37 protein-coding genes are annotated in these 45,148 nt (G+C 74.1%); 12 read left to right on the forward strand and 25 right to left on the reverse strand.

Annotated elements, in window-relative coordinates:
- Nucleotides 1-92: 92 nt before the first annotated feature.
- Nucleotides 93-614 carry a GNAT family N-acetyltransferase gene (locus ACIPLC_RS34550; protein ID WP_400477003.1) on the reverse strand — a complete coding sequence of 174 codons (522 nt, stop codon included), beginning with the start codon at nt 612-614 and terminating at the stop codon, nt 93-95.
- A 239-nt stretch (nt 615-853) separates the two neighbouring features.
- Between ACIPLC_RS34550 and ACIPLC_RS34555 the strand changes: the two genes are divergently transcribed.
- Nucleotides 854-1,831 carry a polysaccharide deacetylase family protein gene (locus tag ACIPLC_RS34555; protein ID WP_400477004.1) on the forward strand — a complete coding sequence of 326 codons (978 nt, stop codon included), beginning with the start codon at nt 854-856 and terminating at the stop codon, nt 1,829-1,831.
- A 26-nt stretch (nt 1,832-1,857) separates the two neighbouring features.
- On the opposite strand, the gene ACIPLC_RS34560 is transcribed toward ACIPLC_RS34555, so the two are convergent.
- The 3 genes from ACIPLC_RS34560 to ACIPLC_RS34570 form a co-directional block, all read right to left on the reverse strand.
- Nucleotides 1,858-2,295: a YchJ family protein gene (locus tag ACIPLC_RS34560; protein WP_400477005.1), complete on the reverse strand. Its 438-nt coding sequence runs from the start codon at nt 2,293-2,295 to the stop codon at nt 1,858-1,860.
- Between the two features lie 68 nt (nt 2,296-2,363).
- On the reverse strand, nt 2,364-3,935 hold the full coding sequence (locus ACIPLC_RS34565; protein WP_400477006.1) for an FAD-dependent monooxygenase: 1,572 nt from the start codon (nt 3,933-3,935) through the stop codon (nt 2,364-2,366).
- 27 nt (nt 3,936-3,962) lie between these two features.
- The gene (locus ACIPLC_RS34570; protein ID WP_400477007.1) at nt 3,963-4,574 is read right to left on the reverse strand and encodes a TetR family transcriptional regulator; all 612 of its coding nucleotides are present in this window, start codon (nt 4,572-4,574) and stop codon (nt 3,963-3,965) included.
- Between the two features lie 258 nt (nt 4,575-4,832).
- Here ACIPLC_RS34570 and ACIPLC_RS34575 point away from each other — a divergent pair, with 258 nt between their 5' ends.
- Entirely contained in the window at nt 4,833-5,231 is a 399-nt protein-coding gene (locus tag ACIPLC_RS34575) for a cytochrome C oxidase subunit I (protein ID WP_400477008.1), read from the forward strand.
- An 82-nt stretch (nt 5,232-5,313) separates the two neighbouring features.
- On the opposite strand, the gene ACIPLC_RS34580 is transcribed toward ACIPLC_RS34575, so the two are convergent.
- Entirely contained in the window at nt 5,314-6,969 is a 1,656-nt protein-coding gene (locus tag ACIPLC_RS34580) for a cytochrome bc complex cytochrome b subunit (protein WP_400477009.1), read from the reverse strand.
- Nucleotides 6,970-7,332: 363 nt separating this feature from the next.
- Between ACIPLC_RS34580 and ACIPLC_RS34585 the strand changes: the two genes are divergently transcribed.
- The 3 genes from ACIPLC_RS34585 (at nt 7,333) to efeB (ending at nt 11,264) form a co-directional block, all read left to right on the forward strand.
- The gene (locus ACIPLC_RS34585; protein WP_400477010.1) at nt 7,333-7,656 is read left to right on the forward strand and encodes a hypothetical protein; all 324 of its coding nucleotides are present in this window, start codon (nt 7,333-7,335) and stop codon (nt 7,654-7,656) included.
- A gap of 207 nt (nt 7,657-7,863) precedes the next feature.
- Nucleotides 7,864-9,930: an iron uptake transporter permease EfeU gene (gene efeU / locus ACIPLC_RS34590; protein WP_400477011.1), complete on the forward strand. Its 2,067-nt coding sequence runs from the start codon at nt 7,864-7,866 to the stop codon at nt 9,928-9,930.
- Nucleotides 9,930-11,264: an iron uptake transporter deferrochelatase/peroxidase subunit gene (efeB, locus tag ACIPLC_RS34595; protein WP_400477012.1), complete on the forward strand. Its 1,335-nt coding sequence runs from the start codon at nt 9,930-9,932 to the stop codon at nt 11,262-11,264. The genes efeU and efeB overlap by 1 nt, the downstream gene beginning before the upstream one ends.
- 97 nt (nt 11,265-11,361) lie before the next feature.
- Here efeB and ACIPLC_RS34600 read toward each other — a convergent pair whose 3' ends face one another.
- Together ACIPLC_RS34600 and ACIPLC_RS34605 are read right to left on the reverse strand one after the other, a co-directional pair.
- Complete coding sequence (locus ACIPLC_RS34600) at nt 11,362-12,753, reverse strand: ATP-binding protein (protein WP_400477013.1); 1,392 nt, start codon at nt 12,751-12,753, stop codon at nt 11,362-11,364.
- Nucleotides 12,750-13,430: a response regulator transcription factor gene (locus tag ACIPLC_RS34605; RefSeq protein WP_400477014.1), complete on the reverse strand. Its 681-nt coding sequence runs from the start codon at nt 13,428-13,430 to the stop codon at nt 12,750-12,752. The genes ACIPLC_RS34600 and ACIPLC_RS34605 overlap by 4 nt, the downstream gene beginning before the upstream one ends.
- A gap of 240 nt (nt 13,431-13,670) precedes the next feature.
- Here ACIPLC_RS34605 and ACIPLC_RS34610 point away from each other — a divergent pair, with 240 nt between their 5' ends.
- On the forward strand, nt 13,671-15,140 hold the full coding sequence (locus ACIPLC_RS34610; protein WP_400477015.1) for a glutamate synthase subunit beta: 1,470 nt from the start codon (nt 13,671-13,673) through the stop codon (nt 15,138-15,140).
- Nucleotides 15,141-15,298: 158 nt separating this feature from the next.
- On the opposite strand, the gene ACIPLC_RS34615 is transcribed toward ACIPLC_RS34610, so the two are convergent.
- Nucleotides 15,299-16,738, reverse strand: coding sequence for a TolB family protein (locus ACIPLC_RS34615; protein ID WP_400477016.1), 1,440 nt, complete (start codon nt 16,736-16,738; stop codon nt 15,299-15,301).
- Between the two features lie 222 nt (nt 16,739-16,960).
- On the opposite strand from ACIPLC_RS34615, the gene ACIPLC_RS34620 reads away from it, so the two are divergent.
- Nucleotides 16,961-17,488, forward strand: a complete 528-nt coding sequence (locus ACIPLC_RS34620; RefSeq protein WP_400477017.1) for a YcxB family protein — start codon at nt 16,961-16,963, stop codon at nt 17,486-17,488.
- A 38-nt stretch (nt 17,489-17,526) separates the two neighbouring features.
- Here ACIPLC_RS34620 and ACIPLC_RS34625 read toward each other — a convergent pair whose 3' ends face one another.
- Nucleotides 17,527-18,873, reverse strand: coding sequence for an MFS transporter (locus ACIPLC_RS34625; RefSeq protein ID WP_400477018.1), 1,347 nt, complete (start codon nt 18,871-18,873; stop codon nt 17,527-17,529).
- A gap of 122 nt (nt 18,874-18,995) precedes the next feature.
- On the opposite strand from ACIPLC_RS34625, the gene ACIPLC_RS34630 reads away from it, so the two are divergent.
- A complete protein-coding gene (locus ACIPLC_RS34630; RefSeq protein ID WP_400477019.1) occupies nt 18,996-19,643 on the forward strand; it encodes a TetR/AcrR family transcriptional regulator C-terminal domain-containing protein in 648 nt (215 codons plus the stop codon).
- A 25-nt stretch (nt 19,644-19,668) separates the two neighbouring features.
- On the opposite strand, the gene murQ is transcribed toward ACIPLC_RS34630, so the two are convergent.
- The 4 genes from murQ to ACIPLC_RS34650 all read right to left on the reverse strand — a co-directional run bounded on the left by murQ (nt 19,669) and on the right by ACIPLC_RS34650 (nt 23,017).
- Nucleotides 19,669-20,574, reverse strand: a complete 906-nt coding sequence (gene murQ / locus ACIPLC_RS34635) for an N-acetylmuramic acid 6-phosphate etherase (protein WP_400477020.1) — start codon at nt 20,572-20,574, stop codon at nt 19,669-19,671.
- Nucleotides 20,575-20,682: 108 nt separating this feature from the next.
- Nucleotides 20,683-21,294 (reverse strand): HAD family hydrolase, encoded by a 612-nt coding sequence (locus tag ACIPLC_RS34640; protein ID WP_400477021.1) that lies wholly within the window; start codon nt 21,292-21,294, stop codon nt 20,683-20,685.
- A 220-nt stretch (nt 21,295-21,514) separates the two neighbouring features.
- On the reverse strand, nt 21,515-22,195 hold the full coding sequence (locus ACIPLC_RS34645; protein ID WP_400477022.1) for a DUF6445 family protein: 681 nt from the start codon (nt 22,193-22,195) through the stop codon (nt 21,515-21,517).
- Between the two features lie 96 nt (nt 22,196-22,291).
- Nucleotides 22,292-23,017, reverse strand: a complete 726-nt coding sequence (locus ACIPLC_RS34650; protein WP_400477023.1) for a TetR/AcrR family transcriptional regulator — start codon at nt 23,015-23,017, stop codon at nt 22,292-22,294.
- A 130-nt stretch (nt 23,018-23,147) separates the two neighbouring features.
- Here ACIPLC_RS34650 and mca point away from each other — a divergent pair, with 130 nt between their 5' ends.
- On the forward strand, nt 23,148-24,071 hold the full coding sequence (gene mca, locus ACIPLC_RS34655; protein WP_400477024.1) for a mycothiol conjugate amidase Mca: 924 nt from the start codon (nt 23,148-23,150) through the stop codon (nt 24,069-24,071).
- Between the two features lie 16 nt (nt 24,072-24,087).
- On the opposite strand, the gene ACIPLC_RS34660 is transcribed toward mca, so the two are convergent.
- A complete protein-coding gene (locus ACIPLC_RS34660) occupies nt 24,088-25,530 on the reverse strand; it encodes a PHB depolymerase family esterase (protein ID WP_400477025.1) in 1,443 nt (480 codons plus the stop codon).
- A 204-nt stretch (nt 25,531-25,734) separates the two neighbouring features.
- Here ACIPLC_RS34660 and ACIPLC_RS34665 point away from each other — a divergent pair, with 204 nt between their 5' ends.
- Nucleotides 25,735-26,319 (forward strand): PaaI family thioesterase, encoded by a 585-nt coding sequence (locus ACIPLC_RS34665; protein ID WP_400477026.1) that lies wholly within the window; start codon nt 25,735-25,737, stop codon nt 26,317-26,319.
- Between the two features lie 128 nt (nt 26,320-26,447).
- Here the strand turns inward: ACIPLC_RS34665 and ACIPLC_RS34670 are convergent, their stop codons facing one another.
- The 3 genes from ACIPLC_RS34670 to ACIPLC_RS34680 form a co-directional block, all read right to left on the reverse strand.
- On the reverse strand, nt 26,448-27,446 hold the full coding sequence (locus tag ACIPLC_RS34670; protein WP_400477027.1) for a YdcF family protein: 999 nt from the start codon (nt 27,444-27,446) through the stop codon (nt 26,448-26,450).
- A 125-nt stretch (nt 27,447-27,571) separates the two neighbouring features.
- On the reverse strand, nt 27,572-28,525 hold the full coding sequence (gene pip, locus ACIPLC_RS34675) for a prolyl aminopeptidase (protein WP_400477028.1): 954 nt from the start codon (nt 28,523-28,525) through the stop codon (nt 27,572-27,574).
- A gap of 106 nt (nt 28,526-28,631) precedes the next feature.
- Nucleotides 28,632-29,309, reverse strand: coding sequence for a TetR/AcrR family transcriptional regulator C-terminal domain-containing protein (locus ACIPLC_RS34680; RefSeq protein WP_400477029.1), 678 nt, complete (start codon nt 29,307-29,309; stop codon nt 28,632-28,634).
- A gap of 172 nt (nt 29,310-29,481) precedes the next feature.
- Between ACIPLC_RS34680 and ACIPLC_RS34685 the strand changes: the two genes are divergently transcribed.
- The gene (locus tag ACIPLC_RS34685) at nt 29,482-31,179 is read left to right on the forward strand and encodes an MFS transporter (protein WP_400477030.1); all 1,698 of its coding nucleotides are present in this window, start codon (nt 29,482-29,484) and stop codon (nt 31,177-31,179) included.
- A gap of 23 nt (nt 31,180-31,202) precedes the next feature.
- Here the strand turns inward: ACIPLC_RS34685 and ACIPLC_RS34690 are convergent, their stop codons facing one another.
- The 8 genes from ACIPLC_RS34690 to ACIPLC_RS34725 all read right to left on the reverse strand — a co-directional run bounded on the left by ACIPLC_RS34690 (nt 31,203) and on the right by ACIPLC_RS34725 (nt 42,525).
- Complete coding sequence (locus ACIPLC_RS34690; protein ID WP_400477031.1) at nt 31,203-32,015, reverse strand: lysophospholipid acyltransferase family protein; 813 nt, start codon at nt 32,013-32,015, stop codon at nt 31,203-31,205.
- Nucleotides 32,012-32,848 carry a GNAT family N-acetyltransferase gene (locus ACIPLC_RS34695; RefSeq protein ID WP_400477032.1) on the reverse strand — a complete coding sequence of 279 codons (837 nt, stop codon included), beginning with the start codon at nt 32,846-32,848 and terminating at the stop codon, nt 32,012-32,014. The genes ACIPLC_RS34690 and ACIPLC_RS34695 overlap by 4 nt, the downstream gene beginning before the upstream one ends.
- Nucleotides 32,849-33,253: 405 nt before the next feature.
- Nucleotides 33,254-34,633, reverse strand: a complete 1,380-nt coding sequence (locus tag ACIPLC_RS34700) for a serine hydrolase domain-containing protein (protein ID WP_400477033.1) — start codon at nt 34,631-34,633, stop codon at nt 33,254-33,256.
- A 260-nt stretch (nt 34,634-34,893) separates the two neighbouring features.
- Nucleotides 34,894-36,258, reverse strand: coding sequence for a M1 family metallopeptidase (locus ACIPLC_RS34705; protein WP_400477034.1), 1,365 nt, complete (start codon nt 36,256-36,258; stop codon nt 34,894-34,896).
- Nucleotides 36,255-40,151, reverse strand: a complete 3,897-nt coding sequence (locus ACIPLC_RS34710; protein ID WP_400477035.1) for a Pls/PosA family non-ribosomal peptide synthetase — start codon at nt 40,149-40,151, stop codon at nt 36,255-36,257. Before ACIPLC_RS34710 ends, ACIPLC_RS34705 begins: the two co-directional genes overlap by 4 nt.
- Before the next feature lie 394 nt (nt 40,152-40,545).
- Nucleotides 40,546-41,412, reverse strand: coding sequence for an NmrA family NAD(P)-binding protein (locus ACIPLC_RS34715; RefSeq protein ID WP_400477036.1), 867 nt, complete (start codon nt 41,410-41,412; stop codon nt 40,546-40,548).
- Nucleotides 41,409-41,891: a hypothetical protein gene (locus tag ACIPLC_RS34720; protein WP_400477037.1), complete on the reverse strand. Its 483-nt coding sequence runs from the start codon at nt 41,889-41,891 to the stop codon at nt 41,409-41,411. Before ACIPLC_RS34720 ends, ACIPLC_RS34715 begins: the two co-directional genes overlap by 4 nt.
- Before the next feature lie 112 nt (nt 41,892-42,003).
- Nucleotides 42,004-42,525 carry a MarR family winged helix-turn-helix transcriptional regulator gene (locus ACIPLC_RS34725; protein WP_400477038.1) on the reverse strand — a complete coding sequence of 174 codons (522 nt, stop codon included), beginning with the start codon at nt 42,523-42,525 and terminating at the stop codon, nt 42,004-42,006.
- A 458-nt stretch (nt 42,526-42,983) separates the two neighbouring features.
- Between ACIPLC_RS34725 and ACIPLC_RS34730 the strand changes: the two genes are divergently transcribed.
- On the forward strand, nt 42,984-44,606 hold the full coding sequence (locus ACIPLC_RS34730) for an alpha/beta hydrolase (RefSeq protein WP_400477039.1): 1,623 nt from the start codon (nt 42,984-42,986) through the stop codon (nt 44,604-44,606).
- Nucleotides 44,607-45,148: the final 542 nt, after the last annotated feature.

Below are 45,148 nucleotides of genomic sequence, written 5' to 3' on the forward strand. Positions count from 1 at the left end.
CCAGGTACGACAAACGCGTGTACGTCTTTCTCGGCACAGTCACGGTCGCCGCACTGGCCATCTGGCTCCGCTCATGATCGCGCGGACAGAACCTAGCCGCCGAGCTCCTTGCCGTACCAGATCTGGGCGTACGGGCCGCTGCTGTGGGCGGGGATCTCGCGGTAGCCGTGGCGGGTGTAGAGCGCGCGGGCCTCGACCAGGTCGAGGCGGGTGTCGAGGACGATCCGCCGGGCGCCGAGCGAGCGGGCGGCCTCGTCGACGGCGGCGAGCAGCCGGGCGCCGCCGCCGGTGCCGCGCAGGCCGGGGCGGACGAACACCCGGGTCAGCTCGACGGTGTCGGCGTCGCGCCGGCGCAGCCCGGCGCAGGACTGGGCCGTGCCGTCGTAGTGGCCGAGCAGGAAGAGGCCGTCCGGTTCGGTGAGGTCGTCGCTGGGGGAGCCGGCCAGCCCTGACTCCAGTTCCTCGGGGGTGCCCTCGCGGCCGAGGTGCAGGCGGTAGTAGCGGTTGGCCACGTCGTAGTAGTACTCGCGCAGCAGGGCCAGGGCCTCGGGTGCGGTGACGTCCGCCGTGGTGACGGACCAGAGGTGGGCGGTGCGGGGCGCGATGTCGGTCATGCGCGCATGATCGGTGGTCGCGCGGTCGGATGGCAATCGGGTTTCGGATGGCAATCGGGGTTTCGTGCGGGCGCCCGGCGCCGCCGACCCGGTACCGGATGTGGCCGGTTCGGCAAAGGAAGGGCAAGGCGCCCGGCGCGCCGTTGCCCCGTTCGGGTGATGAGGGGATTGGCGGGGGTGCGCTGCGGGGGAGCAGTGCGCTTATGAACAGATCATCAAATCATCGTATTAATGCTGGTTTGAGGGGAAGTCAGGGGCGCGGCGCCGGTGTGCGGGCGGGTGTGCGGACCGGCCTGCTGGCCACCGTCTGCCTCTCCGCCGTCGCCGCCGGCTGTGCTGGGCCCGCAAACCCCGCGCGGCCGGCGGTCGTCCCGCCGGCGGCGGGTGCCGTGCCCGTGGTCGAACACGGGGCCGGCCGCCCGCCCGAGGCGCCGGCGGTGCTGCCGGGCCTGGCCCGCACGGAGGAGGAGACCGGCACCGAGGCGGTGGCCCGCCAGGAGTCGGCCACCCGGGCGGCCCTGGAGACCGCGCACCGCTGGGGCCTGGAGAGCCCGCCGCTGAAGGCGCCGCCGCGCCCGGCGACCAGGTCGGTGCTGGCCGAGTCGCAGGGCGTGAAGGTCAAGGACGGGCGGCCACCGGTGGTCTACCGGGTGCCGACCGACGAGAAGGTGGTCTTCCTGACCGTCGACGACGGCGCCGAGAAGGACCCGGAGTTCTCCCGGATGGCCGACGAACTCGGCATCCCGCTCAGCACCTACGTCTCCGACTACCTGGTCCGGGAGAACTACGGCTACTTCCGCGACCTGCACGCCCAGGGCGTGGAGATCAACAACCACACCATCAACCACCGCAACCTGAAGGTCCTCGACTACGAGGCCCAGCGCGACGAGATCTGCCGCCAGCAGGACCAGTTGGAGAAGCAGATCGGCGTCCGCCCCCGGCTGTTCCGGCCCCCGTACGGCGAGTACAACGACGACACGCTGCGCGCGGCGGCGTCCTGCGGGGTCCAGGCGGTGCCGCTGTGGAACGAGGAGGCCTTCCCGGACCACATGGAGTGGCGCTACGAGGACCGGAAGCTCCACCCGGGCGACATCATCCTCACCCACTTCCGGGGCACCGACCTCTGGAAGGGTTCGATGCCGGACCTGCTCCGCAAGGTCGTGAACGACGTCACCGCGCAGGGCTTCGCCCTCGGCCGCCTGGACGACTACCTGTAGGAGCACCCCCGCGGGGGCCCCGGAGCTCAGCCGAGCGAGAGGGCGTCGAGGTACACCCAGGCGCCCTCGTGCCGGACGAACCGGCTGTGCTCGGTGAGCACGCCCTGCTCACGGCCCTCGGTCCAGTGCGCCCGGAAGGCGACCGTGCCCTCCGCGTGGAAGGCGCCGCCCTCGGTGGTGGCCACCACCTCCAGACCGGTCCAGCGCAGCGCCGGGTCGAAGTCCACCTCGTCGGGCCGGGTGTCCGGGTGCCAGGTGCGCAGCAGGTACGCCTCGTCCTGGGCGGCGAAGGCGCTGTACCGCGAGCGCATCAGGGACTCGGCGGTGGTGGCCGCCGTCTGGCCGCGGTGCAGCCGCCCGCAGCAGTCGCCGTAGGCGGCGGGCAGGCCGCAGGGGCAGGGGGAGGAGGGCAGCAGCCGGGGCGTGGAGGCGGCGGCGCGGGGCGCGGGGCGACGTCGGGACATGCGGTCCATTCTCTCCCCCCGGCCCCGGCCGCCCCGACCGGGGCCGGGGGGCGTCCGGGTGCGGGTGCTCAGAAGCGGGCGGAGTCCGGTTCGCCGAACCAGGTGTGCAGCGCTCGCAGCAGCCCGTCCGGATCCTCCTCGCCGGGTGCGGCGGCCCAGGCGACGTAGCCGTCCGGGCGGACCAGCAGCGCGCCGGCGGGCGGCTGCGGGCAGTCGGCCGTCAGCACGTCCCAGCCCGCCGTGAGCACCTCCACCCGGCCCTTCCAACCGGCCGCGAGGTCGGCGAGCGGGGGCGAGCCCTCCGCGAGGTCGAGCAGCAGGGCGCGGCCGCCGCGGGCCACTTCGGCGAGCCGGGTGGGGCCGGCGGTGGTGGTCAGCGGGAGGTCCGGTGCGAAGCCGCCGGCGAGCGGGTGCGAGCAGTCGGTGTCGTACCGGACGTCGCTGCCCGCCATGAGCGCGGCGATCCGCCCGAGGTTGTCCCGGTGGGCGAGCAACTCGCCGAACAGGGCGCGCAGGGCGGTGACGGCCGAGCCCGGGGACATCAGGGCCATCTGGGCCTGCGAGTGCATGAAGACCCGCTCGCCGACCGGGTACCGCTCGCGGTGGTAGCTGTCCAGCAGGCCGGGCGGGGCCCAGCCCTGGACGTCGCCGGCCAGCTTCCAGCCGAGGTTCGCGGCGTCCTGGAGACCGAGGTTGAGGCCCGGGCCGCCGGTGGCGGCGTGCACGTGCGCGGCGTCCCCGACCAGCAGCACCCGGCCCTCGCGGTAGCGCTCGGCGAGCCGGGTGTTGTGCCCGACCTGGCGGCGCGGGGTGTGCGCGCCGGGCGTGCTGGCCGGGGCGAGCGCCAGGTCGGCGCCGGTCACCCGGCGGACGCTGGCGCGCAGTTCGTCCAGGGTGGGCGGCGCGGTCTCGTCGACGGGCGGGCCGTCCCACTCCAGGGTGGCCATCATGACGAGTTCCGGGCCCATCGGGACGAGCACGAACACGCCGTGCGCGGTGCGGGTGTGGGTGAACGGGCGGAACGGCGTCGGGCAGCCGGGCAGCAGCACCTCGCCGGTGTCGAGCACCTGCACCCCCTCGGGCGGGAGCACGTGGGCGATGCGCGCGACCGGGTCGGGCGAGGTGACCCCGGGGAAGCCGATCCCGGCCAGCTTGCGGACGGTGCTGCGGCCGCCGTCGGCACCGACCAGGTAGCGGGCGCGCAACCGCTCCGGCCCGTCCGGTCCGTGGACCTCGACGGTCACCCCCGCCTCGTCCTGGGTCAGGCCGGTGACCTCGCGGCCGTGGTGCACGGTGACGCCGAGTTCGCGGGCCCGCTCCGCCAGGGCCTCCTCGATCCGGTGCTGCGGCACCGGCAGGGCGTACAGCGGGTTGCCGTCGAGTTCCCGGAGGTCCAACGGGAACGCGCCGAACACGAAGCGGGGCACCGGAGCCGGGGCGCCCGGGCCGCCGAGCCGCTCGTACAGGCCGCGGTGGTCCAGCAGTCGGATCACCTGGCCGACCAGCCCGTTCGCCTTCTGCTCCGACGAGCGTTCGGCCAGCCGGTCCAGCACCACCGGCCGGACTCCGGCCAGCGCCAGTTCGCAGGCCAGCATCAGCCCGTTCGGGCCGGCGCCGGCGATGATGACATCGTTGGTCATGGTCAATCCCCCTGTGCGGCGGTGAGTTCACGAAGACGACGGGTCGGGGAGGCCGGCCGCCAGCTGCCGCAGCGCCTCCGCCAGGAGCGGTTGCAGCGGCACCGGCGGGTCGGCGCGCAGCCACACGTCGCTGGCCGCCTTGAGCGCGGCCAGGACACCGGCGGCGACCAGCCTGGGGTGGAGGCCGCCGGGGTCGGCTCCGGTCCGGGCGGCCACGGCCGCGGTGAGCCCGGTCTCGGCGTCCGCGCCGGCGCGGGCCAGCTCGGCCTGGAGGGCCGGCTCGCGCAGCAGCAGTCGCACCGAGGTGGTCCACTGCGGGTCCGGTTGCTCCGCCGCGCCGTCGAAGGGCGCGAGGGCGGCCCGGGTGAGCGCCTCCCAGAGCGGTTCGGTCACGGGTCGCTCCCGCAGTGCCTCGCCGACGAGCCGGATGCGGTCGCAGTGCCGGGAGACGATGGCCTCGGCCTTGCTGGAGAAGTAGTTGTTGTAGGTGCGCGGCGACACCCCGGCCGCGGCCGCGATGTCCTCCACCCGGACGTTCCCCAGGCCCCGTTCCACCGCCAGGCGCAGTGCGGCCCAGCTCAGCGCCTCCCGGGTCGCGGCCTTCTTCCGTTCCCGCAGACCGGTCTGACTCTTCGTCATGGAAACCACCCTCCCCGGAAGTCTGCGCGCCGCGCAAGACTGCGTGGCACGCAACTTTTTCGGATCCGACACCCCGGGCGGATCCGCCCCGGCGGGGTTGCGAGGAGTCGCGCGGAGGCTCGGCGAGTCGCCCCGCGCGCCCGGTTGGTCACTGATAGTAGTGGCCTGGTCGCGGAGCGATCTCCCGCGCGCCGGTTCGGCGGGACGGTTCGTCAGGGCGTCCCGCCAGCACACCTCGACAGGACATGAGGAGCGGTCATGGGTGGCAGACAGCGTCCGCCGGGAGCGCGGACCCCGCGGCAGGGCAGGCCCGCCGGGGGCGGCCGGGTGAACGCCCGGGCGGAGATCGCCCGGCTGGAGGGCTATCTCGCCTGGGAGGCCGAGGTGGCGGCGGCCGAACGGGACGCCCGGGCCTTCGCCGGGCAGTTCGCGTGGCTGCCCGCCGCGGAGCGGGAGAGCCTGGAGCAGGCCTACGCCGCCGACCGGCTGCGCTACGCCGAGGAGGTCGTCGACCGCGCCGTCGAGCGCTGCCGCCGGCTGGCCGCCCGCTACCGCGGCGAGTGCCGCCGGATCTGCACCCGCTGGGCCGCGCTCTGCCTCTCCGTCACCCTGGCGGCGGCGCTGTTCGCCGTCGTCCCGGCGGCCCTGCGGGGCTGAGCCGGGCCCGATCCGCCCGGGCATGCCCGAGGGCCCGCCGCGCCGGTGACGGCGCAGCGGGCCCTCGGGGTGTCCGCGGGGATCAGTGGTGGCCGTGGCCGCTGCTGATCTCCCGGTGTTCCTCGGCGGTGGGCTTGGCGATCTGGCTGCCCTCGCCGTAGAAGCCGCGGGACAGCTTGGCCCTGGTCCGGGCGAACAGCCCGGCCTTGCGGACCACCCCGTTCTCGTCCACCTCCGGCGGCAGGTCCACCGGCTGCGGCTGCTCGTGCGCGGTGAGGGCGTACAGCCGGCCCGGCGGGAGCGGGGCGTGCACCTCGACGAACTCGCCGTGCTGGAGCCGGTTGATGACGCCGGTCTCCCGGCCGTGCAGCACCTTCTCCTTGTCGCGCCGTTGCAGGCCCAGGCACCACCGCTTGGTGATCACGAAGACGACCACCGGAACGACGAAGAAGCCGGTGCGCACCGCGTAGGTGATCGCGTTGATCGACAGGTGGAAGTGGGTGGCGAGCAGGTCGTTGCCGCCGCCGGCCAGCAGGATCAGGTAGAGGCTGATCCAGGCCGCTCCGAAGGCCGTTCGCACCGGCGCGTTGCGCGGCCGGTCGGCGATGTGGTGCTCACTGCGGTCCCCGGTGACCCAGGCCTCCAGGAACGGGTAGCACCAGATGGCCAGCAGCACGGTCGGGAAGACCACCAGCGGGACGAACACCCCGAGGTTCAGGGTGTGGCCGCCCCAGACGCTGATCTCCCAGCCGGGCATCACGCGCACCAGGCCCTCGGAGAAGCCCATGTACCAGTCCGGCTGGGCGTCGGTGGACACCTGGTCGGGCCGGTAGGGGCCGTAGGCCCAGATCGGGTTGACGGTGGCGATCGCCGACATGAACGCGACCACGCCGAAGACCAGGAAGAAGAAGCCGCCGGCCTTGGCCATGTAGACCGGCATCAGCGGCATGCCGACCACGTTGTCGTTGGTCCGGCCGGGCCCGGCGAAGTGGGTGTGCTTGTGGTAGAAGACCAGGATCAGGTGCGCCGCGAGCAGGCCCACCATGACGCCGGGGATCAGCAGGACGTGCACGGTGAACAGCCGCGGCACGATGTCGTGGCCGGGGAACTCGCCGCCGAACATGAAGAACTGCAGGTACGAGCCGACGATCGGCACGGCCAGGACGGCGCCCTCCATGAAGCGGATGCCGGTGCCGGAGAGCAGGTCGTCCGGCAGCGAGTAGCCCATGAATCCGTCGAACATGCCGAGGAACAGCAGCATCGCGCCGAAGACCCAGTTGATCTCGCGGGGCTTGCGGAACGCGCCGGTGAAGAAGACGCGCATCATGTGCGTCAGCATCGCGGCGACGAACACGATCGCCGCCCAGTGGTGGACCTGGCGCATCAGCAGGCCGCCGCGCACCTCGAAGCTGATGTCGATGGTCGAGGCGTAGGCCTCCGACATCTGGATGCCCTTGAGCGGGACGTACGAGCCGTCGTAGATGACCTCGCCCATGCTCGGCTTGAAGAAGAGGGTCAGCCAGACGCCGGTGATGATGATGATGACGAAGGTGTAGAGCGCGATCTCGCCCAGCATGAAGGACCAGTGGTCCGGGAAGATCTTGCGCAGATTGGCCTTGGCCAGGGAGTAGATGCCGAGTCGGCCGTCGGTCCAGTCGGCCAGGGCCTCGGCCTTGTTCGCGGGGTCGGCGCGCGTGCTGGTCGCCGGTCCCGGCTGCGACTGCTGGTCGGTTCTCACGACGGGCTCCCCGGCGTTCTCGGCGTGCCGGGCTGGAGGCCCGCCGGCGGAAACGCCGACCGGCGAAGTGTTGTGATCATGGGACCTCTCGATACGGGCCCGCCGGCTGGACCGGCACGCGGAGCGGATGAACCACTGGCCCGTTGCTCAGGGTGATGGAGCGCTTACTCTGTCATGCTGTCGGCAGGGGGCCGACTGTGCACGTCCATCGGCCCGTCCGGCCGCTCGTGTCGGGCCGGACGGGGGGTCCTGACGTCCGATCGGCCGCCCGGACGGGTGACGGTGCTGCGCCCGGGTGCCGCTGAACCGTTTCGGCGCGCGCCGCGTCCGGAGGTCGCGCGACCCCGGGCCTACGCTGCGCCAATGGTGGATCACCGTGAACTCTTCGAGGACGTCACCGCGGCCCTCGCCCGCGCCGGGATCGACGCCGGGTCGGGCCCGTCCCTGCTGCGGATCGGCCGTCGCCCGCCGGGGGTGGCGGTCGGCTGGTCGCCGGGGGAGGGGCCGGACGAACCGCCCTCGCGGGGGGCTCGCGAGGCGGTCAGCGGCGCGGCCGCCGTCGTGCTGCGCGAGTACGGCTACCTGGTCGCCGAGACGGGCGACGGCGGGCTGCTGGTGACGCCCGCCGCCGAACCGGTGGCGGTGCCGGCGGAGCCGGAGGCGGTACCGGAGCAGTGGTGGGGCTGAGCCGGGCCGGCTCGGCAGCCCTCATACCGAACCCTTACCTGAACGGGGGGTCCTGTTGACCACGGCGGCTCTAAGGTTTGCCTAAGCTAAGTCGAAGCGCCCTGGACCCCCGTGTCCGGGGCGTTCGGCTGTGCCGCGCCGCCGCCACCCGCGGCGGGCCGCCGAGTTCAGGTACGACCCGGGGTGACCGGGGGAGGAGCCCGCTGCATGTGGGATGAGGCGTTTCCCAGCTTTCTGATCGGGCTGCGCGAGGGTCTGGAAGCCGGACTGATCGTGTCGATCCTGGTCGCCACGCTCGTCCGCTTCGGGCAGAAGGCCCGGTTGCCGCAGGTGTGGACCGGTGTCGCGGCGGCGATCGCGCTCAGCCTCAGCTTCGGCGCGGTGCTCACCTTCACCGCCGCCAACCTCTCCGGCCACGCCCAGGAGGCGTTCGGCGGGGTGCTGAGCCTGATCGCGGTCGGCTTCGTCACCGCGATGGTGTTCTGGATGCGCCGCTCGGCGCGCACCCTCTCCGCCGAACTGAAGGAGAAGGTCCAGGCCTCGCTGGCGATGGGGGCCGGTGCGCTGGTGCTCACCAGCTTCCTCGCCGTCGGCCGAGAGGGCCTGGAGACCTCGCTCTTCCTGTGGACCAACGTGCGCACCGCCGGGGAGTCCACCGGGCCGCTGCTCGGCGCGGCCGTCGGCCTGGTGCTCTCGGCCGGCCTCTGCTGGGGCCTGTACCGGCGGGCGCTGAAGATGAACCTCACCCGGTTCTTCACCATCACCGGCGTCGGCCTGATCGTGGTCGCGGCGGGCGTGCTCGGCTACGGCCTGCGCGACTTGCAGGAGTCCGGGCTGGTCGGCGGCGGCAGCTCGTACGCCTTCGACCTGAGCGGCCACCTGGACGCCTCCTCCTGGTACGCCACGCTGGTCCAGGGCACCCTCAACCTGACCGTCACCATGACGGTCCTGCAGGTCGTCGGCTACCTCGCCTACCTGTGCATCGTGATGACGCTGTTCGTCGAGGGCGTCCGCGGCGGCAAGGCCGCTCCAGCCGCCTCGGCCGCCTCGGCCGCCTCGGCCGCCGGGAAGGCGGAGCAGGGCGAGCAGGCCGGGGCCACCGGGCCGGTGCGGTCCGGACGTCCGCGCTGGGCCGTGCCGACCGCGCTGGTCGCGGTGCCGGTGGTGGTCGCCGGGGCCGTGATCGCGGTCAGCGACGGCAAGCAGGGCAGCTCCGCCACCGTGTCCGTCTCCGAGCAGGAGTGCGGCAAGGGCTTCAGCACCCCGCTGCCCGGCCAGCAGGTCTTCCAGATGCACAACACCGGGGACAAGGTCTCCGAGGTCTACCTGGTCAACCCGGCCAGCGGCGCCGTCTACGGCGAGATCGAGGGCCTGGCCCCCGGCACCACCCGGGCGCTGACCGCGACCATCGGCTCCGGCGACTACGCCTGGCGCTGCGTGCCCACCGGCGGCAAGTCCGTCACCTCGGCCGCCGTGCACGTCACCGGCGGCGGCGAGGTCAAGGCCGTCAAGCCGGTCGCCGAGGAGGACCTCAAGGGCCCGCTCGACACCTACAAGGACTACGTCGACAAGGGCCTCGCGACCCTGCTGACGCAGACCCGGAAGCTCCAGGCCGACGTCCACGGCGGCGACCTCGCCACCGCCAAGGCCGACTGGCTCACCGCGCACCTCCAGTACGCCTCGCTCGGCGCCGCCTACGGCACCTTCGCCGACCTCGACGGCAAGATCGACGGCCGGCCCGACGGGCTCGCCGACAAGGCCCAGGACAAGGACTTCACCGGCTTCCTGCGCCTGGAGTACGGCCTCTGGCACGGCGAGTCCGCCGCCGACCTGACGCCCGTCGCCGACCAGCTGGCCGCCGACGTCGCCAAGCTCGGGCAGGACTTCCCCGGCCAGGACTTCGACCCCGGTGACCTCCCGCTGCGCGCCCACGAGATCCTGGAGAACACCCTCCAGTTCGAGCTCACCGGCGACACCGACCAGGGCAGCGGCACCAACCTGGCCACCACCCAGGCCAACCTGGCCGGCACCCGGGAACTGCTGACCGTCCTGCAGCCGCTGCTCGACGAGCGCGACCCGCAACTGCTCACCCGCGTCAACGCCGGGATGAACCGGGTCGGCGACCTGGTCGCCGCCGCCCACAAGCCCGAGGGCTGGACCGCGCTGGAGCAGCTCCCCGCCGAGACCCGCCGCCAGCTCAACGGCGCCACCGGCCAGCTGCTCGAAGACCTCGCCCCCATCCCCGCCCTGCTCGAGATCCGGAAGGCCGCCTGATGACCGACCACACCGCTGCCACCGGAGGCTCCTGCCCGTTCCCGCACGCCGCCGCGCCCGCCGCGCCCGCCGTGCCCGCCGAGGGCGGCTGCCCGGCCGGCCCGGCCCGCCGCAGCTTCGTCCGGGCCGCGCTCGGCGCCGGCGCCGGAGCCGCCGTCATGGCGGGCGGGTCCTTCGCCCTGGCCGCCGACCCGGCCTCCGCCGGGGACAGCCGCCAGGCGAAGAGCGGAGTCGTCCCGTTCCACGGCGACCACCAGGCCGGCGTCACCACCCCGGCCCCCGGCTACGCCGCCTTCGTGTCCTGCCAGGTGATAGCCCAGGACCGCAAGGGCCTGGAGGACCTCCTCAAGACCCTGACCGAGCGCATCCGCTTCCTCACCGCCGGCGGCACCCCGCCCGACCTCGGCGTCGGCGCGCCGCCCGCCGACAGCGGCATCCTCGGCCCCGCCGTGCCCACCGACAACCTGACCGTCACGGTCGGCGTCGGCGCCTCGCTGTTCGACGACCGGTACGGGCTGGCCAAGGCCAAGCCGACCAAGCTGGCCCCGATGAAGACCTTCCCCAACGACAACCTGCAGGCCGCCGAACTCCACGGCGACCTCTCGCTGCAGATCTGCGCCGACCGGCAGGACACCGTGCTGCACGCGCTGCGCGACATCACCCGGCACACCCGCGGCGCGATGCAGATCCTCTGGCGGATCGACGGCTTCCAGAACGAGTCCCGCCCGGACGGCGCCCAGCGCAACCTGCTCGGCTTCAAGGACGGCATAGTCAACCCCGACACCACCTCTGCCCGCGAGATGGACCGGCTGATCTGGGTCACCGACGGCATGGGCGAGCCCGCTTGGGCGACCGGCGGCAGCTACCAGGTGATCCGGATCATCCGGATGCTGATCGAGTTCTGGGACCGCGTCACCCTCGCCGAGCAGGAGAAGATGTTCGGCCGCCGCCGCGACACCGGCGCGCCGCTGGACGGCCGCCAGGAGACCGACGCGCCGGACTACGGCAAGGACCCGGAGGGCAAGGCGATCCCGCTCAAGGCGCACATCCGGCTCGCCAACCCGCGCACCGCCGACACCGACACCTCGCGCATCCTGCGCCGCGGCTTCAACTACGACCGGGGCGTCGACCAGGCCGGCAACCTGGACATGGGCCTGGTGTTCTGCTGCTACCAGCAGGACGTGGTGCGGCAGTTCGAGGCCACCCAGACCCGGCTCATCGACGAGCCGCTGGTCGACTACATCTCGCCGACCGGCGGCGGGTACTTCTTCGTCCTGCCGGGCGTGAAGGACAACGCCGACTGGCTCGGGCACGGGCTGCTCGCGGCGGTCTGACGGGCGGTCCCACGGCGGCCGACGTGACGCCGCCGGGGCCCGGCGGCGTTGCGCGTGCCCCGGAGCCGCCACGCGGACGGGAGGTCGAGGACACGCCCTACGGACCGAGGGTGAAGCCGATCACCGCGCCGCCGCCGTCCCGGTTGGCGGCGAAGGCCTCGCCGCCGTGCGAGCCGGCCACCTCGTGCACGATGGCCAGGCCCAGCCCCGAACCGGGCAGGCTGCGCGCGGCGGTGGCCCGGTAGAAGCGGTCGAAGACCCGGGAGAGGTCGGCCTCGTCGATGCCCGGCCCGCCGTCGCGCACCTCGACCCGGCGGCCGCGCACCACCACCTCGATCGGGGCCGTCCCGGCCGGGTCGAACTTGGCGGCGTTGTCCAGCAGGTTCCCCACCGCCCGGGCCAGCGCGTCCGGGCGGGCGGTGACCACCGTGTCGTCGGCGTCCACGATGATCTCCCGGCCGCTGCGCCGCCTGGCCTGCGCGGCGGCCTCGCGCACCAGCTCGGCCAGCACCAGTTCGGTCGGCTCCTCGTCGGCCTTCCGGTCCGCGGCGAGCGCCACCAGCTCCTCCACCAGCAGCGTCAACTCCCTTGCCTCCTCGGCCAGATCGGCCATCAGCGCGGCCTGTTCGGCGGGCGGTAGGCGGTCCAGGCTGGGCAGGACCGAGAGGTTGGTGCGCAGGCTGGTCAGCGGGGTGCGCAGCTCGTGCCCGGCGTCCTGGACGAGCCGGCGCTGGTTCTCCTTGGCCGTGGCGAGCCGGCCCAGCATCCGGTCGAAGGCCCGGCCGAGTCGGCCGACCTCGTCCGTCCCGGCGGCCGCCACCGGGACGTCCAACCGCCCGCTGGCGGCGACCAGTTCGGCCGCGTCGGTGAGCCGGACCAGCCGGCCGGTGATCCGCCGGGCGAGCAGCCAGCCGGCCCCGCCCGCGAGCACCGCGACCGCCGCTACCGACACTCCGGTACGGATCCGCAGCGTCGCCAACAGGTGCTCGGTGGGGCCCAGTTGCTGAGCGATCTGGACCGCGCCGCGGCCGCCGCCGAGCGAGACCACGGCCACCCGGTAGGTGTCGCCGCGCACGCGCCGCAGCCCGGTCGAGGTCCGGCCGGGGTCGTCGGAGCGGGCGAGGGAGCGGTCCTCCGGGGTCGGCCGGAGGTCGATCCGGGCGGTGGCGGGCAGCACCTCGCCGTCGGGGCCGAGGGACTGCGAGGTGACCCGGATCGGGCGCAGCAGTTCCTCGCTCAGGCCGTCCGTGCCGTTGAAGTCGCCGGGGAACAGCATCTCCCGGCCGACCTGCTGGTGCACCGCCTGGACGGCCGCGGTGAAGTCGGCGCCCTCGTCGTCCCGGATCAGCCGGGCGGCGGAGTGGTAGCCGAGCGCGCCGATCAGCACCGCGACCAGGGCGGCCATCGCGGCGAAGGCGAGCGAGACCGTGGTGCGCAGCCCCCGGCGCGGCCACAGCGGCCGCGGCCGCGACCGGCTCCGACCGGTCACGACTCGCGCAGCGTGTAGCCGACGCCGCGGACGGTGTGGATCAGCGGCGTCAGGCCGGGCAGGTCCAGCTTGCGGCGCAGGTAGCCGATGAACACCGCGAGGTTCTTCGAGCCGGGGCCGAAGTCGTAGCCCCAGATCTGTTCGTACACCGTCGCCTGGTCGAGCACCGAGCCCGCGTGCCGGGTCAGCAGCTCCAGCAGGTCGAACTCGGTGCGGGACAGTTCCAGCTCCCGCCCGGCCCGCCAGGCCCGCCGGGCGTGCGGCTCGACCCGCAGGTCGGCCACGGCGAGGACGCCCCCGGCGGGCTCGGGCGGGTTGCGGCGCAGCAGGGCGCGCAGGCGGGCGAACAGCTCGTCCACGTCGAAGGGCTTGACCAGGTAGTCGTCGGCTCCGGCGTCGAGCCCGGCGATCCGGTCCGGGACCTCCACCCGGGCGGTGAGCATCAGGACCGGAGTGCGGTCGCCGTCGGCGCGCAGGCGGCGGCAGACCTCCAGGCCGTCCGGGCCGGGCATCATCACGTCCAGCACCAGCAGGTCCGGGCGCTGCTCCGTGAGGGCGGCCAGGGTCTGCGCGCCGTCCGCGGCGGTGCTCACCCGGTAGCCCTCCAGTTGGAGGGCGCGGGCGAGGGAGTCGCGGATGGCCCGGTCGTCCTCGGCGATCAGCACGGTGTGGGTCATGGCCCCGATTCTCCCCGGCGTGCCCACGGCGGCGTCCGGCGGGTCCGGGCCCGGCGGGCGGCGGGTGGCGGGCGGCGGGCGCGCCGATGGGAGCCGTGTCGGTGGGAGCCGTGCGGACGGGAGCCGTGCGGACGGGGACGGCTTTCGCCGCGCCGGGGAGGGGCGTACGGTGGCCGTACGGTGGCGTGTCGGCCGGGGGTGCCACCGGGTCCTTGTCGGCACACCCCGCCGGAGGCCGCGATGGCAGACCGGATGGCCTTCCTCACCACCCCGCGCGCCGAGCGCGAGCGGCGGGACGCACAGCAGCGGCTGGGGGACTCACGCGAGGTGTACCGGCCGCGGGCGCCGCTGCCGGTGGTGGGCGGGCAGGCGGGCCGGTGCATGGACTGCGGGCTGCCGTTCTGCCACCACGCCTGCCCGCTGGGAAACCTGGTGCCGGAGTGGAACCAGCTGGTGGCGGACGCGGACTGGCGGGCCGCCGCCGCCCGGCTGCTGGCGACCAACAACTTCCCCGAGTTCACCGGACGGCTCTGCCCGGCGCCCTGCGAGAGCGCGTGCGTGCTGGCGATCGACGGCGCCGCGGTGACGATCAAGAACGTCGAGCTGGCGATCACCGACCGGGCCTGGGAAGAAGGCTGGGACCTGCCGCAGCCGCCCGAGCGGGGCGCCGGGTGGCGGGTGGCCGTGGTCGGCTCGGGCCCGGCCGGCCTGGCCGCCGCGCAACAGCTGACCCGGGCCGGGTACGCCACCACGGTGTACGAGCGGGCCGACCGCCTCGGCGGGCTGCTGCGCTACGGGATCCCGCCGTTCCGGCTGGAGAAGCACCGGCTGGACCGGCGGCTCGACCAGATGCGGGCCGAGGGCACGGCCTTCCACACCGGGGTGCTCGTCGGCCGGGACATCGCGGCCGGGGACCTGCGGGCCGGGTGCGACGCGCTGGTGGTGGCGGTCGGCGCGACCGCCTGCCGGGAGCTGGCGGTGCCGGGGTGCGCCCTGCCCGGCGTGCACCAGGCGATCGACTACCTGACCTGGGCGAACCGGGTCGACGAGGGCGACCGCGCGGCCCCGCCGGTGTCCGCCGAGGGTCGGCACGTGGTGATCGTCGGCGGCGGGGACACCGCGGCCGACTGCCTGGGGACGGCGCTGCGCCAGGGCGCGGCCGCCGTCACCCAGCTCGACATCAACCCGTGCCCGCCGGTCCGCCGGGCGCCGGGGCAGCCCTGGCCCGTCCACCCGAAGGTGTACCGGGAGACCACCTCGCACGAGGAGTCGGGGGCCGCGGCGGCCGGTCCCCGGGTGTTCGCGGCGACCACGGTCGGCTTCGAGGCCGGACCGGACGGCCGGCTGGCCGCCGTCCGCTTCGCCGAGGCCGAACCGGGCGACCGCAGCCCCCGGACCGGCACCGAGCGGAGCGTCCCGGCGGAGCTGGTGCTGCTCGCGCTGGGCTTCAGCGGCCCGGAGCCGGACCAGGGGCTGATCGCCCAACTCGGCCTCACCACCGGCCCGGACGGCGCCCTGGCCCGGGACGACGACTTCGCCACCGGCGCGCCGGGCGTCTTCGTCGCCGGGGACGCCGGGCGCGGGCAGTCACTGATCGTGTGGGCGATCGCCGAGGGGCGGGCGGCGGCCGCGGCGGTGGACCGCCATCTGCGCGGCGGCACCGAACTCCCGGCGCCGATCCGGGCGTCGGCGCGGGCGCTCACGCTCTGAAGGGCGTGCGGGCGCTCACGTGCTGAGGGGCGGGCGGGCGCTCACGTGCTGAGGGGCGGGCGGGACCGGCAGCCCTGCCGCACCTCCGCGCAACCCATTGCGGTGTGGGGTATCTGCTGCCGGTGCGGTGAGCGGGGCCGGGCCCGGTCGGTTTCGGGTCAGAGCAGCGGCAGCCGGCGGAGGAAGACATCAGGGGCCTGGTTGGTGTCGCCCGGGACGAGCGTGCCGTCCTCGGAGGTGAACAGCACCGTGGTGCCGAGGGCGTCGATGAACGGCCGCTCCGAGGCGCCGGCGGTCTGCGAGCCGTCCGTCGCCACGCTGACCCGCTCGGTGCGGCCGGTCCGCAGGTCGCGCCGGAAGACGTCCCCGGCGTTGTTGGTGTCCCCTGGCACCAGGTTCGCCGCGTCGGAGTCGAAGTAGACCCAGCGGGCGTCGGCGGTGATCTGCGCGTGGTAGGAGTCGCCGGAGGTCTTCGTCCCCGGGAGCCCGGCGCTGACCAGGGTCTCGGTGCCCTCCTCCAGGTCGCGGACGTACACCTCGAAGTGGTGCCCCCGGGGGCCGTTGCCGTCCTGGAGCAGCGCCGAGTAGACGGCGTAGCGGCCGTCCCGGCTGAGCGCCGGGGAGGCCGCCCCGCGGTAGCCGCCCGCCCCGTCGGTGCTCACCAGGACGCTCTGCTCGTCGCGGAGGTCGCGGACGTAGAGCGGGTAGAAGCGGGGCTTGAGGATCGTCGGCTGGTCGTCGTGCCGGAAGGAGTCGCGGACGAACTCCTCGTCGGAGACGCCGTCGAACTCGGCGGCGGCCTTCGCGGCGAGGGCGCCGGGCTTGTCCTGGCTGATGATGTTGGTGGCCTTCGAGATGAAGCCGACCGAGCCGCCGTCCCCGCTGATCACCGGCTCGGCGGAGGAGGCGTTCGCCTCGGTTCCGTCCGCGCCGACGCTGACCAGGCGGGTCCCGCTCGTCGAGCGGTCGGTGACGTAGATGTTGCCGCCCGTCCAGGTGACCGTGCCGGGGGCCAGGTCGGAGCGGTTGGACTGGTAGGCGACGTACCGGCCGTCCCAGCTGATCGACGGGTGGCCGGACTGCCGGCCGGTCTGCGGCTTGGCCGGGTCGTGGCCGGTGGACACCAGCTCGGTGGTCCCCGTCCAGCGGTCGTGGACGTAGACGTCCTCGAAGCCGAGGTTCCCGCCGGGGGCGAGGTTGGTGGCGTAGGAGCTGAACGCCACGTAGCGGCCGTCGCCGCTGATCGTGGCGTCGAAGGAGTCGTCGGCCGCCTGGGCGCCGTTCGCGCCGGTGTTGACCCGTTCGGTCCGGCCGGTCCACAGGTCCCGGACGAAGACGTCCGACGTGCCGTTGGTGTCGCCGGGCACCAGGTCGGCGGCCTTCGAGGTGAAGACGGCGAAGCGGCCGTCGGCGCTCAGACCGGCGGCGTTCGAGGCGCCGTCGGGCTGCCTCTGGCCGAGCCCGACGGACACCCGTTCGGTGCGGCCGCGAGGCGCGTCCGCCTGGGCGGGCGTCGCCACCGTGACGGCGGCCAGCGCGGCCGCCGCCAGCGCGCCGGCCGCGCGCAGCAGGCGTGGTGCGGAACGTGTGCGGGTCATCTGGTCCCTCCCCTGGGTACGGCCGGTCCGCGTCGAACTCCCCGGCGGCCGGCTCGTGGTGAGCCAACCGTCGGGTGCGGCGGGAGGTCAACGAGGCCCGCCCGGAAGCGGCGGAATCGCGTCACCGGGAGGAGGGGGAGAGGGCGATGGATCGGGTGCACACGGCTTTTGCTAGCATCCGGCGGCAGATGCGTCGGGTGGAGGGGTTCGGAGGGGTTGCGGGTGGACGGTGGCAAGCGGGTGGAGGAGTCGGTCGAGGTCTGCTACACGCCGACGACCGCGGACTTCCGGGCGGCGTTCGCGGCCCGGGCCCGGGGTACGGCGGCGGGTCGACGGTCCCGGCGGTCGAGGTACCTGACCGCCTCCTGCACCGGGGCCGGCGCGGTAGTGCTCTCGGTCGCCGATCGGACGGTGGGCCCACCGGCGCTGGTGATGCTCGCGGCCGCGCTGCTGCTGGTGGTCGGACTGCCCTGGCTGCAACTGCGTCAGGTGCGGCGGATGGCGGCGGACAAGGGCGAGTTCCGGATCGTCCTCGGCGAGGCCGGGGTGACCGTCACCAACGCGGTGTCCAGCACCGAACTCGCCTGGCGGGAGCTTCCGTACTACCTGGAGACGCCCGAACTCTTCGTCCTGCTGGGCGGGGACGAGCAGACGCACGTGCTGACCCTGCTGCCCAAGCGCGGCACCGGCGACCCGGGCCGGCTCGGCGCGTTGATCGCCCGGCACGCCACGGTGCCCGCCCGGGACTGAGGGGCAGCGCCTCGGTCCGCCGCTGTCGGGGTGGGTGGTCATGGCGTGGACTGTTGGTCGGGCCGGGCGGGCTGGTGGTGTCGGTCGGGGTGGTCGGGGTGGTCGGGCTGGGCCGGCTGGGCCGGCTGGTCGAGGTGGTTTGGCTGGTCGCGCTGGTCGTAGCGCCAGAGCGCCGGAAGCGCGGCCGACAGGGCGGCGGTGCCGGCCAGGCAGAGCAGGCCACCGGTGCGCAGCGCGACGCGGATGCCCTGCCGGGCGGCGAGGCCGCCGGCCCGCAGGTTCCCGAGGGCGGGCCCGGCGGAGCCGATCAGCATCTCCAGGCCGGCGGCGCGGCCCCGAAGTTCGTCCGGAATGGACTGGTTCCAGATCGCGCTGCGGAAGGTGTCGCCGATCTGGTTGGCGCCGCCCGCGACGAGCAGGCAGAGCAGGACGGCCCACAGGCCGGGGGCGATCGAGGCCGCGGCCGTCGCCGCGCCGACGAGGGCGGCGCAGAGCAGCACCAGCCGGCCGTGCCGGTGCACCCGCTCGGTCCAGCCGCCGGTGGCGGCCGCGAGCAGGCCGCCCGCGGCAGCGGCCGAGTAGAGCAGGCCGAGCGCCCACGCCGCGTCCAACTCCTGGGCGAGGAAGGGGAACAGCGCGGTCGGCAGGGCGCAGACCGTGGCCGCGAGATCCGCCAGGTAGGTGCCCAGCAGGTCGGGGCGGCGGGTCGCGTACCGGGCGCCGTCGACGAACTCCCGTAGTCGCGGTGCCTCGGCGTCCCGCTGCGAGGGGACGGGCCGGACCCGGGTGAGCAGGGCGATCGAGACCAGGAAGGTGCCGAGGTCGACCAGGTAGGCGGCCGGGACGCCGGCCGTGGCGATCAGCAGCCCGGCGGTGGCCGGGCCGGCCAGGCCAGCGATGCTCCAGCGCAGCGAGAGCAGGTTGCCCGCCGCCATCAGCTGGTCGGGTGGCACCAGCCGGGGGATCATCGCCTCCGCCGAGGGCTGCTGAAGGCCCTGCAGTGCCGCTGCCAGTCCGGCGGCCGCGTACAGCGGCCAGAGCGCGGGCGTGCCGAGCAGCGCGTTGGCGAGCAGCAGGGCGCTCAGTGCGGCGAGTGCGAGTTCGGTGACCAGGGCGACGGTGCGGCGGTCGGCACGGTCGGCGAGGACGCCTCCGTAGAGGCCGAACACGATGGTCGGCAGGAGTTCGACGGCGCCGACCGCGCCCACGGCCAGCGGTGAAGCGGTGAGGTCGGCGATCTGGAGCGGGATCGCCGTCATGGTGAGGACGGAGCCGAGCAGGGTGACGGTGCCGGCCGTCCAGGTGAGGCGGAAGTCGCGGGAGGACCGCCAGGGCGCGGTGTTCGGCAGCAGTCGGGACCTGGGACGGTCCGTTCCGGAGGTCATGGGGTGGTGGTCCCTTCGGGCCGTCGATCACGACGGCTCTCCTTATCGCTGATAAATTCCAGCTCGGAACTTAGCGGCGATAAGGTGGAGTGGGCAGGCGAATAGCGGAGAGGTGGTCGGCGGTGGCACTGCAACGCGACGAGGTGGTGCGCACCGCGCTGCGCGTACTCGACGAGGAGGGCATCGACGGCCTGACCACCCGGCGGCTCGCCCGCGAACTCGGCGTCCAGTCACCCGCGTTGTACTGGCACTTCAAGAACAAGCGGGAACTGCTCGACCTGATGGCCGAGGCGATGCTCGCCGAGGCCCTCCCGGTCGACCGCAGCCCGGATCCGGAGCACTGGCCGGACTGGCTCGCCGCCGACGCCCGCGCCAAGCGCCACGCCCTGCTCGCCTACCGCGACGGCGCCCGGGTGCACGCCGGAACGCTGCCCACCGAGGACGAACTGCCCGCCGTCGAAGCCCAGTTGGACGCCCTCCGGCAGGCCGGCCTGCGGCCCCGAACCGCGCTGCGGCTGCTGCTCACCATCGACCGCTACATCATGGGCTGGGTCACCGAGGAGCAGGCCTGGCGACAGGACGCCGCCGACCGCGCCCGGCCACCCTTCCCGGACGAGGCCCTGCGCGACCTCCCGCTGCTGCGCGAGGCGGCCGACGTGCTGCGCATGACCGACCACGACGCCGACTTCGAGTACGGGCTGCGCGTCCTGATCGAGGGCTTCCGGGCCGAGATCGCGCGCGAGGCCTTCGGGACGGATGGGCTCGCGTGACCGGCCATGACCGGCCGGACAGACCCTAGCGGCGGTGCGCGTGCAGTGCCTCGCGCAGGCGCCCGCCGGAGGCGGCGAGCCGCCGGGCGGCGGTCGGCGCGTCCACGTCCGCGAGCAGGACCAGGATCGCATCCTTGGCCCGGCCCCCGGTGGCGGCGAGTGCGCGGCGGACCGCCGCCTCGTCGGCGCCGGTGGCCTCCGCGACGATCCGGTGGGCCCGTGCGCGGAGCTTGGTGTTGGTGGCCCGGAGGTCGACCATCAGATTGCCGTACGTCCGGCCGAGCCGGATCATGACGGCCGTCGACAGCATGTTGAGCACCAGCTTCTGCGCCGTGCCCGCCTTCAGCCGGGTCGATCCTGCCAGCACCTCCGGGCCGACCTCCACCTCGATGCCCAGCTCGGCCGCCGCCACCAGCGCCGAACCCCGGTTGCAGGCCAGCCCGACCGTCAGCGCCCCGGCTGTCCGCGCGGTCCTGACGGCCGCCACCGCGTACGGCGTGCGGCCGGAGGCGGAGACGCCCACCACCGTGTCGGCCGGGGTGAGCCGGAGGGCGGCCAGGTCGGCCGCCGCCAGCTCGGGGCGGTCCTCGGCGCCCTCGACGGCCTCGGTCACGGCGGCCCTGCCCCCTGCGATCAGGCCCACCACCAGGCCCGGATCGGTGCCGAAGGTCGGCGGGCACTCGGCGGCGTCCAGCACCCCGAGCCGCCCGGCGGACCCCGCCCCGGCGTAGACCAGCCGCCCACCGGCCGCCATCCGCCTCGCCGCGGCGTCCACCACGGCGGCGATCCGCCCCAACTCTCCGGCCACCGCGGCGGGGACGGTGTGGTCCTCGGCGTTGATCAGGCGGAGCAGGTCGGTGGTCGGCAGGTGGTCGATCCCGGCCCAGCCGGGGCGGATCGTCTCGGTCGGCGGTACGGCGTCCTGGTCCATGCGGCCAGCGTCCCCGGGCGAGGCGGTCGCCAACCGGTGCGGGCCGCGCGGGCGGGGTGTCCGGGGTGTCCGTCAGGCCCTCCAGGTGCGGAGTGAGCGCTCACTCCGTCAGGGGGCGTCGCCGAGGTGACGGGCGATGCGGGCGATGGCGGGTGCGTTGTCCTCGAACAGATGGGCCTGCATGCCCACCGCCCGGGCGGCTTCGACGTTGGGCGCGTGGTCGTCGATGAAGAGGCAGTCGACCGGGCTGACGCCCAGGGCGGCGCAGGTGATCTCGTACGCGCGCGGGTCGGGCTTGCCGGTCCCGATCTCGTGCGAGTAGACGATGTGCTCCACCAGCTCGTCGAACCGGTAGAGCGGGACCTCGCGTTCGCGGGCGCCGACGAAGTTGTTGCTGAGGATGCCGAGCCGGGCCCGCCCGCGCAGTCCGCGCACGTGGGCGATGAGCTCCTCGTTCGGCGTGCCCAGGTACTCCTCCCAGAGGTCGGCCATGAAGGCCTCGACCTGGGCCGGGCCGAGGCGCAGCCGGGCGGCCACCTGTTCGCGCACCTCCGGCTCGGTGATGGCGCCGATCGCACCGGCCTTCCAGACGTCCCGCAGCCGCTCGTCGATCGCGTTCGGCGGCAGTTCCAACAGGAGCTCCCAACGCTCCGGCCAGCCGGTCCTCGGCGTGTGCTCCAGGACGCCGCCGATGTCGAGGATGAGGCAGGGTGCGTTCACGGGTGGTCCCCTCTCCGCTGCGGCCGCCGTGGTGCGGTCCGCCCCTGCCACTCTCGGGGGCGCGGGCGGGGTCGGGTCAAGGGGGCAGTCGGGGTCCGTGGCGGAGCCGTCGCGGGGGCGTGATCGCCGGGATGCCGGCCGCAGGGGGCGAAGAGCCCGTGGCCGTGCAGGTTCGATTGCCCCGGGGCCGCGTTCGGCGGCGTGACGTGGTGGTGGTTCGTCAGGCCATCCAGAAGAAGACGGCCGTCATCCGACGCTCCGGCAGCTCGGTGCCGTAGTAGGTGGTCGCGCTGTGGATGAGGTTGGCGTGGTACAGGAGCAGTTGGTTGTAGCGGTTGGGGACGCGGACGTCCTCGGTGAAGTGGTCGGCGGGCACGTGGCGGGTGCCGAGCGCCTCGACCAGGTTGTGGTGCGGCGCGTTGACCAGGTTCCCGCCGAGGCGTCCGCCGGGGAACTGCTGGCGGTAGAAGCTGGTGCCGGCGTCCTTCGGCGCGCCCGGGCTGAGGTAGAGCACGGCGGCGTAGCGGCAGAGCGCGCGGGAGTCGGTGTGCGGGCGGGACTCCGACTCCCCGGCGCCGACGACCTGGACGCAGTTGTGGTTGAGCGTGCCGCCGCCCGGGGCGCTCTGGACCCAGAGCCGGGAGGCGCCGGTGGCCTTGCGGACCAGGGCCTCCACGCGGGCCAGTTCGTCGGGCTCCAGGCCGGGCATGGTGCGCAGACCGGGCCAGGTCTCGGGGCGGTACGGGTAGCCCTCGGTCCAGTCACCGCGGGCCAGGCAGCGTTCGCGGACGGCGTCCGGGTCGGGGAGGACGTTGTCCAGGACCCAGTAGTCCCGGCCACGGGTGGGCTTGCGGTAGGGCAGGACCGGCAGGGCGGTGGGCCTGATGGGCTGTGAGGGCATGGGCCGACGATAGGGGCGGCGGGCGTCAACCTTCTGCCGTGAGCAGGTCAACCTTTCGTCAAGGGCTGTCCATGGGTGGGCGTCTCGCGCCGCAGGTCAGGAGCCCGGTCGGACGGCGAAGGTGCCCAGGGAGCCCTCCAGTCGGTCGAAGGCCCGGACGGCCGAGGGGCGCACCGCCGCCGTGATGGCGGCGGCCTCCTCGCCGGCCAGCAGCCGGCGGAACACCTCGGTGAACACCGTGCGGTCGACGGCGGCGAGCAGCCCGGCGGCCACCCGGCTCTCGAAGTCGACCGGGGGGTCGGCCGGTGTGCTGACCGGTATGTCGGGCGATGTGTCGGGCGGAGTGCCGGTTGCCGTCGTGGGGCGGGCGGCCTCGGCCAGGGCCCTGGCCAGAGCGGTCTCGCTCTGCTCGTGCAGCTCGCGCAGCCGGGCGACCAGGACGGGGCTGTCGGCGACGGTGCGGGCGAACGCCGGGCCGGAGAAGCCGAGCCGCGGGTCGTGCCGGTCGAGGCCGGCCAGGCAGTCGCGGCGCAGCGCGGCGAGGGCGGACTCGCCGGGCGCGCGCTCGGCGACCGACCGGGCGAGCCGGCCGACGATCTCCTCGTGCAGGTCGAGGAGGAGGTCCTCCTTGCGCGGGAAGTGGTTGGTGACGGTCATCTTGGCGACCCCGGCGGCCGTCGCGACCTCGGCGATGGTGGTGCGGTCGAAGCCCTGCTCGATGAAGAGCCTGGTCGCGGCGTGCGAGATCGCCTCGCGGGTGCGGCGCTTGTTGAGCTCGCGCAGGGTCGGGGTGGCCCCGGTTTCCGTCACGGATTCCGTCATGGTGGCAGCGTAGCGCAGTTCGATGGGTCGAGCCTAATAAATAGGCTTGACCTCATTGCTGTGTCCGTCCTAACTTTCTTCCAGGTGGTCCCGCCTGGCCATCAGCTCACCCACGACGTAAGGAGGCACCATGGTCACCCGGCACCCCGGCGGACTCCGCCTGCTCAGCGTCCATGCCCACCCCGACGACGAGTCCAGCAAGGGTGCGGCCACCCTCGCCCGGTACGCGGCCGAGGGGGTGGACGTCCTGGTCGCCACCTGTACCGGTGGTGAGCGCGGCTCGGTGCTCAACCCGGCCATGGACCGCCCCGAGGTCCGGGCGGACCTCGCCCGGATCCGGAGCGAGGAGATGGCGGCCGCCCGGAGCATCCTGGGCGTGCGCCAGCAGTTCCTCGGCTTCGTGGACTCCGGTATGCCGGGACCGGGCGAACCGCTTCCGGCGGGCTGCTTCGCCGCCCAGCCCGTGGCGGCGGCCGCGGGGCCGCTGGTCGCCCTGATCCGGGAGTTCCGTCCGCACGTGGTGGTCACCTACGACGAGACCGGGGGGTATCCGCATCCCGACCACGTGATGACCCACCAGGTCACGGTCGAGGCCTTCGAGGCCGCTGCCGACCCGGGCCGCCATCCCGAGGCGGGGGAACCCTGGCAGGCGGCGAAGCTCTACTACCACCTGGCACTCTCCAGAGCCTGGTTCCAGACCCTGCACGACGCGATGGCGGAGCGGGGCGTCCCCTCGGGCATGGGCGCACTGCTCGCGGACTGGCCGGACACCCCGCCCGCCCTCGCCACCACCACCCGGATCGCGTGCGCCGAGCAGTTCGCCGTACGGGACGCGGCACTGCTGGCGCACGCCACCCAGGTCGAGCCCGGGGTCGCGTTCATGGCTCACCCGCGGGACATCGAGCGCGAGGTCTGGCCGACCGAGGACTACCACCTCGCCCGGAGCCTGGTGCCGGGCGCGGGCGAGCGGCCCGAGACCGACCTGTTCGCCGGGCTGCGCTCAGGGGCGGCGGGGCTGCGTTCAGGAGAGGAGAGGGGGGCGGATGAGCCGTAGGTCGGGGTTCGCCGGCTCAGCACTGGCCGTCGGCGAGCACGAAGTAGCCCGGGCCGGTCTGCTTCAGGGTGTGCGTCACGAAGGTGTTCCAGAGCCCCATGCTCTGGCCCGAGCCGAGCGCGTAGGTCAGGCCGCCGCTCTGGGTGGCCCGCCCGTCCCGGACCTGGTGGTAGTTGCTGTCGGTGAAGCACTGCGTGGCGCCACCGCCGGTGGTCGCCGTCACCGCCGCCGACCGGGAGCCCACCGCGCCCGCCGGGTCGACCGCCGCCACGGTGTAGCCGTACGACGTGCCGGAGGCGAGCCCGGTGTCGGTGAAGGACGGGCCGGTGGCACTGCCGGCCAGGGCGCCGTCCCGGTAGACCTGGTAGGAGGCGGCTCCGCTGACGGCCTGCCAGGCGAGGGCGATCGAGCCCTGGCCGGCCGGGGTCGCGGTCAGCCCGGCCGGGGCGGGCAGGCCGGGGGTGGTGGGCCCGGTGCCGCCGTCCAGGCCCCAGAACTGCGCGGTGTAGTAGCTGGAGCAGATCGCATTGAGGAAGTAGCTGCCGGTGGCCCCGCACTGGTCGGCTGCGGAGCCGGGGTTGACGGCCAGCCCGTGGCCCATTCCGGCGATGGTGAACAGCGCCACGGCGGGCTGCCCGCCCGCATCGGCGTAGACCTCCTCGCTGGTGCCGCCCGGCAGGCTCCGGGTGCTGGTCGGGTGCTGGCCGACGCCCTGGACGTTGGTCCACTGGTCGCGCAGCTCCGTCGCGTTCACCGGCCTGACCACGGTGTCCGCGCTGCCCTGCCAGATCGCCACCCGGGGCCAGGGCCCGGTGTAGCCCGGGTACGCGGCCCGGGCCTTGTCGCCCCACTGGGCCGGGGTGAGCCCCTGGTCGGAGTTCTGGCAGCCGGAGGCGGCTCCCTGGGTGGTCGCGCAGTGAGCCGGGAGGCCGGAGTCGATCGCCCCGCCGGCGAACACGTCCGGGTAGTCGGCCAGCAGGTCGGAGGCCATCCCGCCGCCGGCCGACAGCCCGGTGACGAACACCCGCCGGCCGTCCGAACCGTACAGGGCCTTGGCCTTGGCGGCCATCTCGATCACCGACTCCGCCTCGCCGGCGCCCCGGGCGTCCTTGGCAGCGTCGAACCAACTGAAGCAGGAGAGGCTGTTGTTGGCACTGCTGGTCTGCGGAAAGACGACCGCGAAGCCGTACCGGTCGGCGAAGGTCGTCCAACCGGAGTTGCGGTAGTAGTCGTTGGCGGTCTGCAGGCAGCCGTGCAGCGCGACCACCAGCGGCGCGCCACTCGGCAGCCCGGCGGGGGTGTAGGAGTACATCGCGAGGTTTCCCGGGTTGGCGCCGAATCCGGTGACCTGCTGGAAGGTCCCGCTCACGGTGTCGGCCGCAGCCGGGGCGGGTGTGGCGGTGCCGATCGCGAGCGCGGCGGCCGTCAACAACGCGGCGGCGGCAGGGCGGAGAGGCATGGGGACTCCTGGGTGGGGGAGGAGTGGGGGCGGATGCCGTGCAGCGTGGCGCGCCCTGCGCCCCGGTGCCATGTGGCGGGCCCCCGGGGTCCGCCGCACCGCCATGGCGTGGGCCGCCATGGCCCGATGCCCGGGGGCGTTGCGACGGCGGCCGTACACCGGAAGGCGCTTGAGGGACGTGCGCGAACAGGGCAGGTTGATCCCATGACGACTCATGAGGCAGACCCCGGCGGGGCGACTCCCCAGGAAGACCAGCGGCCCCTGGAGGGCCGGCAGTCCCTGGAGGGTCAGGAGCCCCGTACCCGGACCCACACCTGGACGGCCGGCCCGCCGATCTCCGCCTTCCCGCACCTGAGCGGCGAGGAGATCCTGCACGAGATCCTCGCGGGCCGGATCCAGGAGCCCGCGATCTGCAGCACCCTGGGATTCCATCTGACCGAGGCGAAGCCGGGTACGGCGGTCTTCGAGGGCGAACTCGGCGACCACCTCTACAACCCGATGAACACCGTGCACGGCGGCTACCTCGCCACCCTGCTCGACTCGGCGCTCGGTTGTGCCGTGCTGAGCCGGCTGCCCGCCGGGATCGGCTACACCACCACGCAGTTGAACGTCCACATGCTGCGCCCGCTGTTCGCCGACTCGGGCCTGCTGCGCTGCGAGGGTCTGGTGCTGCACCTGGGCCGGACGATGGCGACGGCCGAGGCCAGGGTGGTCGGGGTGGAGAACGGCAAGCTCTACGCGCACGCCACCACCACCTGCGCGATCCTGGCCCCCCGCCCGGGGGCCTGACCGGGGGCCCGGACGCAAGCCCGGACGGAGGCCCGACGTAGACCCGACGGAGGCTCAGCTGGAGATACGGGTGGAATACGGCTGGGTCCCAGTCACTTCGGGGACAAGGGCCCGGGGCCGGCGGCGGCTCAGAGGGCTGCGAGCAGCCCGCAGAGCGCGAGGAGGCCGCAGATCCCGAAGTTGATCAGCTTGTGGGAGAGGAACACGGCGGCGAACTCGCGGATCGTCGCGCTCGGCCAGTAGTACGCGGCGGTCGGCGAGCCGAACACGTGCCCGTTGACGCCGGTCGTGCGGGCGGTGAGCGCCGCCCGGAAGGCGTGGAAGTTGTTGGTGACCACGACGCAGCGGTAGTCGGGCTTGGCCTGCTCCATGATGGCCTTGCTGAAGAGCAGGTTCTCCTCGGTGGTACGGGAGCGGTCCTCGCGCGCGATGTGTTCGGCCGGGAAGCCGCGTTCGGTCAGGTAGTCGGCCATCGCGTGGGACTCCGGCAGCTTCTCGTCCGGGCCCTGGCCGCCGGAGGTGATCAGTACCGGCGGGTTGCCGCGCGCGGCCTGCCTGTCGTACACCTCCCGGCCCCGGTTGAGCCGGCTGGCCAGCAGGGGCGGGACGCGCTCGCCGCCGATCAGTCCGGAGCCGAGGACGACCACGAAGTCCACGTTCCGGCGCGGCCGGTGGCGGCCGTAGAGGAACGCGTAGCCGACGAAGCAGACGAACAGGAAGGAGATGTAGCCGACCACCAGGACGGCGGTGCCCGCCAGGATGCCCAGCCGGTGTGAGCGGGTGGCCAGGGCGGTGAACAGCAGCGCGATGACGGCGAGGATGCCCAGCCCGGCGAGGAGTGACAGCAGGTTGGCGGGCCGCCTGCCCTCCTTGCGGATCATGGTCAGGCCGTTGGCGATCAGGAACCAGACCAGGGCCGCCGTGCCGAGGGCCGGCAGCAGGATGATCGCGACCGCCGCCAGCTCCACCACCAGCGTGGGCGCCTCGCGCAGCTCGGTGAGCAGAGCGAGGGCGAGCAGGGAGACGGCGATGCCGAGCAGGACGGCGTTGCTGAACTGACGGCGGTCGCGTAGTACCCCGATTCCGAACAACAGGAAGAACAGGGCGGCTGGGACATAGGCGATCATGCTTCGTATCGTAGGCGGGGGCCGTTCGTGCGAACGAGCCGTCCGGCGTGGGCGGACCGGTCGGGCGGACCGGTCCGCCCGACCCGGCAGGCGAACCGGTCAGGCGAACCGGGCAGGCAAGCCGGTCAGGCGAACCGCTCGATCGCCGTGAGGACCGCCTCCGTCATCGCCGGACTCCCGGTGTGCCCGGACTCGTCGATGACGGTCAGTCGGGCCTCCGGCCAGGCCCGGGCCAGCTGCCACGCGGTGTCCAGCGGCGAGCCGAGGTCCAGCCGGCCGTGGATCAGTTCGCCCGGGGTGCCGGCCAGCCGCCCGGCGTCGCGCAGCAGTTGGCCGTCGGCCAGGAACGCCTGGTGCGCGAAGTAGTGCGCGGTGATCCGGGTGAACGCCATCAGCGCGTCGGTGGGGCGGTCGCTGTACGCGTTCGGCTTGCCCAGCGCCTCGTGCGCGATGACGGCGTCCTCCCAGCTGGCCCAGGCGTTCGCGGCGGCCCGCCGGACGGTCTCGTCCGGGCTGTTGAGCAGCCGGCTGTAGGCGGCCACCAGGTCACCGTCGCGGTCGGCGGCCGGCAGGAAGTTCCGGAACTCCTCCCACGGGCCGGGCAGGAAGCGGGCGACGCCCCGGTAGAGCCAGTCGGTCTCCTCGGGGCGGGTGGTGGTGACGCCGCAGATCACGATCTCGGAGACCCGCTCGGGGTGGGCCTGGGCGTAGGCGAGGATCAGCGTCGAGCCCCAGGAGCCGCCGTGCAGCAGCCACTTCTCGATGCCGAGGTGTTCGCGCAGCCGCTCCATGTCCGCGATCAGCCGCCCGGTGGTGTTGTGCTCCAGCCCGGTCGCCGGGTCGGCGGCGTGCGGCAGGCTCTGCCCGCAGCCGCGCTGGTCGAACTGGACCACGTGGTACCGCTCGGGGTCGAAGTACCGCCGGGCGCCCGACCGGTGGCCGGATCCGGGGCCGCCGTGCACGATCGCGGCGGGTTTGCCCGCCGGGTTGCCGGAGGCGTTCCAGTGCATCCGCTGCCCGTCCCCGACGTCCAGCAGGCCTTGTGCGTAGGGCTCGTAGTGGGGGTACAGCTCGGGCATCGCGGAACTCCTCCGTGGGCGTGCGGCCGGGGTGCCCGGAGAGACTAGCGGGTGCCCGGCGACCGGACCGGGAATTACCGGCGGCCCCGCACCCGTGGTGGTCGGGTCACCGCGGTTCCGTCGGCAGCAGGGTCGCGAGCCCGTCGAGGACGCGCTGCACGCAGAACTCGAAGCGGGTGTCCATGTCGGGTTCGGTGAGGTCGTCGGCCAGGGCGACGAGGTTGGGGAAGGTGTCGGCGGGCAGGGTGCGGAAGCGGTCGCCGGCGGCGTCGGCGATGTCCCGGCGGCTGGTGCCGAGGACTTCGGCGGCCGAGATCGGGGACTGTTCCTGGAGGACGAACCCCTGGACGAAGGCGCCCAGCAGGTAGGTGGCCATGGCGGCGTCGGCGTCGGAGAAGCCGGCCGCGCGGAGCCGGTCGAGCTGGTCCTCCATCAGGCCGAGCAGGTGGGGTCCGGGGGAGAGGCGGCCCGAGACGACCTTGGCGGCGTCGCGCTTGCCGAGGAGCAGTCGGCGGTAGCGCCAGCAGTAGGCGTGGAACTGCTCGCGCCACCCGCCCTCGCGCGGTGGGGGTTCGGCCGAGGCCATCACCGCGTCGGTGAGCAGGTCGAGCAGTTCCTGCTTGTTGCGGACGTGCCAGTACAGCGAGGCCGCCTTGACGCCGACCTCGGCGGCGACCTTGCGCATCGAGAGCCCGTCGAGGCCGTCCCGTTCCAGTACTCGCAGCGCGGCCTGGGTCAGCGCCTCCCTGGTCAGCGGCGGTGTGGTGTCGTCGTTCTCTGGCATGGCTGTGCGGACGCCTCCAGCGGTCTCATCCGGTCGCGAAGTCCCGTCGCGAAGTCCTGTCGTGAAGTCCGGTCGTGAAATCCCGCTTGCAATCTAACACCGTTAGGGGCACCCTGTGCGTGCCGCACCACTCCCTAACGCTGTTAGGGGCCAAGGATCGGGAGGATCCCCCATGCAGGAGTCGAGCGCCCGGCGCAAACGGCTCGCGCTACTGACGCTCTGCGTCACCATGTTCATGTCCATGCTGGACAACGTCATCGTCAACAACGCCCTGCCCCGCATCGGGCAGGACCTGGACGCCGGGATCAGCGGCCTGCAATGGGTCGCCGAGGGCTACAGCCTCGTCTACGCCGGACTCGTGCTGACCGGCGGCGCGCTCGGCGACCGGCACGGCCGCACCCGGATGTTCCGGCTCGGCCTCGCGCTGTTCACGGTCGGCTCCGCGCTCGCCGCGCTCGCCGGGACGATCGGCCTGCTGGTCGGCGCCCGGATGTTGCAAGGCGTCGGGGCCGCGTTGCTCACCCCGGGCAGCCTCACCCTGCTGCGCCACGTCTTCACGGACGAGCGCGAGCGCGCCAAGGCCGTCGGCCTCTGGTCCGGGGTCTCCGCACTGGGTCTGTCGATCGGCCCGGTGGTCGGCGGCCCGATGGTCGAGCACCTCGGCTGGGCCAGCGTGTTCTGGATCAACGTGCCGATCGGCGTGGCCGGACTGGTGCTCGCCGCCCGCGTCCTCCCGGACATCCCCCCGCGCGCCCGGCGGATCGACCTCGGCGGCCTCGTCCTCTCCGCCGCGGGCCTCGGCCTGCTGGTCTACGCCCTGATCGAGGGGCCGTCCCGCGGCTGGACGGACGCCCGGGTGCTCCTCTGCGGCGCCGCGGCGCTCGTGCTGCTGGCCGCCTTCCTGGTGCTCGAACTGCGGCTCGCCGAACCGATGCTGGAGCTGCGGCTGTTCCGCGACGGCGCCCTCGGCGGTGCGCTGCTCAGCGGCTTCATGGTCAGCTTCGGGATCTTCGGCGCGCTGTTCTTCCTGCCGCTGCTGATGCAGGGCCCGCTCGGCTGGTCCCCGTCCGACGCGGGCTACGCCGGGCTGCCGATGACCGGGATGATCGTCCTCGCGGCCCCGCTCTCCGGCCGGCTGACCTCGCGGTACGGGCCCCGGTTGCCGCTGGTGCTCGGTCTCGTGCTGTGCGCGGCGGGGCTCGGCGGGTTGTCCCTCTACGGCGAGCACGCCCACTACGTCGAGTACCTGTGGACCCTGTTCGCGATGGGCCTCGGGATGGGGATGACCTTCACCCCGGTGTCGATCGCGGTGCTCCAGCGGGTCGCCCCGGCGCAGACCGGGATGGCCTCCGCGACCATCAACACGCTGCGCGAGCTGGGCGGCGTCCTCGGGATCGCGGTGCTCGGCGCCGTGCTGACGAACCGGATGACCGGCACCCTGACCGCCGCCCTGCACCGGATCGGCGTGCCGCCGGACGCCGTCGGCCCGATCGCGGACGCGCCCGCCGGGGCGGGGCGCGGCGGTGGCGGAGCGGCCGCCGTGCTGCCCGGCCCGGTCCAGGAGGTGGTGGACGGCGCCTTCATCGAGGGCCTCCACCTCGCGGCGCGCTGTGGTGCGGTCGCGCTCGCCGTCACCGCCGTCCTGGTCGCCGTCCTGCTGGGCCGGGCCCGCCCGGCCGCCCCGAGCGGCACCGGCCTCCCTGAGCCGACTCCCGAGCCAGCTCAGGAATCGACCCCGGGACGGAATCCCGGTCCGAACCCCGACCCGAACCCCGGCCCCGGTCCGAACCCCGACCCGAACCCCGGCCCCGGTCCGAACCCCGACCCGAACCCCGGTCCGGAGCCGCTGGCCGAGGTCCGGTCGCTCTGACCGGTCCGCAGGTCGAGGCCACGTCAGCGGATGCCCTCGACCGCCGCCTGCGCCGTGCGGGCCAGCTCCCGGCGCGCGCCCGCCCGGGTGGCCTGCGGTGCGGGCGGCGGTATCGGCGGCAGGAACGTCACGTCGGCGACCAGCCCGCGCACCGCGACCACCCGGGCGAGCGAGGTGAGCAGTCCGTCGTCGCCGATGAAGGCGGGCACGCTGGTCGGTCGGCCGTCCGCCAGCCGGTAGCGGATCGTCACGGGCTGGACGAAGGCGCCTGCCTCCACCGCGGCCTGGAACAGCGCGGGCCGGAAGCGGCCGCTCTCCCGCCCGCACCAGGTGGACCCCTCCGGGAAGACGATCACCGGCTGGCCGGCGCGCAGCACCTCGGCCACCGTCGCCACGGTGTCGGGCAGCGCGCGCAGCCGGTCGCGGTCCAGGAACACGGTGCCGCCCCAGGCGATCAGCGGCCCGATCACCGGCCACCGGCGGACCTCGGTCTTGGCCAGTGAGCGGCCCGGACGGCCCGCCGCGATCAGCGGGATGTCCAGCCAGGACACGTGGTTGGCCACCACGAGCGTCCCGCCGCCGAGCGCGCCGCCCGGCGTCCCGAGGTGGACGGTGACCCCGAGGGTGCGCAGCAGGACGCGCGCCCAGAGCCGGATCAGCCGCTCCCGGGTGCCGTACGGGAGGAGGCGCAGCGGCAGGCTGAGCAGTACGCCCGCCAGCACCGCCGCCAGGCAGGCCGTCAGCCGCAGCGCCCGCCGGGGGTGCGAGACGGCGGGCGCCGGGTCGGCCAGGCAGGTCTCGGGCCGGCAGGGGGCCGTCGGCAGCCAGACGCTCATGATGAGGTGCCGAGGGGCTGGGCGGGCAGTCCGGACAGGAAGTGCCGCAGGTAGCGCGGGTCGGTGCGCTCCAGCGACAGCAGCACGTACAGGTCGACGCAGTCGAAGTCCGGGTCGTGCGCGGGCTCGCCGCAGACCCAGGCGCCGAGCCGCAGGTAGCCGCGGAGCAGGGCGGGCAGCGCGCCCCGCTCGGCGCGCGGTACGCCGGTGGCGTCCCAGCGGCGGCGCGGGGTGACCCGGTACTGCTCGGGGGCCAGGTACTTGGCGCTGACGGTGTCCCAGACCCGGGCCGCGGTGGCGCCGCCGTCGTCCAGGGGGATCGAGCAGCAGCCGCCGACCCAGGTGTTGCCGGTGTCGGCGAGGTAGCGGGCGATGCCGCCCCACATCAGGTTGATGACGGCGCCGTTGCCCCGGTGGTCGGGGTGGATGCAGGAGCGGCCGAGTTCGACCAGGCCCGGGCGGACCGGCGCCAGGGCGGAGAGCTCGAACTCGCCGTCGGAGTAGAGCCGTCCGGCCCGTCGGGCGGCCTCGGGGCGCAGCAGCCGGTAGGTGCCGACGACGGTGCCGTGCTCGCCCTCGCGGACCAGGAGGTGGTCGCAGTACTCGTCGAAGGGGTCGACGTCCAGGCCGGCGACCGGGCTGTGCAGGACGGCGCCGAGCTCGGCGGCGAACACCTGGTGGCGCAGCCGCTGGGCGGCGCGCACGTCGTCGGCGTCGCGGGCGAGGGAGACGGTGTAGGCGGCCGGGGCCTGCTGCCGGCGGGGGGCGGGGACGGCGTGGGCGTCCTGGGTGGGGGCTACTGCGGTCGGAGCGCACGTGGGGACGGTGGTCATGGCGGACCCTCCAGGGCAGCACGATCGGCGGCGCCCTGGATCGCCAGGGCACCGGCCCGGCCCGCAGGCGTTGGGCCTGCACGCGAACCGGTCCCCGTATATCTCTCCGAACCGGTTGGCATCCATGTTGCGGCGCGGCGGAGCGCAGATGTGCAACTGCTGAATGGGACCACCCGTCGCCTCCCGGTCACCTGCCGGGCGCCGGGCGCTCGCCCGCCGGGGGTGGACAGCCCGGGCGCCTGTGCGCCCGAGCCGTCGCACTCCCCCGGACGGGCACGACGTCGCGCGCGCCCGGCGTGCCCCGAGGGCGGCACGCCCAGGGCACGCCCCGGATACGCCCAGGGCACGCCCCGGATACGCCCAGGGCACGCCCCGGATACGCTCCGGATACGCCCAGGGCACGCCCTAGAAGGCCTGCCAGCCCTGCGGGTCGACGTCGCCCGGGATGACGGCTGCGGGGCCGTAGGGTTCGCGGGTGAGGATGAAGGAGCCGAGGTCCAGGTGGCTGACCGTGCCGTCGGCGGCCCGGACCACCCGCAGGGTCTCGCCCGTGTAGTAGTCGTCCAGCCCCGTCCAGGTGCCGTCCGGCTCGGGGCGGAAGCGGGAGCTGCGGGTGCCGCCGGCGAGCGGGGTCAGTTCCAGGGCGCGGTCGGCCCGCAGCCGCAGGGCCTGCGGCGAAGTTCCCCAGTACCAGGGGCCGGTGAGCGCCAGCAGGCCCTCGTCGACCTCGGGCAGCGGGCGCCAGGGTTCGGGCAGCCGGGGCTCGTGCTCGGCGGTCAGGGTGATCAACCGGGCGGCCACCGCCGTGGTGCCGGCGCCGGTGGTGGCGTTGGACAGGGCGATCGCGGCCAGGCCGTCCTGGTCGCTGACCCACAGTGCGGTGGTGAAGCCGGGCATCGAGCCGGTGTGGCCGTACAGCACCCGGCCTTCGTGGCGGCGCAGTTGCAGGCCGAGGCCGTAGGCGGAGGTCCAGTCCGCGTTGTCGGGGCCGGTGGCGGGCCGGCGCATCTCGGCGAGCGAGGCGGCGGCGAGCACCTTGTCGTCCCCGGCGGAGAGGAAGGCCGCCCAGCGGGCCAGGTCGGCGACGGTGGACCAGAGTTGGCCGGCCGGGCCCATCAGCCCGGTGTCGGTGAGCGGCTCCGGCAGCATGACGTCGGCCCACGGGTGGACGGCGAAGCCCCCGGCGTGCGGGTGCTCGGGCAGCAGGGTGGTGCGGTCCATGCCGAGCGGCGCCAGGACCTCGCGCCGCAGTACCTCGCCCCAGGGCTCGCCGCGCAGCCGCTCGACCAGCGCGCCGAGCAGCGCGTAGCCGGGGTTGGAGTAGTGGTGGAGGCGCCCGGCGGGGTGCTTGATCGCGGCGCCGGGCTCCAGCAGGTCGTCGAGTCCGGGCCGCAGGGAGCCGTCGGTCCGCTCCCACCAGGGGCCGGGCGTCTCGGCGGCGAGCCCGGCGGTGTGGGCGAGCAGTTGCGCGATGGTCGCGCCGTCGGCCGGGGTGCCGGGCAGGTGGCGGGCCAGCGGGTCGGCGAGGTCGAGCAGGCCCTCGTCGCGCAGCCGCAGCACCAGCACGGCGACGAAGGTCTTGGTGAGCGAGCCGATCCGGTACTGGACGTCCGGGGTCGGCGCGTGCCCGTCGATCATGCTGCGGGCGCCGCTCCAGACCAGCTTGCCGTCCCGGACCACCCCGGCGGCCAGGGAGGGCGTGCGGCCTTCGGCCTGGGCGACGGCGATCCGGTGCAGCAGGGCGCGGCGGGTGGTGGGCAGCAGTTCGTCGGGCTGATCGGTCATCTGATCCTCTGAATCCTTCGGCGTGGTCCGGCGGGGAGGTCCGTCTGCGGGTTCCGTCAGCGGCTTCTGTCGGCGCCGCCCGTCGGCAAGCCCCGTCGGCGAGCCCCGCCGGTGTGGTCCGCGGCGAGGCCCGCAGGCGAGGCCCGCCGACGAGCCCGGACGGGCAAACGAACCCAACCTAGCCAGGCCGCTCCGAAGGATCCACCCGTTATTCCCGCGAACACCCCGCGCTGGCCGAGGGCCTGTCGCCGACGGGCCGGTCAGCCCGGCAGCGGCGGGAGTTCGGGCCGCTGCAGCCAGGCCTCGAAGAGCGGGTCGAGCGGGGCGGCCGCGTACCGGGAGGCGTGTGCGAGCAGGTCGGCGGTGCCGACGACGCCGTGCCGGTGGACGCTCGTCCAGTCCCGCAGCATCGCGAAGAAGGCGTCCTCGCCCAGGGCCCGCCGCAGCGCGTGCACGGCGAGGCCGCCGCGCTGGTACAACCGGTCGTCGAACATCAGCCTGCGGCCCGGGTCGGCGAGCCTGAGGTCCTGCGGGAGCCCGGACAGCAGGCCGTGCGCGGCGGCGGCGTGGGTGGCCGCGGCGGGACCGCCCGCGTGCTCGGACCACAGCCACTCGGCGTACTTGGCGAAACCCTCGTTCAGCCAGATGTGCCGCCAGTCGGCGATCGTCACGCTGTTGCCGAACCACTGGTGGGCCAGCTCGTGGGCGATCAGCCGCTCGCGCTCCCAGCCGCCGCCGAGGTGGTTCGTCCCGAAGGTGGCGACGCCCTGCGCCTCCACCGGGACGTCCAACTCCTCGTCCGCGACGACCACCGCGTACTCGCCGAACGGGTACGGCCCGAACACCTCGCCGAAGTACGCCATCATCTCCGGCTGCCGGCCGAAGTCCCGGGTGAACGCGGGGACCAGCCACTCCGGGACGTAGCCGGTCTGCGGCACGGCCGGGCGGGCCGCCAGCGGCACCGGCCGGTAGTGGCCGATCGACACCGTCACCAGGTACGGCGAGGTCGGCGCGCTCTGCTCGTACACCCAGGTGGTGCTGGACGCCCGGGTGGTGCGGGTGAGCAGCCGGCCGCTCGCCAGCACGGTGAACGGGGACGGCGTGGTGACCGCGATCTGGTACGTCGCCTTGTCGGCGGGCCGGTCGTTGCACGGGAACCAGGACGGCGCGCCGATCGGCTGGCTGGCGACCAGCGAGCCGTCGGTCAGCTCCTCCCAGCCCAGGCCGCCCCACGGGCTGCGCACCGGGCGGGGGTTGCCGGTGTAGTGCACCTCGACGGTGAACGCGGCTCCCGCCGCCAGCGCCCTGGCCGGGCGGATCCGCAGCTTGCCGGCGCGGTGGGTGTAGCGGGCGGCCTTGCCGTCGACCAGCACCCGCCCGATCCGGAACTCGGCGAGGTCCAGCGCGAACTCGGCCAGCGCCGCGTCCGCCACGGCGCTCAGCCGGGCCGAGGCCGCCAGCCGGTTCGGCCCGGGCCGGTAGTCCAGGGCGAGCTCGTAGCGGTGGACCCGGTAGCGGTGGTCGCCGCTGGCCGGGAAGTACGGGTCCGGGGTGCCGGCGGCCGCCGGGGCGTGCTTGGGCTTCACGGGGTCGGGCGCTTCCTGCGGGCCGGGACGGGTGGTCATGACGTGGGCTGCCACGCCTCGATGGGGTTGCCCAGCCACCGCGTGTCGGCGGGGACGGACTCGGCGCGCATCACCAGCGAGGCCGGGCCCAGCGTGCTGCGCGCGCCCACCGTGCTGCCGGGCAGCACGATGCCGCCCGGGCCCAGGGTGGCGCCCTCGCGGAGGACCACAGTATCCATCCGCATGATCCGGTCGTGGAAGAGGTGCGTCTGCACCACGCAGCCCCGGTTGATGGTGACGCCGTCCCCGAGGGTGACCAGATCCGCCTCCGGCAGCCAGTAGCTCTCGCACCAGACGCCGCGGCCGATCCGCGCGCCGAGCGCCCGCAGCCAGAGGTTCAGCACCGGCGTGCCCGGCACCGCGCCGACCAGCCACGGCACCGCCAGCACCTCGACGAAGGTGTCCGCGAGCTCGTTGCGCCACACGAAGCCGCTCCACAGCGGGTGCTCCACCGCCCGGAACCGGCCGACCAGCAGCCACTTCGCGGCCACCGCGACCAGGCAGGCCACCGCGCCGGCGCCCAGCAGCACCAGGCCCGACAGCAGCGCGGCCGCGCCCGCCGACCAGGAGGCGGCCAGCCGGGACAGCGCCGCGACGGTCAGCACGCCGAGCGCCCCCGAGGCGAGCACCGGCAGCAGCCGGGCCAGCTCGACCAGCCCGCGCGCCCAGAGCAGCCGGGCCGGCGGCTCGTAGGTCAGGCTCTGGTCGGCCTCGTCCGCCGCGCGCGGCAGCCGCATCGGTGGCATGCCCAGGTACGAGCCGCCCTTCTTGGCCTTCTCCGGTGTCGCCGACAGCACGCCCACCAGGCCCCGCTTGGGCACCGCCCGCCCCGGCGCGGTCATCCCCGAGTTCCCCAGGAACGCCCGCTCGCCGACCTTCGCCTCGCCGAGCCGCACCCAGCCGCCGCCCAGCTCGTACGGCGCGATCAGGGTGTCGTCGGCCAGGAACGCGCCGTCGCCGACGGTGGTCAGGCTGGGCAGCGCCAGCACCGTGGACACCTCCGCGCCCCGGCCGACCCGCATCCCGAGCGCCCGCAGCCACAGCGGCGTGACCAGCCCCGCGTAGAGCGGGAACAGCACCTCCCGGGCCTGGTCCATCAGCTGGGTGACGGTCCACGCCTGCCAGCCGACCCGGCCGTGCAGCGGGTGCACCCCGGGGACCAGGCCGCGGCTCAGCAGCCGGACGGCGGTTACCAGCTGCGCCGCGTACACCACGCCGTACGCCAGGGTGGCGGGCAGCAGGCCGAGCAGCGCGCCGCCGAGCGCCGCGCCGAGGCCGTCGCCCTGGTGGACGAAAGGGGAGAGCACCGCGAGCGCGGCCAGCGCGGGCGCCACCGGGAGCAGGCCGAGCGCAGTGCCGCTGGCGCCGTACAGCGCGGCCCAGAAGGCCCGGTGCGGCGGGCGCTCCTTGGGCCAGGCCCGTTCGACGCGGCCCAGCTTCACGGCGGGCGCGCCGCCCCAGCGCTGGCCGGTCGGTACGTGCCCGGTGACGCTGGAGCCGGCCACCACCTGGGCGCGCTTGCCGACCCGGGCGCCGGGCAGCAGGGTCGAGCGGGTGCCGACCACGGCGCCGGAGCCGACCTTGACCTGGCCGACCTCCAGCCGGTCGCCGTCCAGCCAGTAGCCGCACAGGTCCACCTCGGCCTCGACGGCGCAGCCCCGGCCCAGCTTCAGCATCCCGGTGACCGGCGGCAGCGAGTGCAGGTCCACCTCGGGTCCGACCCTGGCGCCCAGCGCCCGGGCGTAGCGGACCAGCCAGGCGCCGGACAGCGAGGTGGCGCCGCTGAGCTCGGCGAGCCGCTCGGCGGCCCAGAGCCGCAGGTGGGTGGCGCCGCCGCGCGGGTGGCTGCCCGGGCGCAGGCCGCGCAGCAGCAGCCGGGCGCCGCCGGCCGCGATCGCCAGCCGGCCCGCCGGGGTGTACAGCGCCAGGGCGCCCGCGCCGACCGCCCACCAGGAGGCGGTGGGCGCCCACGGGTAGTCGCCGAGGTGGGAGAGCAGGTTGCCGGCGGCCAGCAGGGCGACCGTCCAGCGCAGGCCGACCACGGTGAACAGCGGGATCAGCAGGAGCAGCTGGAGCAGCTTGGCCCTGGTCGGCACCAGGGCGATGGTGCGGGCCTCGCAGCCCTGGGCGGCGCCGCGCTCCAGGTGCCGGGCGAGCTTGCGCAGCGTCGGGTGCTGGTAGACGTCGAGTACGGCGGCGTTCGGGTAGCGGGTGCGCAGCAGGGTGGTGAGCCGGGCGGCGGCCAGGCTGCCGCCGCCGATGCCGAAGAAGTCGTCGCGCGGGCCGCTCACCGTCACGCCGAGGATCTCGGCCCACTGTTCGGCCAGCCAGGCTTCGGTGCCGTACAGCTGTTCGCCCGGCCCCGCGTTCTCCAGCTCGGGCAGCGGCCAGGGCAGGGCGCCCCGGTCGACCTTGCCGGAGGTGCGGGTGGGCAGGGCGTCGACCGGCGCGAGCAGCGGCACCAGGGCGGCCGGCAGCTCGGCGCGCAGCCGCCCGACGGCCTGCTCGCGGTCGAAGCCGTCCTGGACGACCAGGTAGCCGACCAGCAGCTGGTTGCCGCCGCGCGCGGTGCGGACGGCGGCGGCCGCGCCCGCCACGCCGGGCAGGGCCTGGAGCGCCGCGTCGACCTCGCCGAGTTCGATCCGGCGGCCGCCGAGCTTGATCTGCTCGTCGGTGCGGCCCAGGAACAGCAGACCGGCCGGGTCGGCCTGGACCAGGTCGCCGCTGCGGTACGCGCGCTCCCAGCCGAGCGAGGCCAGCGGTGCGTACTTCTCGGCGTCCTTCTCCGGGTCGAGGTAACGGGCCAGGCCGACCCCGCCGATCACCAGCTGGCCGGTGCCGCCCGCCGCGACCGGCTGGCCGGCCCCGTCGACCACGGCGAGGTCCCAGCCGTCCAGCGGCAGGCCGATCCGGACCGGGCCGTCACCGGTCAGCAGCGCGGCGCAGGCGACCACGGTGGCCTCGGTGGGGCCGTAGGTGTTCCAGACCTCGCGGCCCTCGGTGACCAGCCGCTGCACCAGCTCCGGCGGGCAGGCCTCGCCGCCGAAGATCAGCAGCCGCACCTCGTTGAGCGCCTCGGCCGGCCAGAGCGCGGCCAGCGTCGGGACGGTGGAGACCACGGTGACCTCCTGCTCCGCCAGCCAGGGGCCGAGGTCGGCGCCGCTGCGCACCTGGGAGCGGGGGACGGGCACCAGGCAGGCGCCGTGGCGCCAGGCCAGCCACATCTCCTCGCAGGAGGCGTCGAAGGCCACCGACAGGCCGGCCATCACCCGGTCGCCGGGGCAGATCGGCTCGTCCTGGAGGAAGAGCGCCGCCTCGGCGTCGACGAAGGCGGCGGCGTTGCGGTGGGTGACGGCCACGCCCTTGGGGCGGCCGGTGGAGCCGGAGGTGAAGATAATCCAGGCGTCGTCGGCCGGGGCGGGGCCGGGGCGGTGGTCCGCGGCGGCCTCGCCGGGGCCGGGGGAGGGGCGCTCGCGGTGGACGGTCAGGGCGCGCTCGGCGCCGAGCACCGCGGCGACGTCGGCCTCTCCGAAGACCAGCTGGGCGCGCTCGTCCGGGTCCTCGGCGTCGACCGGCACGTAGGCGGCGCCGGCGGCGAGCACGGCGAGGATCGAGACGTACAGGTCGTTGGTGCCCGAGGGCACCCGCACGCCCACCCGGTCGCCCGGGCCGATCCCGGCGGCGGCCAGCCGGCGGCGCAGCTGCTCGACCTCGGCGGCCAGGGCGCGGTAGCTGAGCACGGTGCGCCCGTCGTCCAGGGCCGGTTCGTTCGGGTGGGCGCGGACGGTGGCGTCCAGGACATCGACCAGGGTGCGTGGTGCGGCGGCCGGTCGGCCCGGGAAGAGGGCTCGCGGCGGCGTGGCGGACTGCTCCGTGCTCGGTTCAGCTGTCATGGCAGCCCGTACGCTCCTCGTCCTCGCCCCGTTCCGACAGATGCCCGGCCCTTCGGGGCGGTGGGAGCACTCGCCTGACCGGGTGACCCCACTCCGGGGCCGGAGCGGACGACCCGACTGATGGTAGCCCCGGCCGTGAGGCGCCGTACGGCCCGAAACCCGGCTCAACTGGGCCGGAAATGGCCTGAGCTGACGATTCATCAGGCAACAACTGGGTAGGCGTGACGGCCATGTGACTGGAGGTCAGTCGAATTGACGGATCGTCAGGGCGAATGATTGATCGTGATCCACGCCACAGCGAATGCTGCTCCCTTCGGGTGGCGGGCCCGGCTTCCCGGCCCGGTTCCGGCCCGGCCGCCGGGCCCGCCACGGTGTCGGAGTGGTGTCCGATCGGTCAGCGGAAGCAGTGCAGGTGCTCCTGGAGGAACGCCTCCAGGGTGCGCGGGGCGCGCCCGGCGAGGTGGGTGAGGGTGTCGTCGGGCGCCTCCCGGCGGACCACCGCGAGCTGCTGGATCTCCACCACGTGGGAGGCCAGCCAGGGCGGCATCCCGGCCCGCTCGACCAGCTGGGCGTGCAGCCCGGCCGGGGGCAGGTCGAGGTAGCGGACCGGGCGGCCGAGCAGTTCGCCGAGCAGTCCGGTGAGTTCCGGGTAGCTGTACGCCCGGCCGCCGGTGAGCGGATACGTTCCGCCGGCGAGCTCCGGGCGGGTGAGCACCCCGGCCGCGGCGTCGCCGATGTCCCGGGCGTCGACGTAGTTGCAGCGGGCCTGGCCCAGGGCGCCGTGCACCACCCCGGCGGCGGCGATGCCGGGCGCCAGCAGCAGCAGCTTCTGCATGAACGCGTACGGCCGCAGCACCGTCGCGGTGACGCCGGACGCGCGCAGGCGCTCCTCGATCAGGTGGTGGCCGCGCGAGACGGCCACGGGGGAGTCCGGTTCGGCGGCGGGCGCGGAGATCTTGACGATGTGCTCCACGCCGCTCTCGACCGCCGCGTCGATCGCGGCCAGCTCGTGCTGGACCTGGTGCGGGCCGTTGGCCATGGTGAGGAAGAGCTGGTGCGCGCCGCGGAAGGCCGTGCGCAGCGAGTCCGGGTCGGCGGCGTCGGCCGGGCGCGTCTCGGTCAGCGCGAGGGTCCACTCGTCGAGGCCGGCGGCGAGACGGGCGGGGTCGCGGCTGAGTGCGCGGCTCGGTGCGCCGAGGGCGGCGAGGCTGCGCAGGGTGGCTCCGCCGGTGGCGCCTCCGGCGCCCATGACGACGATCATGATGTCTGCCCTTCCGGTTGGGTGGAGAGTCGGCGCTGCGGGGATCGGGCCGGGCGGCTGCCGCGCCAGCGCCAGGTGATCACGGTGGCCGCGATCGCCGACGAGACCGGCAGGTCGACCGGAAGGCGGCCGGGCCAGGGGCTGGTGGCGAGCCCGTGGATCCGCGGCAGCCAGTGCGCCGCCGCGAGGCCGACGGCGAGTGCGACCGCTGCGGCGGCCAGGCCGAGTGCGGGGGCCAGCAGGACGCGCGGTGCCCGGCCGCCCGGGGAACGGTTGGGCCGGCCTCGCAGGGCGGAACCGACCAGGGTGGCGACGACGGCCGAGGTGCCGCCGATCGTGGTGGCCGCGGCGATCATCAGCTGCGGCTGGTGCGTGACGGCCCCGCCGATGCCGGCCATCACGGCGGGCATCGCGTAGGCGACCAGGACCTCCCGCCACAGGGTGAAGGGGGGCGGTGCGCCGGGTGCTTTCTTGCTCATGCGCTTCTCCTCAGGGAAGTGATGAGGTGGCTAACTATTAGTGCTTAGGTGCCTAACTATTGGGTCGTGAAGGAGGCGGGCCGCCCGGGGCGGCCCGCCGTTCTCGCTCGGGTCAGTCCGCGGTCAGCGCGTCAGCACCCTCGACCACCCGGGCCAGGAGGTCGAGGAAGGTGGTGCGCTCCTCGACCGAGAGCCCGCCGACCAGCGCCTGCATCCGGGCGAAGTGCTCGGGCGCCAGATCGCGCAGCCGCTGCGCGCCGCGTGCGGTGAGGACCACCACGTTGCCGCGGCCGTCCTCGGCGGACGGGCGGCGGACCACCAGGCCCTCCCGCTCCAGGCCGTCCACCAGGCCGGTCACGGTCGCCCGCGAGACGCCGAGGCCGGCCGCGAGCTGGGAGGGCGACTTCTCGCCGCCGTGGTCCTCCAGGTCGGCCAGCAGTCGATAGCGGCCGGTGGAGAGCCCGAAGCGGGCGAAGTGCACCTCCCCGGCCTGGCCGATCCGGGCGCCCGCCGCCATCAGCCGGGCCGCGACCAGGATCGCCTGCGGGTCGGCCGTGAGGCCGTAGCGGGCGATCTGGCGGCGCGCCTGGTCGAGGGTGGGGGCGCCGCTTCCGGCGTCAGGGCGTTGCGTCATGAAGGTAATATGGCGCCTCATCAGTTTCCCGGTCAAGTCGACCGCCCGACGGGTGCGGGGATGGCCGGGCTGCGGTGGCGCCGGATCGCGGCGTTGCGCAGACCGACCGCCAGCGGGTTCGCGAACTGCTGCCCGACCCGGCCGCGCTGCGCGGGGCGGCCGGACGTTGGGGCTTTTCCTCAAACTCCCGCCACGCAGAAGGGAGTTTGAGGAAAAGCCATCGGGCGGCGCGGGGGCAGGCGCTCCATGTGCCGCCGAGTGGCGCTCCGGCCGGCCGGGTGCGGTGGTGACGCGATGGTGACGACCCATTAGGTCAATCAACCGTCAAGTTGGTTCATTCACAGAATAATCCGGTCGCAAACGGGACGCCATCGAAACATTTACGGTGCTTCCAGGTCTTCACATGGAGATCTCAGACTGACAGGCTGGGGCCGCCCTTTCAGTACGGAGGAGATTCCTTGTCCCGTATATCCACGCTGGCCGGAGCGGTCACCTGCGCCCTCGCCCTCGTCACCGGTAGTGCTGTCGCGGCGTCGGCGGCGCCGATGGACCTGGCGCCGGGTGCGGCTGCGGCCGAGGCGAAGGTCGCCGCTGTCAACTGGACCCCGTGTAACCCCGATCCGAGCAAGCCGGACCCAGGCATCTACGACTGCGCCGTGTACCCGGTGCCGCTGGACTATGACAACCCGTCGGGCGAGAAGATCGGCATCGCCATGATGCGCCGGCGGGCGAGCGACCCGTCCAAGCGGATCGGCTCGCTGTTCCTCAACCCGGGCGGCCCGGGCGGCAGCGGCTACCTGTGGGCGACCACCACCCGTTTCGGCACCGAGGTGCAGTCGCGCTTCGACCTGGTCGGCTTCGACCCCCGCGGCGTGGCCCGGAGCAACCCGCTCAAGTGCTTCAAGACCCAGGAGCGCGCCGACGCGGTCAACGGCCGCATGGTCGGCGTGCCGGTCACCAAGGCCGAGATCAACGAGACGCTGGACGCGGACCAGGACTACACCGACGCGTGCAGCAAGAACGCTGGCCCGCTGATCGAGCACATGTCGACCATCAACGTGGTCCGCGACCTCGACCGGATGCGCCGCGCCGTCGGCGACTCCCAGCTCAACTTCGCCGGGTTCTCCTACGGCACCCTGATCGGCGCGACCTACGCCGGGATGTACCCGAACAAGGTGCGCACGATCATCGTCGACGGCAACGTCGACCCGAACCTGCGCCTGCACGACGGCCTGGAGTACGACCGCCAGCGGGCGGGCGGCTTCGAGCTGGCCCTGGACGAGTTCCTGAAGCGCTGCCAGGCCGCCGGCGCCCCGCGCTGCGCCTTCGGCGAGGGCGACACCCGGGCCAAGTTCGACCAGCTCCGCGACCACCTGCGGACCAGCCCGGTCACCCTGCCGAACGGCTCCCAGGTGACGCTGAGCACCTTCACCGGCGAGGTGGCCAGCGCGCTGTACTCGCAGGCCAAGCTGGCGCCGCTGGCCAAGTCGCTGCAGGCGACGTACCAGCTGATCCAGAAGCCGGCCGCGAACACCCTGATGGCGCCGAAGGCGACCGTCTCGGACGACGACGCCAACATCCTCGCGGTGAACGTCCCGCGGGCGCTGCGCGAGGCCCCGGCCGACTCCGAGTACACCGCCGACGACTCCTACATGGGCGTCAACTGCCAGGACAAGCCGTACCCGTCGAACGACCGGGTCTTCCCGAACGTCGCCAAGGCCTGGGAGAAGGAGTCGCCGACCTTCGGCCGCTACCAGGCCTTCGACGCGCCCGCCTGCGCGAGCTGGCCGGCCCCGGCCCGGGACGCCGAGCGCTTCAGCGGCCCGTGGAACAAGAAGACCTCGAACACCGTCATGGTGATCGGGAACCTCTACGACCCGGCCACCCAGTACAAGTTCGCCCAGCGGATGCAGCAGCAGCTGGGCAACGCCGTGCTGGTCAGCGTGGACGCGATCGAGCACTGCGCCGTCGGCCGCAGCCAGGCGCTGAACGCGCTGGTCACCCGCTACCTGGTGGACGGCACCGCGCCGAAGCCGGGCCAGCTGCTGACGCCGGACGCGCCGATCTTCCCGGCGGCCTGACGGGGCTGAGCGGCCGGACGGGGCCGACTCGTCCGGCCGGACGGGCCCGCCCGGCGGGGCCGGCCGGTCGGCCCCCGGGGGCCTGAGGTACGCGTGAACGGATGTGGTGGTCGGCGGCGCCGGCCACCACATCCGTGCTTTTCGGCCGAGTCCTCGGATGACGGCGTGGACGCGGACGGCGGCGCGAACCGGAATCGCGGTGCGAACGGGAATCGCGGTGCGAACGGGAATCGCGGTGCGAACCGGGATTGCGGCGTGAATGCGACGGTGGATCGCCATCCGGCCCTCCTCGGAAACGAGTTCTTCTCGGATGTCGGGGACCGTAGCCGATACCACTGACAATCGGCCGCCAGGACCCGAACCGGCCCGGGACCTGCGGGGATTCACGGGAAATGACGTACTGTCACACTAGTTCGTTAAAGGATTCACACCCTCGAATACCTGTGTTAGTACTCCAGCTGTAGATCGCTCTTTGGGCTGCTGGTGCCTACGCTTTCCGCGGTTTGCGGCGCTTGCCCCAGCTGCCGTGTGGCCGGTTCCGG

The organism is Kitasatospora sp. NPDC086801 (genome assembly GCF_044745805.1).
GTDB lineage: Bacteria > Actinomycetota > Actinomycetes > Streptomycetales > Streptomycetaceae > Kitasatospora.

Coding starts and splice junctions, on each gene's coding strand:
- ACIPLC_RS34550 (WP_400477003.1), bottom strand. CDS start 614: ATGACCGACATCGCGCCCCGCACCGCCCACCTCTGGTCCGTCACCACG.
- ACIPLC_RS34560 (WP_400477005.1), bottom strand. CDS start 2,295: ATGTCCCGACGTCGCCCCGCGCCCCGCGCCGCCGCCTCCACGCCCCGG.
- ACIPLC_RS34565 (WP_400477006.1), bottom strand. CDS start 3,935: ATGACCAACGATGTCATCATCGCCGGCGCCGGCCCGAACGGGCTGATG.
- ACIPLC_RS34570 (WP_400477007.1), bottom strand. CDS start 4,574: ATGACGAAGAGTCAGACCGGTCTGCGGGAACGGAAGAAGGCCGCGACC.
- ACIPLC_RS34575 (WP_400477008.1), top strand. CDS start 4,833: ATGGGTGGCAGACAGCGTCCGCCGGGAGCGCGGACCCCGCGGCAGGGC.
- ACIPLC_RS34585 (WP_400477010.1), top strand. CDS start 7,333: ATGGTGGATCACCGTGAACTCTTCGAGGACGTCACCGCGGCCCTCGCC.
- efeU (WP_400477011.1), top strand. CDS start 7,864: ATGTGGGATGAGGCGTTTCCCAGCTTTCTGATCGGGCTGCGCGAGGGT.
- efeB (WP_400477012.1), top strand. CDS start 9,930: ATGACCGACCACACCGCTGCCACCGGAGGCTCCTGCCCGTTCCCGCAC.
- ACIPLC_RS34605 (WP_400477014.1), bottom strand. CDS start 13,430: ATGACCCACACCGTGCTGATCGCCGAGGACGACCGGGCCATCCGCGAC.
- ACIPLC_RS34610 (WP_400477015.1), top strand. CDS start 13,671: ATGGCAGACCGGATGGCCTTCCTCACCACCCCGCGCGCCGAGCGCGAG.
- ACIPLC_RS34615 (WP_400477016.1), bottom strand. CDS start 16,738: ATGACCCGCACACGTTCCGCACCACGCCTGCTGCGCGCGGCCGGCGCG.
- ACIPLC_RS34625 (WP_400477018.1), bottom strand. CDS start 18,873: ATGACCTCCGGAACGGACCGTCCCAGGTCCCGACTGCTGCCGAACACC.
- murQ (WP_400477020.1), bottom strand. CDS start 20,574: ATGGACCAGGACGCCGTACCGCCGACCGAGACGATCCGCCCCGGCTGG.
- ACIPLC_RS34645 (WP_400477022.1), bottom strand. CDS start 22,195: ATGCCCTCACAGCCCATCAGGCCCACCGCCCTGCCGGTCCTGCCCTAC.
- ACIPLC_RS34650 (WP_400477023.1), bottom strand. CDS start 23,017: ATGACGGAATCCGTGACGGAAACCGGGGCCACCCCGACCCTGCGCGAG.
- mca (WP_400477024.1), top strand. CDS start 23,148: ATGGTCACCCGGCACCCCGGCGGACTCCGCCTGCTCAGCGTCCATGCC.
- ACIPLC_RS34660 (WP_400477025.1), bottom strand. CDS start 25,530: ATGCCTCTCCGCCCTGCCGCCGCCGCGTTGTTGACGGCCGCCGCGCTC.
- ACIPLC_RS34665 (WP_400477026.1), top strand. CDS start 25,735: ATGACGACTCATGAGGCAGACCCCGGCGGGGCGACTCCCCAGGAAGAC.
- ACIPLC_RS34670 (WP_400477027.1), bottom strand. CDS start 27,446: ATGATCGCCTATGTCCCAGCCGCCCTGTTCTTCCTGTTGTTCGGAATC.
- pip (WP_400477028.1), bottom strand. CDS start 28,525: ATGCCCGAGCTGTACCCCCACTACGAGCCCTACGCACAAGGCCTGCTG.
- ACIPLC_RS34680 (WP_400477029.1), bottom strand. CDS start 29,309: ATGCCAGAGAACGACGACACCACACCGCCGCTGACCAGGGAGGCGCTG.
- ACIPLC_RS34685 (WP_400477030.1), top strand. CDS start 29,482: ATGCAGGAGTCGAGCGCCCGGCGCAAACGGCTCGCGCTACTGACGCTC.
- ACIPLC_RS34690 (WP_400477031.1), bottom strand. CDS start 32,015: ATGAGCGTCTGGCTGCCGACGGCCCCCTGCCGGCCCGAGACCTGCCTG.
- ACIPLC_RS34695 (WP_400477032.1), bottom strand. CDS start 32,848: ATGACCACCGTCCCCACGTGCGCTCCGACCGCAGTAGCCCCCACCCAG.
- ACIPLC_RS34700 (WP_400477033.1), bottom strand. CDS start 34,633: ATGACCGATCAGCCCGACGAACTGCTGCCCACCACCCGCCGCGCCCTG.
- ACIPLC_RS34705 (WP_400477034.1), bottom strand. CDS start 36,258: ATGACCACCCGTCCCGGCCCGCAGGAAGCGCCCGACCCCGTGAAGCCC.
- ACIPLC_RS34710 (WP_400477035.1), bottom strand. CDS start 40,151: ATGACAGCTGAACCGAGCACGGAGCAGTCCGCCACGCCGCCGCGAGCC.
- ACIPLC_RS34715 (WP_400477036.1), bottom strand. CDS start 41,412: ATGATCGTCGTCATGGGCGCCGGAGGCGCCACCGGCGGAGCCACCCTG.
- ACIPLC_RS34720 (WP_400477037.1), bottom strand. CDS start 41,891: ATGAGCAAGAAAGCACCCGGCGCACCGCCCCCCTTCACCCTGTGGCGG.
- ACIPLC_RS34725 (WP_400477038.1), bottom strand. CDS start 42,525: ATGACGCAACGCCCTGACGCCGGAAGCGGCGCCCCCACCCTCGACCAG.